52 protein-coding genes (2 of these 52 only partly in view) are annotated in these 57,671 nt (G+C 45.1%); 34 read left to right on the top strand and 18 right to left on the bottom strand.

The window, feature by feature from the left end; all coding sequences use genetic code 11:
- The 6 genes from doeA to R7M72_RS13405 form a co-directional block, all read left to right on the top strand.
- A protein-coding gene (gene doeA / locus R7M72_RS13430; RefSeq protein WP_005373780.1) for an ectoine hydrolase DoeA crosses the window boundary here: on the top strand, nt 1-483 show its end. The gene continues 705 nt to the left of window position 1, outside the view; 483 of the gene's 1,188 nt are visible here — the last part of the coding sequence; its start codon lies beyond the left edge, outside the window; it ends in the stop codon at nt 481-483.
- 54 nt (nt 484-537) lie between these two features.
- Nucleotides 538-1,545 carry a N(2)-acetyl-L-2,4-diaminobutanoate deacetylase DoeB gene (doeB, locus tag R7M72_RS13425; RefSeq protein WP_005373782.1) on the top strand — a complete coding sequence of 336 codons (1,008 nt, stop codon included), beginning with the start codon at nt 538-540 and terminating at the stop codon, nt 1,543-1,545.
- Nucleotides 1,546-1,668: 123 nt separating this feature from the next.
- The gene (locus R7M72_RS13420) at nt 1,669-2,148 is read left to right on the top strand and encodes an Lrp/AsnC family transcriptional regulator (RefSeq protein ID WP_005387046.1); all 480 of its coding nucleotides are present in this window, start codon (nt 1,669-1,671) and stop codon (nt 2,146-2,148) included.
- 155 nt (nt 2,149-2,303) lie between these two features.
- Nucleotides 2,304-3,824, top strand: coding sequence for an NAD-dependent succinate-semialdehyde dehydrogenase (locus R7M72_RS13415; RefSeq protein WP_215810482.1), 1,521 nt, complete (start codon nt 2,304-2,306; stop codon nt 3,822-3,824).
- Nucleotides 3,825-3,865: 41 nt separating this feature from the next.
- Complete coding sequence (locus R7M72_RS13410; RefSeq protein ID WP_005373789.1) at nt 3,866-5,269, top strand: aspartate aminotransferase family protein; 1,404 nt, start codon at nt 3,866-3,868, stop codon at nt 5,267-5,269.
- 172 nt (nt 5,270-5,441) lie between these two features.
- A complete protein-coding gene (locus tag R7M72_RS13405; protein WP_054574550.1) occupies nt 5,442-5,963 on the top strand; it encodes a DUF2058 domain-containing protein in 522 nt (173 codons plus the stop codon).
- Between the two features lie 93 nt (nt 5,964-6,056).
- Here the strand turns inward: R7M72_RS13405 and R7M72_RS13400 are convergent, their stop codons facing one another.
- The 3 genes from R7M72_RS13400 to R7M72_RS13390 form a co-directional block, all read right to left on the bottom strand.
- Entirely contained in the window at nt 6,057-6,671 is a 615-nt protein-coding gene (locus tag R7M72_RS13400) for a LysE family translocator (protein WP_017633575.1), read from the bottom strand.
- A 77-nt stretch (nt 6,672-6,748) separates the two neighbouring features.
- Nucleotides 6,749-7,156: a ribosome recycling factor family protein gene (locus R7M72_RS13395; RefSeq protein WP_250156983.1), complete on the bottom strand. Its 408-nt coding sequence runs from the start codon at nt 7,154-7,156 to the stop codon at nt 6,749-6,751.
- A gap of 4 nt (nt 7,157-7,160) precedes the next feature.
- Entirely contained in the window at nt 7,161-8,030 is an 870-nt protein-coding gene (locus R7M72_RS13390) for a LysR family transcriptional regulator (RefSeq protein WP_005373812.1), read from the bottom strand.
- Between the two features lie 105 nt (nt 8,031-8,135).
- Between R7M72_RS13390 and R7M72_RS13385 the strand changes: the two genes are divergently transcribed.
- Nucleotides 8,136-9,392 (top strand): adenylosuccinate synthase, encoded by a 1,257-nt coding sequence (locus R7M72_RS13385; protein WP_054574549.1) that lies wholly within the window; start codon nt 8,136-8,138, stop codon nt 9,390-9,392.
- Between the two features lie 370 nt (nt 9,393-9,762).
- Complete coding sequence (gene ansB, locus R7M72_RS13380) at nt 9,763-10,827, top strand: L-asparaginase 2 (RefSeq protein WP_115386508.1); 1,065 nt, start codon at nt 9,763-9,765, stop codon at nt 10,825-10,827.
- Between the two features lie 76 nt (nt 10,828-10,903).
- Here ansB and R7M72_RS13375 read toward each other — a convergent pair whose 3' ends face one another.
- The gene (locus tag R7M72_RS13375) at nt 10,904-11,740 is read right to left on the bottom strand and encodes a pyruvate, water dikinase regulatory protein (RefSeq protein ID WP_005373820.1); all 837 of its coding nucleotides are present in this window, start codon (nt 11,738-11,740) and stop codon (nt 10,904-10,906) included.
- Nucleotides 11,741-11,991: 251 nt separating this feature from the next.
- Here R7M72_RS13375 and ppsA point away from each other — a divergent pair, with 251 nt between their 5' ends.
- From ppsA to tyrS, 4 genes are all read left to right on the top strand, one after another.
- Entirely contained in the window at nt 11,992-14,364 is a 2,373-nt protein-coding gene (gene ppsA / locus R7M72_RS13370) for a phosphoenolpyruvate synthase (RefSeq protein ID WP_238854820.1), read from the top strand.
- Nucleotides 14,365-14,534: 170 nt separating this feature from the next.
- Complete coding sequence (locus R7M72_RS13365) at nt 14,535-15,314, top strand: hypothetical protein (RefSeq protein ID WP_005373824.1); 780 nt, start codon at nt 14,535-14,537, stop codon at nt 15,312-15,314.
- 193 nt (nt 15,315-15,507) lie between these two features.
- The gene (locus R7M72_RS13360) at nt 15,508-16,314 is read left to right on the top strand and encodes a response regulator transcription factor (RefSeq protein ID WP_021707696.1); all 807 of its coding nucleotides are present in this window, start codon (nt 15,508-15,510) and stop codon (nt 16,312-16,314) included.
- An 82-nt stretch (nt 16,315-16,396) separates the two neighbouring features.
- Nucleotides 16,397-17,656 carry a tyrosine--tRNA ligase gene (gene tyrS / locus R7M72_RS13355; protein WP_005479869.1) on the top strand — a complete coding sequence of 420 codons (1,260 nt, stop codon included), beginning with the start codon at nt 16,397-16,399 and terminating at the stop codon, nt 17,654-17,656.
- 106 nt (nt 17,657-17,762) lie between these two features.
- On the opposite strand, the gene R7M72_RS13350 is transcribed toward tyrS, so the two are convergent.
- Nucleotides 17,763-18,797 (bottom strand): PotD/PotF family extracellular solute-binding protein, encoded by a 1,035-nt coding sequence (locus R7M72_RS13350; protein WP_276429217.1) that lies wholly within the window; start codon nt 18,795-18,797, stop codon nt 17,763-17,765.
- A gap of 137 nt (nt 18,798-18,934) precedes the next feature.
- On the bottom strand, nt 18,935-19,294 hold the full coding sequence (locus tag R7M72_RS13345; protein WP_258692167.1) for a DUF6559 family protein: 360 nt from the start codon (nt 19,292-19,294) through the stop codon (nt 18,935-18,937).
- Nucleotides 19,295-19,461: 167 nt separating this feature from the next.
- On the opposite strand from R7M72_RS13345, the gene R7M72_RS13340 reads away from it, so the two are divergent.
- The gene (locus R7M72_RS13340) at nt 19,462-19,716 is read left to right on the top strand and encodes a hypothetical protein (protein WP_005387084.1); all 255 of its coding nucleotides are present in this window, start codon (nt 19,462-19,464) and stop codon (nt 19,714-19,716) included.
- A gap of 101 nt (nt 19,717-19,817) precedes the next feature.
- Here the strand turns inward: R7M72_RS13340 and R7M72_RS13335 are convergent, their stop codons facing one another.
- A complete protein-coding gene (locus tag R7M72_RS13335; RefSeq protein ID WP_315957412.1) occupies nt 19,818-22,226 on the bottom strand; it encodes a beta-mannosidase in 2,409 nt (802 codons plus the stop codon).
- Between the two features lie 303 nt (nt 22,227-22,529).
- Here R7M72_RS13335 and R7M72_RS13330 point away from each other — a divergent pair, with 303 nt between their 5' ends.
- On the top strand, nt 22,530-24,116 hold the full coding sequence (locus tag R7M72_RS13330; protein ID WP_005373846.1) for a BCCT family transporter: 1,587 nt from the start codon (nt 22,530-22,532) through the stop codon (nt 24,114-24,116).
- 62 nt (nt 24,117-24,178) lie between these two features.
- Here the strand turns inward: R7M72_RS13330 and R7M72_RS13325 are convergent, their stop codons facing one another.
- Nucleotides 24,179-24,907 carry a UTRA domain-containing protein gene (locus R7M72_RS13325; RefSeq protein ID WP_005387087.1) on the bottom strand — a complete coding sequence of 243 codons (729 nt, stop codon included), beginning with the start codon at nt 24,905-24,907 and terminating at the stop codon, nt 24,179-24,181.
- Between the two features lie 210 nt (nt 24,908-25,117).
- On the opposite strand from R7M72_RS13325, the gene R7M72_RS13320 reads away from it, so the two are divergent.
- The 9 genes from R7M72_RS13320 to R7M72_RS13280 all read left to right on the top strand — a co-directional run bounded on the left by R7M72_RS13320 (nt 25,118) and on the right by R7M72_RS13280 (nt 35,641).
- Nucleotides 25,118-26,185 carry an ABC transporter substrate-binding protein gene (locus R7M72_RS13320; RefSeq protein ID WP_206953393.1) on the top strand — a complete coding sequence of 356 codons (1,068 nt, stop codon included), beginning with the start codon at nt 25,118-25,120 and terminating at the stop codon, nt 26,183-26,185.
- Between the two features lie 12 nt (nt 26,186-26,197).
- Nucleotides 26,198-27,022, top strand: a complete 825-nt coding sequence (locus tag R7M72_RS13315) for an alkaline phosphatase family protein (RefSeq protein WP_315957411.1) — start codon at nt 26,198-26,200, stop codon at nt 27,020-27,022.
- Nucleotides 27,019-27,909 carry an ABC transporter permease gene (locus tag R7M72_RS13310; protein ID WP_315957410.1) on the top strand — a complete coding sequence of 297 codons (891 nt, stop codon included), beginning with the start codon at nt 27,019-27,021 and terminating at the stop codon, nt 27,907-27,909. Before R7M72_RS13315 ends, R7M72_RS13310 begins: the two co-directional genes overlap by 4 nt.
- Nucleotides 27,910-27,911: 2 nt before the next feature.
- Nucleotides 27,912-28,700, top strand: a complete 789-nt coding sequence (locus tag R7M72_RS13305; protein ID WP_315957409.1) for an ABC transporter permease — start codon at nt 27,912-27,914, stop codon at nt 28,698-28,700.
- Nucleotides 28,697-29,716: an ABC transporter ATP-binding protein gene (locus R7M72_RS13300; RefSeq protein WP_025767985.1), complete on the top strand. Its 1,020-nt coding sequence runs from the start codon at nt 28,697-28,699 to the stop codon at nt 29,714-29,716. Before R7M72_RS13305 ends, R7M72_RS13300 begins: the two co-directional genes overlap by 4 nt.
- A gap of 2 nt (nt 29,717-29,718) precedes the next feature.
- Nucleotides 29,719-30,384, top strand: a complete 666-nt coding sequence (locus tag R7M72_RS13295; protein WP_315957408.1) for an HAD family hydrolase — start codon at nt 29,719-29,721, stop codon at nt 30,382-30,384.
- A 187-nt stretch (nt 30,385-30,571) separates the two neighbouring features.
- The gene (locus R7M72_RS13290; RefSeq protein ID WP_318056217.1) at nt 30,572-31,228 is read left to right on the top strand and encodes a TetR/AcrR family transcriptional regulator; all 657 of its coding nucleotides are present in this window, start codon (nt 30,572-30,574) and stop codon (nt 31,226-31,228) included.
- The gene (locus R7M72_RS13285; protein ID WP_315957406.1) at nt 31,215-32,543 is read left to right on the top strand and encodes an HlyD family secretion protein; all 1,329 of its coding nucleotides are present in this window, start codon (nt 31,215-31,217) and stop codon (nt 32,541-32,543) included. The genes R7M72_RS13290 and R7M72_RS13285 overlap by 14 nt, the downstream gene beginning before the upstream one ends.
- The gene (locus tag R7M72_RS13280; RefSeq protein ID WP_315957405.1) at nt 32,540-35,641 is read left to right on the top strand and encodes an efflux RND transporter permease subunit; all 3,102 of its coding nucleotides are present in this window, start codon (nt 32,540-32,542) and stop codon (nt 35,639-35,641) included. Before R7M72_RS13285 ends, R7M72_RS13280 begins: the two co-directional genes overlap by 4 nt.
- 691 nt (nt 35,642-36,332) lie before the next feature.
- Here R7M72_RS13280 and R7M72_RS13275 read toward each other — a convergent pair.
- The 4 genes from R7M72_RS13275 to R7M72_RS13260 form a co-directional block, all read right to left on the bottom strand.
- Nucleotides 36,333-36,989: a DNAase gene (locus tag R7M72_RS13275; RefSeq protein ID WP_318056216.1), complete on the bottom strand. Its 657-nt coding sequence runs from the start codon at nt 36,987-36,989 to the stop codon at nt 36,333-36,335.
- 395 nt (nt 36,990-37,384) lie between these two features.
- Nucleotides 37,385-37,651, bottom strand: coding sequence for a hypothetical protein (locus R7M72_RS13270; protein ID WP_005373876.1), 267 nt, complete (start codon nt 37,649-37,651; stop codon nt 37,385-37,387).
- A gap of 324 nt (nt 37,652-37,975) precedes the next feature.
- Complete coding sequence (locus tag R7M72_RS13265; protein ID WP_318056215.1) at nt 37,976-41,134, bottom strand: efflux RND transporter permease subunit; 3,159 nt, start codon at nt 41,132-41,134, stop codon at nt 37,976-37,978.
- Between the two features lie 13 nt (nt 41,135-41,147).
- Nucleotides 41,148-42,305, bottom strand: a complete 1,158-nt coding sequence (locus R7M72_RS13260; protein WP_005387110.1) for an efflux RND transporter periplasmic adaptor subunit — start codon at nt 42,303-42,305, stop codon at nt 41,148-41,150.
- A 518-nt stretch (nt 42,306-42,823) separates the two neighbouring features.
- On the opposite strand from R7M72_RS13260, the gene R7M72_RS13255 reads away from it, so the two are divergent.
- Both R7M72_RS13255 and R7M72_RS13250 read left to right on the top strand, forming a co-directional pair.
- Complete coding sequence (locus tag R7M72_RS13255) at nt 42,824-44,341, top strand: phospholipase D family protein (protein WP_054701536.1); 1,518 nt, start codon at nt 42,824-42,826, stop codon at nt 44,339-44,341.
- Between the two features lie 92 nt (nt 44,342-44,433).
- Nucleotides 44,434-45,021 carry a class I SAM-dependent methyltransferase gene (locus R7M72_RS13250; protein ID WP_005373885.1) on the top strand — a complete coding sequence of 196 codons (588 nt, stop codon included), beginning with the start codon at nt 44,434-44,436 and terminating at the stop codon, nt 45,019-45,021.
- A 54-nt stretch (nt 45,022-45,075) separates the two neighbouring features.
- Here R7M72_RS13250 and R7M72_RS13245 read toward each other — a convergent pair whose 3' ends face one another.
- Entirely contained in the window at nt 45,076-45,546 is a 471-nt protein-coding gene (locus tag R7M72_RS13245) for an ASCH domain-containing protein (RefSeq protein WP_005373887.1), read from the bottom strand.
- Nucleotides 45,547-45,746: 200 nt separating this feature from the next.
- Between R7M72_RS13245 and R7M72_RS13240 the strand changes: the two genes are divergently transcribed.
- Together R7M72_RS13240 and R7M72_RS13235 are read left to right on the top strand one after the other, a co-directional pair.
- Nucleotides 45,747-46,592 carry a tetratricopeptide repeat protein gene (locus tag R7M72_RS13240; protein WP_005373890.1) on the top strand — a complete coding sequence of 282 codons (846 nt, stop codon included), beginning with the start codon at nt 45,747-45,749 and terminating at the stop codon, nt 46,590-46,592.
- 13 nt (nt 46,593-46,605) lie between these two features.
- Nucleotides 46,606-47,001 (top strand): DUF2391 family protein, encoded by a 396-nt coding sequence (locus R7M72_RS13235; protein ID WP_005373896.1) that lies wholly within the window; start codon nt 46,606-46,608, stop codon nt 46,999-47,001.
- Between the two features lie 9 nt (nt 47,002-47,010).
- Here R7M72_RS13235 and soxR read toward each other — a convergent pair whose 3' ends face one another.
- Nucleotides 47,011-47,445 carry a redox-sensitive transcriptional activator SoxR gene (gene soxR / locus R7M72_RS13230; protein WP_005373898.1) on the bottom strand — a complete coding sequence of 145 codons (435 nt, stop codon included), beginning with the start codon at nt 47,443-47,445 and terminating at the stop codon, nt 47,011-47,013.
- Nucleotides 47,446-47,646: 201 nt separating this feature from the next.
- Between soxR and R7M72_RS13225 the strand changes: the two genes are divergently transcribed.
- The 5 genes from R7M72_RS13225 to fusA all read left to right on the top strand — a co-directional run bounded on the left by R7M72_RS13225 (nt 47,647) and on the right by fusA (nt 54,368).
- Complete coding sequence (locus R7M72_RS13225) at nt 47,647-48,855, top strand: MFS transporter (RefSeq protein ID WP_025767996.1); 1,209 nt, start codon at nt 47,647-47,649, stop codon at nt 48,853-48,855.
- 162 nt (nt 48,856-49,017) lie between these two features.
- Nucleotides 49,018-49,899 carry a LysR family transcriptional regulator gene (locus R7M72_RS13220; protein ID WP_025767997.1) on the top strand — a complete coding sequence of 294 codons (882 nt, stop codon included), beginning with the start codon at nt 49,018-49,020 and terminating at the stop codon, nt 49,897-49,899.
- A gap of 101 nt (nt 49,900-50,000) precedes the next feature.
- On the top strand, nt 50,001-51,005 hold the full coding sequence (gene dgcN, locus R7M72_RS13215) for an N-acetyltransferase DgcN (protein ID WP_025767998.1): 1,005 nt from the start codon (nt 50,001-50,003) through the stop codon (nt 51,003-51,005).
- A 50-nt stretch (nt 51,006-51,055) separates the two neighbouring features.
- Complete coding sequence (dgcA, locus tag R7M72_RS13210) at nt 51,056-52,048, top strand: N-acetyl-D-Glu racemase DgcA (protein ID WP_053307177.1); 993 nt, start codon at nt 51,056-51,058, stop codon at nt 52,046-52,048.
- A gap of 295 nt (nt 52,049-52,343) precedes the next feature.
- Nucleotides 52,344-54,368 (top strand): elongation factor G, encoded by a 2,025-nt coding sequence (gene fusA, locus R7M72_RS13205; RefSeq protein ID WP_042523303.1) that lies wholly within the window; start codon nt 52,344-52,346, stop codon nt 54,366-54,368.
- 75 nt (nt 54,369-54,443) lie between these two features.
- Here fusA and R7M72_RS13200 read toward each other — a convergent pair whose 3' ends face one another.
- The gene (locus R7M72_RS13200; protein ID WP_005373920.1) at nt 54,444-54,638 is read right to left on the bottom strand and encodes a hypothetical protein; all 195 of its coding nucleotides are present in this window, start codon (nt 54,636-54,638) and stop codon (nt 54,444-54,446) included.
- A 187-nt stretch (nt 54,639-54,825) separates the two neighbouring features.
- On the opposite strand from R7M72_RS13200, the gene R7M72_RS13195 reads away from it, so the two are divergent.
- Nucleotides 54,826-55,638, top strand: coding sequence for an aminoglycoside phosphotransferase family protein (locus R7M72_RS13195; protein WP_165935375.1), 813 nt, complete (start codon nt 54,826-54,828; stop codon nt 55,636-55,638).
- Here R7M72_RS13195 and nqrM read toward each other — a convergent pair.
- The 3 genes from nqrM to R7M72_RS13180 are packed head-to-tail and all read right to left on the bottom strand — an operon-like array spanning nt 55,616 to nt 56,620.
- Nucleotides 55,616-55,825: a (Na+)-NQR maturation NqrM gene (gene nqrM / locus R7M72_RS13190; protein ID WP_017635136.1), complete on the bottom strand. Its 210-nt coding sequence runs from the start codon at nt 55,823-55,825 to the stop codon at nt 55,616-55,618. The genes R7M72_RS13195 and nqrM overlap by 23 nt on opposite strands.
- Nucleotide 55,826: 1 nt before the next feature.
- The gene (locus R7M72_RS13185; RefSeq protein ID WP_005387209.1) at nt 55,827-56,333 is read right to left on the bottom strand and encodes a NifB/NifX family molybdenum-iron cluster-binding protein; all 507 of its coding nucleotides are present in this window, start codon (nt 56,331-56,333) and stop codon (nt 55,827-55,829) included.
- Nucleotides 56,330-56,620, bottom strand: coding sequence for a DUF134 domain-containing protein (locus R7M72_RS13180; protein WP_005373924.1), 291 nt, complete (start codon nt 56,618-56,620; stop codon nt 56,330-56,332). Before R7M72_RS13180 ends, R7M72_RS13185 begins: the two co-directional genes overlap by 4 nt.
- A 500-nt stretch (nt 56,621-57,120) precedes the next feature.
- Here R7M72_RS13180 and R7M72_RS13175 point away from each other — a divergent pair, with 500 nt between their 5' ends.
- Nucleotides 57,121-57,671 carry the 5' portion of an ABC transporter permease gene (locus tag R7M72_RS13175; protein ID WP_005373926.1) on the top strand. 349 nt of this gene lie beyond the right edge of the window, so only the first 551 of its 900 coding nucleotides appear in the window; the start codon lies at nt 57,121-57,123; its stop codon lies beyond the right edge, outside the window.

The following is a 57,671-nucleotide window of genomic DNA, read 5'->3' as shown; positions in this document are numbered from 1 at the left end:
TGGGATGACAGACCCTTCAAGAAAGGCGAAGGGACGTTTTTTGAAATCGCAGGGGCGCACCGACGTTACCATTGCCCACTCTCACGCACTATTTTTCTTGGCGAGCCTGACGACAAGTTCAAACGAGCCGACGAAGCCCTAACTTTAGGACTTGAAGCAGGCCTAAAAGTGGCAAAGCCCGGAAATACCTGCGCCGACATCGCCAATGCACTAAACCAGGTTCTCGATAAAGCGGGATTCTCACGCGAAGGCGCCCGTTGTGGCTATCCAATAGGTTTGAGCTACCCGCCAGATTGGGGGGAACGAACCATGAGTTTGCGAGACACCGATAAAACCATCTTGAGAGAAGGTATGACATTCCATTTTATGCCGGGGCTGTGGTTCAAAGATTGGGGGTTAGAAACAACGGAAAGTATCGTCATTACCCATGATGGAGCAAAAACATTGTGTGATTTTCCACGCCACTTATTTGTTAAACACTAATTTTTCAAACCTTAAGCTCTGTTGAGCCAGGTCTGAGAACTAAAAGGACTTGATATGCAAAAAAGCTCGATCACAGCCACCATAGACTTTGACCGAGAAGGTGTACAGCACGGCTTTTTAACGCTGCCCTATTCACATGACGACTCCGCTTGGGGCAGTATTATGATACCTATCACCGTGATCAAAAATGGTCACGGACCAACCGCACTGCTTACTGGCGGTAATCACGGAGACGAATACGAAGGCATCACCAGCCTGCTAAAATTGACGAACTCGCTTCAGGCAGATCAAATCCAAGGTCGTGTCATTATTGTACCCATGATGAACTTACCTGCGGTACAAAATGCCTCACGTACGTCGTTTATCGATAAAGGGAATTTAAATCGCAGCTTTCCCGGCAACCCCATAGGCACAGTGACCGAGAAAATTGCGGATTATTTTACTCGTTACCTAGTTCCTAAGTGCGATTTTGCGTTAGACATTCACTCAGGTGGTAAAACGTTAGATATCGTGCCGTTCGCCGCTGCCCATCGTCTCGACAATCTCGATCAAGAAGAAGCCTGCATATTAGGTGCAAAACTGTTTGGCGCACCTTACACCATGATCTTGCTCGAAATGGACGCCACCAGCCTGTATGACACTGCCGTGGAGTCTCAGGGAAAAATCTTTGTTACCACCGAACTAAGAGGCGGCGGAACCAGCACTCCAGAAACCATCGCTTATTCCGACCGTGGCATTCGCAACTTCTTACGCTTCTCAGGCAACTTGCCCGGTGACTACGAACAACCAACCCAACCAACTAAGTTATTAGATATGCCTGATGCAAGTTGTTATGTGCAAAGCCAGCACCACGGCATCACAGAATACTTATTTGATCTTGGCGATACCGTCAAAAAGGGAGATGTATTAGTGAGAATCTTCTCGACCGAGCGCACAGGTACCGCCCCCGTTGAGTACAAGTCACAGCGCAATGGTATTTTCGCGGCACGTCGTTTTCCTGCTATGGTGAATATCGGTGACACTATCGCAGTTATAGCCGAAGACTGCGGCGAGATAGGCTGATTGAAAAGCCAACTAAAGAAATCAAAACAAATGGCATACCAGAAGCAAACTGGAAAGCACCTTATAACAGCGACCAGTCATCAGCCTTTATGAAATGATTAGTATTCAACAGGGAGACTCATAATGCGCCTCGATCGCTACGACGTAAAAATTCTACAAATACTTCATGATAATGGTCGTATCACCAAATCTCACCTTGCCGAGGCCATCAACCTATCCGTGAGCCCTTGTTGGGAGCGCGTCAAAAAACTGGAAGAAGCAGGCATCATTGAAGGTTACGGAGCAAAAGTAAATACCGATATTTTGTTCAAACGAACGTCGGTTATGGTTGAAGTTACGCTCAAAGAACACAACGCCCAAGCGTTCAAACGCTTCGAGCAACTGGTTCAACATTCACCAGAAGTCACTGATTGCTATGCCACGGGCGGTGGTATCGATTACATCCTTAAAATTCAGTCAGAAGATATCGACCAATATCAGCGGCTTATCGACAACTGGTTAGACTCAGATGTGGGCATTGAGCGCTACTTTACTTACATTGTGACAAAAACAATCAAACGTGATGCGGGCACATTCGAAGTAAACCAAAACGCTTTGTTATAAAAGGGAAAATGCGTATCAGGCGTGAACAGAAAAAACACCATATTTAACGGCACTAAAAAGAAAGTTCTGACGTTTTAAACCTCGGTATCAGAAATTATTTCGGTCACTTCTCCATTACAGTTTCATTATGGACAACGATGCTGGGAGAAGGACTCATGACAGCACTGCACAGCTTACACGCTGAAGAATTAAAAGCCTCGCACGACATGATGGCGATAATGAAAGACGTACGTTTGGTGAGAGGTTTAGCGTACGTGAATGGCAAATGGGTAAGTGGTGATCAATTTCATCCGGTGGATAATCCAGCAGATGGCACGGTCATCGGTTACATCACTAAGCTATCTCAGCAACAACTCTATCAAGCGATTGATGAAGCCGACCAAGCCTTTCGTCAATGGCGAAAAATGCAAGCAGAAGAGCGCGCTGAAATTCTCATGCGTTGGCACGACCTGATTCTAGAATCAAAGCAAGATCTTGCCCATTTGATGGTGATGGAGCAAGGAAAAACACTAGGTGATGCTGTAGGTGAGATTGACTACGGCGCATCCTTTGTTCGTTGGTTTGCCGAAGAAGCAGGCCGCTGTTATGGCGAAACCATCCCAAGTCATATTCCGAATGCGCAGCTATCAACCGTGCGCGAGCCGATTGGTGTCGCAGCACTGATTACGCCATGGAACTTTCCTAATGCCATGATCACACGCAAAGCCGCTGCCGCACTAGCAATAGGCTGTCCGGTGCTCATTAAGCCCGCCAGTGAAACGCCTTTTTCTGCGTTAGCGTTGGCAGAGTTAGCAGACCGAGCTGGCTTTCCACCTGGTGTCTTTAACGTGATCACTGGCGATGCGGTGATGGTGTCACAAACCTTGTGTCACTCCGATAAAGTCAAAGCGCTCTCGTTCACAGGCTCAACTCGAGTAGGCAAACTATTGCTACGCGACGCGGCACAAACCGTGAAGAAGTGCAGTATGGAACTCGGTGGTAACGCCCCTTTCATCGTGCTGCCAGATATGGATATCGAGCAAGCAGCCAAAGCCGCCGTGGATGCGAAGTTTCAAACCGCAGGACAAGACTGCTTGGCCGCAAACCGTATTTTCGTCCCTGACGATAAGTACGAAGCATTTTTGGAAGCATTTGCCAAAAAAATGAGCCACATCGTTTTGGGCAATGGCTTAGACGAAAAAACCACCATGGGACCGCTTATTAATCGCACTGCGGTGGATAAAGCGCATGATTTGGTGCGTGACGCGCTCGACAAAGGCGCGCGATTGGTAGCGGGCTACCACCAGCCCGTACCAGGCGAAAACTTCTTCGCGCCGACATTGCTAGCCGATGTAACCCCTGAAATGGCGGTGTATCGCGAAGAGAATTTTTGTCCTGTGGCAGGCGTATTGCCTTACCAAGACTTAGATACCGTGATTGAAATGAGCAACGACACTGAGTACGGCTTAGCTGCCTATGTTTATGGTCACGATATTCACCAAATTTGGCACTGCATGCGCGGTTTGGAGTTTGGCATGGTGAGCGTGAACTCCGTCAAAATGACAGGGCACCCTATCCCATTCGGCGGCGTGAAACAGTCTGGTCTTGGACGAGAAGGAAGCCGTCACGGATTTGAAGAATACAGCGAAATCAAATACTGCTGCTTAGGCGCTTTACCAACCGTCAGTGGCAGTTGAGACACGAAATATGGATATCCAATTATTCGAGGAGAAGGATCATGAGTAACAAAACCCAACAACTTTTAGAGATCGATCGTCAGAGAGTATTTCATGCCTCAACCCACCTGAAGCAGTATGCGGCCGGGGAGCTTTCGGGAAGAATTATCTCGAGCGGAAGCGGAATACGCATCACCGATTCAGAAGGCATCGAGCTGATAGACGGCTTTGCCGGGTTGTATTGTGTGAACATTGGCTATGGCAGGACTGAAATGGCCGATGCGATTTATGAACAAGCCAAAGAACTGGCGTACTATCACACTTACGTCGGCCATACGAACGAAGCGCTCGTGACACTGTCAGATCGCATCATCAAAATGGCGCCTGAAGGCATGAGCAAAGTTTACTACGGCATGTCAGGCAGCGACGCGAACGAAACTCAACTTAAGTTGGTGTGGTATTACAACAATGCTCGTGGTCTACCAGAGAAGAAAAAAATCATTTCGCGTGACCGCGGCTACCATGGTTCAAGTATCGCGTCCGGTTCAATGACAGGTTTACCGTTGTTCCACGCCCATTTTGATTTACCACTTGAGCGCATCAAACACACCATCGCGCCATATTATTATCGCCGTGAAGACGAGAGTATGTCTGAGCTTGAATTCTCTCAATATTGCGCAGATCAACTCGAAGCGATGATCTTGGAAGAAGGCCCAGAAACGGTAGCAGCAATGATTGCGGAACCAGTGCTCGGTACTGGCGGTATTGTGCCACCACCAGCAGGGTACTGGCAGGCGATTCGCAAAGTACTCGACAAATACGATGTACTCTTGATTGCGGATGAAGTGGTGTGTGGCTTTGGTCGCCTCGGCTCCGATTTTGGCTCACTCCACTACGACATGAAACCAGATCTCATCACGGTAGCGAAAGGGTTAACCTCAGCGTATCAACCGCTGTCTGGCGTGATCGTCGGTGAACGAGTTTGGAGTGTGCTAGAAAACGGCACCGACCAATGGGGCGCTATCGGACACGGTTATACCTACTCTGGTCACCCAATGGGAGCGGCAGCCGCGAACTGCAACCTCGATATCATTGAACGTGAAGGCTTAGTGCAAAACGCGGCCGAAGTCGGCGCTTACTTGCAGCAACGTATGGCAGAGACGTTTAACGATCATCCATTAGTCGGTGATACTCGTGGCGTTGGCTTGTTGCATGCGTTGGAGTTTTCTTCAGACAAGCTTCGCCGAGCACACTTTGATCCAAACTTGAAAGTAGGCCCGCAAATCGCGGCGGCCTGTTTAGAGCAAGGCTTAATCGCTCGCGCCATGCCACATGGTGACATCCTCGGATTTGCTCCACCGCTTATCGCGAACCGTAACGATATAGACACCATTGTCGACAAAGCGCATCAAGCGGTAAACAAAGTGATGGATAACCTCGTCACATCTAAACAGTGGCAACCATAACCCACCTAGATTTCAGTAATGCTCGCGGGCTTTGGAGAAGGCCCGCTTTGCACTTTCCATTAAAGAGATAACAAGCCAACCAAACATTTTAGACCCATAGAAAGCACTATTATTTACTACAAGTGGCAATAGTGGGTAAAATGCCCAAAATTGCGCACTAACTGGATAAAACATGGCAAAACTTACCCTTCAAGAACAAATGCTGAAAGCTGGCTTAGTTAATGAAAAGAAACTAAAGAAAGCGAAGAAAGGCTCTAAAAAATCACGCGTTCAAGCACGCGAAGTAAAAGCGGCGGTTGAAGAGAATAAACGCCAACAGTTAGAGCGTGATAAACAATTGAGCGAGCAACAAAATGCTGAGCGATTAAATAAAGAGATCAAAGCGCAGATCAATCAATTGATTGAGATGAACAAGATCGACTTAAAAGATGGCGACATCAAATACAACTTCACTCACGGTACGCTAGTGAAATCACTTTATGTAGATTCACTTATCCGCGAGCAGTTGATCAAAGGTATTTTGGCAATCGCAATTGTTGGTGAAAGCTATGTTGTCATTCCACGTGGAGTAGCGAATAAAATTACTCAACGTGATGAGTCCGTAATCATCGAACAAAAAGAACCTGAATCGGACATTCCAGCAGAAGACGATCCATACGCAGATTTCGTCGTGCCTGACGATTTGATGTGGTAACAATAAATTAATCGATACATCAACGAAAAGAGCCGCTAATGTAACATCAGCGGCTTTTTTTATAGAAAAATAATCTACAGAGATGATGTTTTGTTATTGCTTACTTAGAAGCAAATTCGCACCTGATGCAGCTAAAAACAACGAACATCCGCGATTGAAACGTTTCGCCATTTTTGGATTTGAAAACCAGTGTCTCAAGTACAAACCAAAGATGGCATAGATTGAAATGGCGACCATTTCTAATATCAAAAACGTCGAGCCAAGGGCAAAAAACTGCTCTTGAACGTTGGCATTGGCATCAACAAATTGCGGCAAGAATGCAGTAAAAATAAGAATCGCTTTCGGGTTGCCAGCAGCAAGCGTAAATTCTTGCTTCGCAAGTCCTGCGTAATTGCGCGAATTGTCCAAGTCAGAGATCGGACTGGACTCTGAACGCCAAAGGTTGAACGCAATCCACAGTAGATACAGCGCCCCTACCAGCTTTATTGCCAAAAATAGCATTTCTGACGTATACAAAATCACAGCCAGACCTGATGCAGACAACGCAATCATTGCTGAAAAAGCGGCAATTCTGCCTAAACTGGCCGTAAACGCGGCCCTAAAGCCGTAACAACGCGCATTATTCATTGCCAATAAATTGTTTGGGCCTGGAGCCATATTTAGAGCGAAGCAAGCAGGAATAAAAAGGAGAAGCTGCCAAATATCCATAATAAAATGGTCTTAGTGAGTGATATTGATCGGTACCCTAACATCTGTTAATAAAGTGAGTAAACCACAAACCGATCTTAAAGCAACTCAGCATCAAATCGTGCCGTGCGAGCTTGAACTAACGTGCAGTTCGTTTCAGCCATCAGCTCCGCTAAGGTGATGTTTGGGTTTTGTCTCACCAAACGTATCAACTTCACGTCCAAAGGTTCCAATTTGTCTTGGTGAGCAAGTAGAGCTTGTTCGATTTTGTTGATCGCAAATCGCATCGTCTCTGCTTCTTCATTTTTGAGATGCTCTAAAAACGCTTTTACATCCAAAGCCTCGCCCGAGATTTGCCAGTGACGAGATCGTCTAATTCGCTTAAGATCGCACTGTTTTTCTGCTGCGAGTGTTTTCGCTCGCTTGGCATGGTCGCCCCCAATACGGTGAATCAAGGATGGGAGCGAAATCGTAATCTTCGTCTCTTTAATGGCCTTTTCTTTCATCGTCTCAGCCCTCAACCACCGACACATTCTCGCCAACCCAAGCCAACAACTGTTTTGCCGCTTTGGATAACACCTGATTTTGACGCACGATGTAGCCGAAATCAGTGTTTGGAAAACTTGGCAAAGGCGTAACTTCACGAGAAAGCTTTAATCTCGGATCGAGCGAGAAATCCGGCACAATAGCAGTCCCAAACCCCGCTTCCGCCCAGTCGATTTGTGCTTCCACACTGCCCACTTCCATCACGCGATGCTTAGGCAGATTTAGTTCAGGTAAAGACGCATCAATCAGCTCTCGGGTTCGAGTATCGTGCCCTAGCAGGATCAGCGTCTGGCTCTCTTTTCGATTGTCTTGCCACTCAAAAATGTTATCGCCAAACGCACACCAGTGAATCTGCGTGAGAGGCGTAAAATGCAGCGGTTGACTCTCTTTTTGTGCGATAACAAAGCCGATATCGGCACGCGCACTTTTCACCAAATCCACCGCTTGAGAAGATGTGGTGTTGAACAATGCCAAGTCGATCCCCGGATATTCACTTTTGAATTGCTGAAATGGTTTGATAAGCAGTAAACGTGAAACAATATCGCTCGCCGCAATAGAAAGCGTCCCCTGCGTAAGATCGTTGATGGCATTGAGATCTGACTGACAAATTTGCAGCTCATTGAGCATCCGCTGCGCCGTAGCTAACAAACGCTTCCCCGCTTGCGTCAACTGCACGGGATTTCGCTCAATCAATTTCGTGCGCGTGGCTTGCTCCAACTGCTTGATATGCAAACTTACGTTCGGCTGCGTCATGTGCAGTTCCGTCGCTGTTTTACCAAAGTGTTTTACCTCTGCAAGAGTTACGAAGGTTCGCAGCCAGTTCAAATCTAACATTGCCAATTCCGATATGAAATTCTTATCAAGTTAATGAGTATAATTAATTTCTCTTATTATGGCGAACACCTTAAGATTTTTGCATCTGTTTTTGGAGATTAAATTATGTCGTCTATCGTTGTTGTGGGTGCAAACTGGGGTGATGAAGGCAAAGGCCGCATCGTTGACTTTTTGGCAGAGCAAGCTTCTGCGAGCATTCGTTTCCAAGGTGGTAACAACGCGGGTCACACCGTGGTTAACGATCTAGGTACGTTTAAGCTGCACCAGCTACCAAGTGGCGTATTCAACCCAGACTGTTTGGCAGTGTTAGGTCCGGGTATGGTTATCAGCCCTGCGTTGCTGTCTCAGGAGATTGCGGAAGTTGAAGAAGCGGGCGTAAAAGTGAATATGTGCATCTCTGATCGCGCAACACTGTGTCTACCTCTACACGCACTAGAAGATACGCTAGAAGAACAACGTTTAGGCGACAAAGCATACGGTTCAACTCGTCAAGGTATTGCACCTGCGTACGGTGACCGCGTAATGAAGAAAGGCATCCTAGTTGGTTGGTTAAAGCAACCAGAAGTATTGGTTGAGCGCCTTCAATTCATGATGGATTGGAAACTGCCGCAACTGCGTGCACTTTACCCGACGTTCGAGTTTGAACAAACCGCTGAAGAACTGGCGAACTGGCTGCTAGAAGTCTCTGCACCTTGGCGCAATTCAATTTGCAACGTAACGCTTCCTCTAAAAGAACTACAAGCGAAAGACAAAACTCTATTGTTCGAAGCGCAGCTTGGCGCGGGTCGTGACCTTGTTTACGGTGAGTACCCTTGGACAACATCTTCTAACGTTGTATCAATGTACGCGGGTATCGGTAGTGGCCTTCCGGCACTTCGTCCTGAACGCGTTATTGCGGTTGCAAAAGCCTTCAGCTCATCAGTGGGTACTGGTACGTTGATCACTGCAATGGAAGAGCAAGACGCTTTCCGCGAACTTGCTGGCGAGTTCGGTGCAACTACGGGTCGTCCACGCGACATGGGCTACTTCGACGCAGTCGCTACGAAAAATGGCGTTGAACTGCAAGCCGCAACTGAAATTGCACTAACGAAAGTAGACTGTTTGACTGGCCTTAACGATCTGAAAATCTGTGTTGGCTACGAAGGCGACCACAGCGAAAACCCAATCTGGCCTCAAACTGCCTCTCTTGCGCCAATCTACGAGAAGATGGAAAGCTGGAGCGAGGACATCACAGGTTGTCGTAAGTTTGAAGAGCTTCCAGTAGCAGCACAGAAATACGTTCTACGCATTGAGGAACTCATGGGCGTACCAGTAAAAATGGTGTCTGTGGGTCCTGGTCGTGAACAAATGATTATGCGATAAGATGTGAATTAACACATCATTGGCAAGCGGCTTTTATCTGTTCCGGGGTAAAGCCGCTTTTTTTTACACTGTAAACTTTGAAAAATTGCACGGCTAAATTCATGTTTAGTAACCTCATCACGAGACTCCTACCTCCTTTATTTATAAATCAATAAATTATAGGGCTTAACACGTTGTGCACGTTACTAGCACATCTCACTTGTTAAAGAAGCACGTCAATTAGGTTAACTGGTTGATTTGATATTCTTTAAGTGATTAGTTGATCACGATCTTCATCTGCAATTTGTTGAACTAGTACTCAAAAAATCTAACCCGCTGTTTTTAGGATAGATGAGTTCCCCAACATCCAACCTAACAGCAGGTGATTCCCATGACGAAAAATCTTTTCCGCCTCAGTACGATAACCCTTGGTTTGTGCCTTAGTTCTTTGTCTTTCGCGCAATCCGATCTTCCGAACATTAAAATTCTTGCCACTGGCGGCACCATAGCAGGCGCAGGTCAATCTGCAACAGAGTCAAACTACACAGCAGGTAAAGTCGGCGTTGAATCATTGATTTCTGCGGTGCCGAGTATGACCAAGATTGCCGATATTTCTGGAGAGCAAGTGGTCAGTATCGGTTCACAAGATATGAATGATGAAGTGTGGCTAAAATTATCGAAAAGAGTTAATGAGCTACTCGCTCAAGATGATGTTGACGGCATCGTCATTACTCATGGTACGGATACGTTAGAGGAAACCGCTTACTTCCTTGATCTGACCGTCAAGAGCAAAAAGCCTGTCGTGATCGTCGGTGCAATGCGTCCTTCCACCGCAATGAGTGCTGATGGACCAGTCAACTTATACAATGCAGTCGTAACAGCCACCGATGAAGATTCAGAAGGACGTGGCGTGCTAGTCGCAATGAATGACACGATTTTCGATGCGCGAGATGTGACAAAAACCAATACAACCTCCGTCAGCACTTTCCAGTCACCCAACTTTGGTGCTATCGGCTACATTCATAATAGCGATGCCAAATATCAACGAAGCCCAGAGCGTAAACATACGACAGAAACCCCATTCGATGTATCAAAGCTTACTAAGTTGCCTAAGGTCGGTATTGTTTATAACTATGCAAATGCCTCCAATTTGCCAGTGAAAGCCTTTGTGGATGCGAAGTTTGACGGCATCGTAAGTGCTGGTGTCGGTAATGGTAACTTGTACCACACTGTGTTTGATGAGCTAGAGAAAGCGAGTAAAGATGGCGTTGTTGTTGTAAGAAGCTCCCGAACGCCTAGCGGCTCAACCACTTTGGATGCTGAAATTGATGACGAAAAATACGGCTTTGTTGCCGCTGGTACATTGAACCCACAAAAAGCACGTATCTTACTGATGCTGTCACTGACTCAGACCAAAAACTATCAAGACATCCAAAAGATGTTCCAATACTATTAATTCTGTCTAAGGTTCATTCGATAGAGGAGGTACACACCTTACCTCCTCTTACACATAGCGACATGAGCGTCTCTTGTTAGCCAAACAAGCGACGCTTCATTCCTGCTTTTTCCAGAATACGCGTAGTAATTTCCTCAACAGACAGAGAGGACGTATTGATATATGGGATCGCCTCTCTTCTAAACAACGCCTCAACAGTGTCTAGCTCCAGCTTGCACTGCTCTGTGCTAGCGTAATCACTTCCAGACAAACGATTCTCACGGATTTCAGTCAAACGTTCAGGGTCGATAGTCAGCCCAAACAACTTATGACGATGGATCTCAAATTCAGGCAACAAACGCATCATCTTCACATCTTCCGCAATGAACGGATAGTTCACAACACGTAAACCAAATTGCATCGCCATGTACAAGCTAGTCGGCGTTTTTCCACTGCGCGACACGCCAAGTAAGATAATATCAGCTTGCTCCAACCCTTTTAGCGTAATGCCATCATCATGCGCCAATGTGTATTCAATAGCCGCAATACGGTCAAAATAGGTGTCGGAATCTTTCCCCACGCTGCGAGAACGCTGCAACTTAGGCTTTGGTGCCATCTGAATGTCGTCTTGCACTTTCTGCACAATACTCTCCAACACATCGTAACTGTATGCCGGCGCTTCAAGCAGCATTTCACGTACTTCTGGAACGACAATTGAGAAAAAGACCAGAGGTTTGACGCCATTGCGCTGGTAGGAAGTTTCAATTTCTTTGACTACGTCAGTAGCTTTGTCCTGGCTTTCTACAAACGGAAAGGTTTTTTCGTTAGGAATGAACGGAAATTGACCGAGAACAACATGCCCTAATGTCTCACATGTTATCGCCGTACCGTCAGAAACATAGAATACATCACGACTTTGGTTATTTATTTGCATTTCTGTTTAATTTTTCAAAATCTTTTGAGTAGGATGGTACACATAATATTAATAAATCAGTTTGGCTTTCAGTTAGGTTCACCACAGCTTTAAAAATTCTTTTGAATTTTTTTCAGCCAGAACGTAATCGTTTGCCTTTGATATCAATCTAAATGAAGCAATGTATGGTCAACGTGTAATAACAGCCAACATGCGATTGTTTAGATCGATTTAAGTCCCCCTACTAAGCTGCAATGTTTCTGGAGAAAGACATGCAAAAGAACACCCTCTGGTTCAATGGCCTATCCATGGATGATGTCGACAAAGTCGGCGGTAAGAATGCTTCACTTGGCGAAATGGTTTCTAACCTAGCAAACGCAGGCGTTTCTGTACCAAATGGTTTTGCGACAACCTCATACGCGTTTAACCAATTCCTTGACCACGAAGGTTTGGATGAGCGTATTCACCAATTACTCGATGAACTAGACGTTGAAGATGTAGAAGCTCTGCGTAAGACAGGTGCAAACATTCGTCAATGGGTATTAGAGGCCCCTTTCCCTGCGGACCTTGAACAAGAAATTCGTGAAAATTACCAAGAACTGATCGAAGGCAATCCTGAGCTTTCAGTCGCAGTTCGTTCATCTGCTACGGCAGAAGACCTACCTGATGCTTCTTTTGCTGGTCAGCAAGAAACGTTTTTGAACGTGAAAGGCATCGACGCAGTACTAGAAGCAACTAAGCACGTTTACGCTTCTCTATTTAACGACCGTGCGATTTCTTACCGCGTTCACCAAGGGTTCGACCACCGTGGCATCTCGCTATCTGCGGGTATCCAACGTATGGTGCGTTCAGATAAAGCCTCGTCGGGTGTTATGTTTACACTAGACACTGAATCGGGTTTCGACCAAGTTGTCTTCATCACCTCTTCATGGGGTCTAGGCGAGATGGTCGTTCAAGGTGCAGTAAACCCTGACGAGTTCTACGTTCACAAGCCAATGCTTGAAGCAGGCGAACACCCAATCGTTAAGAAAACATTTGGTTCTAAGTTGATCAAAATGATCTACTCAGATAACCAAGAAATCGGCAAACAAGTTGATATCGTTGATACTTCTGATGAAGAGCGCAACACCTTCTCATTGAACGACGACGAGATCAAAGAGCTCGCAAAGCAATCAATGATCATCGAAAAGCACTATCAGCGTCCAATGGACATTGAATGGGCAAAAGATGGCATTGATGGCAAGCTGTACATTGTTCAAGCGCGTCCTGAAACCGTATGTTCGCAAACGGAACAAAATGTGATTGAGCGCTACGAACTACAAAACAAAGCAGATGTTTTGGTTGAAGGTCGTGCAATCGGTCAGCGCATCGGTAAAGGCGTGGTTCGCTTGGTTGACTCTCTGGACCAAATGTCTTTAGTCCAAGAAGGTGACGTGCTAGTTACAGACATGACTGACCCAGATTGGGAACCAGTGATGAAAAAAGCATCTGCAATCGTAACCAACCGTGGTGGCCGTACTTGCCACGCTGCCATCATCGCTCGTGAGCTTGGTATTCCTGCAATCGTTGGCTGTGGCGATGCGACAAGCAAGTTAACCGATGGCGCAACCGTGACCGTATCTTGTTCAGAAGGTGAAACGGGCTACGTTTACCAAGGTGAACTTGAGTTTGATGTAAAACGCTCTTCTGTTGATGAACTGCCACTGCTACCAACAAAAGTGATGATGAACGTGGGTAACCCTGATCGTGCGTTTGACTTCGCACAAATTCCAAATGAAGGTGTTGGTCTTGCTCGTCTTGAATTCATCATCAATAAGATGATTGGTATCCACCCGAAAGCATTACTTAACTTTGATGCACAAAGCGATGAGCTAAAAGCAGAAATCACTCAGCGTATTCGTGGTTACAAAGATCCTATCGATTTCTACGTAAGCAAACTGACAGAAGGTATCGCAACCATTGCTGCGGCATTTTGGCCGAAACGCGTTATTGTTCGTATGTCTGACTTTAAGTCTAACGAATACAGCAACTTGGTTGGCGGTAAAGCCTACGAACCGCATGAAGAAAACCCAATGCTTGGCTTCCGTGGCGCGTCTCGTTACATTTCTCCAGTGTTTGAAGACTGCTTCGAGCTAGAAACTCAAGCAATTAAACGCGTTCGTAACGAAATGGGTCTGAAAAACGTTGAAATCATGATCCCATTTGTGCGTACACCAAGCGAAGCAGCATCAGTGATTGATTTGCTAGCGAAGTTTGATCTGCGCCGTGGCGATCAGGGTCTTAAAGTCATCATGATGTGCGAACTGCCATCCAACGCGGTCCTTGCCGATGAGTTCTTGAAGTACTTTGATGGCTTCTCGATTGGCTCAAACGACATGACTCAGCTAACGCTTGGACTTGATCGTGACTCTGGCGATGTTGCACATCTATTTGATGAGCGCAACCCAGCGGTTAAGGTGATGCTTCAGATGGCGATTGATGCGGCAACAAAAGCAGGCAAATACGTTGGTATTTGTGGTCAAGGCCCATCAGACCACGACGACTTAGCGGAATGGCTAATGGATCAAGGTATTAGCTCTGTATCACTAAACCCAGATACGGTTATCGATACTTGGTTAAAACTCGGTAAAGTTAGCAGCAAGTAACACACGATAAACTCTAGCCCTCACACTCCACTTGTGAGGGCTTTGTTATTCACACGTCATTTCACAATCAGTTCGTGATTCCTCTCTCAAGTTCGTCATTTAGTCAATTTCATTATCAAAGTCTGATGACCTAAAATGAATGGTATATCGATAACTCCAGAGAGAATTTGATGAAAAAGCCTATCGCACTCCTTACTACATTGATGCTCCTGGCATCCCCTGCTTATGCCGATTGGGATGAAATTTCCAATAAAATGTCTGAGCTTGGCGACGCAGTTTCTGATACTGCACAAGATGCTTGGGACGACACCAAAGCGTTTTCAAAACAAGCGTGGCAAGATTTCACGAACTGGTCCGAGGAAGCGATCAATACCGCAGGCGAATGGACAGAAGCCAGCATCGAGAAAAGCAAAGAATGGATAGATGCTGCCGACAAAAAAATTGATGAGCTGATGGAAGGCGATACGCCAGAAGAAGCTCGCCAAGCCGTGGACTTAATGGCAGATAGCGCTTTGCTCAAGTTATTTAATGAAAAGCCGGAGGCAAAAGCTATTTACGACAACGCGTACGGCTACGCGGTCTTTGATTCTCGTAAATTATCTTTGCTGTTTCACACCAACTCAGGGTCAGGAGTCGCAGTGAATAAGGAAACAGAAGAACGCACTTATATGAATATGTTTGGTTTGGGCGTTGCACTTGGGGCTGGCGGCAAATTTTACCAACAAGTGGTTCTGTTTGAGAGCAAAGAAGACTTTGATACGTTCGTCAACGAAGGATGGGAGGCCACAAGTGAAGCCTCTGCTGTTGCGGGCGAAGATTCAGAGCAACTTTCAAAACAATTTAACAGCGGCGTCGCCGTCTATCAGTTGAACGCTAAAGGTTTGCTCATCGATGCTAACGTGTCTGGTTCTAAATATTGGGTTAACGAAGAGCTCACTAACTCGCAGTAATGCATAGCAACTAATCGCTTAAATAAAACCGTTGTTATGCACCCTTATCAATAAGTTAACGGGGATATGATTCCTCAAAACTGAGCACTTACGCAACTTTCTCTATGGAAGTCACCAGAAGATGGCGACTTCCCTTTCTCGTTGGATGGCTTTTGGTTATGCTTGCGCAAAACCACCTGCAATTCGGTATCCCATGCCTGACAATAACTTTAATAATCTGCTAGCAGAAGCAATTTCTGCTCTTAACACGCCTAACTTTACTCCTAAACTTATGCGTGTCATTCGCACTCTTTTTCATTTTGATTGCGCAGTTATTTTAGGTTACCGAGAAGGTAAACATCCTATTTATCTCTACGACTCAATTGAGAACGAGCGAGAGTTACTTTTTCAACGCTACCTTACTGACTCATTTCAAAATGACCCTTTTTTTCTCAAACTAAACGAGACAAAGCAACAAGGCGTATTTACGCTCAAAGACGTGGCGCGTAAAGGCGTTGACTTCACCTCATACTGCGAGCAGTTCTATCATCAAACAGGGTGGAAAGACGAGCTTAGCATGCTAGTCGAAGTTGAATCTGGCCGTTGGGTCATGCTGTACTTCGGATATATGACTGATGGAAAATACTTTTCTCAGCAACAAATCAATAAGCTAAAGCCCTATTTCCCGATAATTCAGTCGCTTTGTCAGCAGCATTGGAAACAAACGGAATTTACCTTTTCTGAGCCTGTTTTTGCACAGAGTGCTTATTCTGGCAGTATGCGATTAGCCATTGAGCAAGCTTTAGCAACGTTTGGCGTAGAATCACTCACCCGTCGCGAACAAGAGGTGGCTTCGCTTCTCGCTCAAGGGTTTGACACCAAAGAAATTGCCGCGCGGTTACACTTAGTTCAAGGCACGGTCAAAAATCATCGAAAGCGAATTTACTCGCAATTAAATGTGTCTTCATTGAGTGAGTTATTCCAGCTTTTCCTCAATCACCTCATTCTCCATTCAAGATAAAAAACTGTCCCTTAAGGGATATATCGAGAAAAGGTGTCGCGTTTTAGTCTGAATACAACAACCACTAAAACAGACAAGAAGAATGACGACACCATTACTGCAAGATTTACAAGATCGTGGTTTGATTGCACAAGCCAGCGATTTGGAAGAAATTCAGACACTTCTCTCACAGCCTCAAACCGTTTACTGCGGCTTCGATCCTACTGCAGGCAGCTTGCACATCGGCCACCTCGTGCCTTTGATTATGCTTAAGCGCTTTCAAGATGCCGGACACCAAGCCGTTGCCCTGATCGGTGGTGCAACGGGCATGATTGGCGACCCAAGCTTTAAAGCGACTGAGCGCAGTCTGAATTCAGCGGAAATCGTCTCAGGCTGGGTTAACGATCTCTCAAACCAAATTCAACAGTTGATGAATCACCAATTGAGCAAGCCAATGATCATGGTGAACAACGCTGACTGGATGAGAGCAATCAATGTGATCGACTTCTTCCGCGATGTGGGTAAGCACTTCTCGATCAATACTATGATCAACCGAGAATCGGTAAAACAACGCCTGCAACGCCCTGACCAAGGTATCTCCTTCACCGAATTTAGCTACGCTCTGCTGCAATCGTACGATTTTGCCGAGCTAAACCGTCAATACGGTTGCCGTTTACAAATCGGTGGCAATGACCAATGGGGGAACATAGTTAGCGGGATCGATTTAACTCGTCGTCAAAATGGTGAGCAAGTATTTGGCTTAACTCTGCCGCTGATCACCAAATCCGATGGCACCAAATTTGGCAAAACTGAAGGTGGTGCAGTATGGCTAGATCCTAGCAAGACCTCTCCTTACGCGTTCTACCAGTTCTGGCTTGGCGCAGAAGACGCCGACGTTTACCACTTCTTGCGTTACTACACATTCTTGAGCTGCGAAGAAATTGCCAGCATTGAAGCGCAAGACCAAGCAAGCCAAGGTAAACCGCAAGCACAACGTATTCTCGCTGAGGAAATGACGCGATTTGTTCATGGCGAAGAAGGCCTAGCTAGTGCCGAGCGCATCACTCAAGCTTTATTCAGCGGTAATGTGCAACAACTGAGTTTGGGTGAATTAAAACAATTGGAGTTGGATGGTTTACCAAGCATTGAGAGCGCACAACAAGATTTGGTTGAGCTGTTGATTGAGTCGGGTTTAGCAAGTTCGAAGCGTGTTGCACGCGAACACATCAGCAACAACGCCATCAGTGTAAACGGAGAAAAAGTGTCGGCTGATAACCCAAGTTTGAGCTTCCCACTGTTCGATCAATACTGGTTACTGCAACGCGGTAAAAAGCACTTCTGCCTCGTAAAGCGTGCCGCGTAGCAACACTCGCAGTACAAAGCCTATAAAAAATTCCCCTCACCACTTTCGTGATGAGGGGAATCCAAATTTGAACGATTTTAAGCCTGACAATAGGCAAAGACGTTGCTTATTGCGTTCTTAAACGTTGCCAGTACTTTTCGTAAATCGCTAACGTTTCTGCGCCAACATCATTAATGAACTCGCCTTTTTTCATGTCTTCTGATGAAGGGAAAATAGTACGGTTGTTTTTCAACTCTTCTGGCAATTTGTCACGCCCAGCGTTTGTTGCCGACGCATAACCCAAACTGGTCACGATTTCCGCTTGGTTCTCTGACTGGTACATAAAGTTAATAAATTTATGCGCCAATGCTTTGTTTTTACTGTCAGACGGAATAGTGAAGTTGTCCATCCACAATACCGCGCCCTCTTCCGGCATCACGAACTTCAGCTCAGGCATTTCAACCTGCCCTTGGAATGCGTTGCCGTTCCATTGCATGCCGACCGATGTTTCACCGGACACGTAAGGGACTTGAGGTGCATCTGAGTTGTACAGCAATACGTTATTTTTCAGCGCCACTAAAGAATCGAAAGCCTGTTTGATTTCTGCTTCGTCTTTTGTGTTCACGCTATGGCCATTTTTCTTCAGCGCCATACCGAACACATCGCGAACGTCATCAATCAGCATGACTTGTTGTTCGTATTGCGACTCCCATAAGTCAGCCCATTTTGTCACTGGTTGCTCAACCATGGATTCGTTGTAGCTGATCCCGGTAATGCCCCAAATATAAGGCAAAGAGTAATCATTTTTCGGATCGTGCGCTTGGCCGAGTAAGCCGTCCATTGTGTCTTGCATGTTTGGCACTTGAGCGTGATCTATTTTCGAAAGCAGCCCTTCTCGACCCATTTTTTCAATGAAGTACGCAGAAGCAAAAACCACATCGTAACCAGAACCTTTTAGCAATTTTAGCTTGGTGTACATTGATTCATTATTCTCAAAGGTCGAATAATTAATCGTAACGCCTTCTTGTTTTTCGAACGCTTTTAACGATGCTTCCGGCAAATAGCCACCCCATGCATAAACGTTCAACGTTTTGCTATCTGCATGAGCAAACATGCTGAGCACAAGAGCACTCAGCCCCAATCCTTTGATGATTAATTTCATGGTATGCGATCCAACCAGTCCAGCGACGCGCTGGGATTCGGGTGCATAATTAGGTAATTGTTACCCAATTGAAAGAAAATTTAATTAATCTTTAACAGCAAAAATATTTATCGAATTTATAAAATTAATGCGCATTTTTAATAGCGACTGTGCATACCAAAATGATGAGACATTCCATCTTCCATTCGACCACCTTTCCAGCCACCAGCACCGAATAAATGAAGCACATCTTGAGCGGTATAATCGACACCAGCGAAGAAGTCATGCGCCACATCAGAGCGGATGGCTTGCAACTCCGGTTGGTTTTCCAAATCAAGATCTTGCGGATTCGCATACAACGCCAACGCAATTTTTTGTTGGCACGTGCTTAACTCGCTGGTGCTCGTCTTTACCTGACCGACGGAAAAGTACTCACGACTGCCGTATCCCACCACCAATCTGGTACTCATTAGTTTAATCACTTTCTTAATGCGACGACGTTGTATAAATCTCAACATGTTTTGTTATTCCTGTATTAAGTTGGCTATGGTCGTATTCTTTTGTTCGAATTAAAACACTCTGTTTTATCCGCGAAATTTCTCTAGCGCTTTTCGCGATGATCGGTTGTATAATACGATTCTGAAATATTTTGTTACGTTACCTCGGTAACCCCTGAGACTGCAACATGAACAACAGCAGATGGGTCGGCTTTATAGGCGGCACGATTGTCTTACTTAGTACCTTTATCCTATTCGGGTCTTCCGTCCACGCTGCTTGGTACCGAATCCCTGCGGAAGCCATTCATGGTATCGCCTTCACTTTGGCTTTTGGTTTAGGGTTAAACAGCCTGCTGGCGTACGCGACGGCAGTGATTACTCTTGCTGCACTATTCTACATTGGCTTTGTCGTTAGCTATCGGGTCCATCAGAAACTTAAATAGTCATCTGTCTCAACCTGAGCTTAATAACGGATACTTGGTAACTAAAAAGGGAGCAAACGCTCCCTTTTTAGTTGTCAACATGTAGATGTTCTATGCCCGCTTTAATTATTAAGGTGGTATACCCTCAACGACTGCTGCATACCTGAAACATGATCACCTAAATACTCAACCGTCATTGGAACGTTGACCAACAGAGTAAAACTGGAGTCACTGAATCTTCCATCAGCATCACTCTCCAAATGAACAAAAAACGCAGGCTTATCCGCAATCAATGTAATTCGCCTCCCTTCAATAGAGACATCTATATTGGCTTTCGCTATCGGCAAGGTTTTTAGCTCGTGAGTACTAAACCATGTGTTGCTTATTCTGTATTCACCGATTTGCGCTTCAACATAGAAGAAGCTTGACGTAAGTTCGTCCTTCTCGATCGATTCATCCAATTGCCACAAAATCGTATTGCTGTCTGCTATGACTGTTTGTTCTAAGCTCCAACATTGCTTTTCTTCCCCTTGCCAATCTACCCACTTAAGCAGTGCGTTGACGCTTGCGGACTCTTTGGCATCATTGAGCAAATGTAGGCTCAACTTGCCTGTATGCTCGGAAAATACCAAATACTGCGGCGCAAAAAAGCGTTTTGCATGGTAGTGCAACTGCTTCCATCGACCACTGTATTCCAAACTAGACCAAGAACTGACAGGCCAACTGTCGTTGAGTTGCCAGTACAGCATGCCGCGACAAACTGGAGAAATGGCACGCCAATGATCGCATGCAGTTTTGATCGCGATTGCCTGCTGAACTTGACTTAAATACAGCATGCTCTCGAATCCAGAGGGAAAACGAAAATAGCGCGTGAACATCTCTGTGATAATACTATTACCTCGAGGGTTCTTCTGATGTTGTTCGAAAGTTGGGGATGTAATATTCCAGTCTTGCTCAGGGACAAACCGCTTAACTTCAGCAAAAGATGGCCAAGATTGAAAACCAAACTCAGAGCAAAAACGAGGATTCACGTCAAGGTAGGCACTGAATGATTTTCCTGAATGCCAAACGTCCCAAAAGTGCATATCGCCTTTACTATCATCATGCCACGCATCACCGAAATCCAGTTCACCATTACATGGGGAACTTGGCCAGAAACGGCGAGTGCTATCTTGCTCGGTAATCTCCTTCTCAATCATGCGGTTGAGGCGATCGTAGTTAACCGTGTATTTGACTTTACTGCGCTTAGATTCGTCATACCAACCAATAGCTCCAATCACTTCATTGTCACCACACCAAAGTGCGATTGATGGGTGCTCCTTGAGCCTAGGGATTTGGAATCTAAGTTCTTCTTCTACGTCTTTTAAAAACTCGTCGTTTGATGGGTACAACGAGCAGGCGAACATCATGTCTTGCCACACCAACAAGCCAAGTTCATCACAAAGGTTATAAAAGGTTTCACTCTCGTACTGACCACCGCCCCATACGCGAATCATGTTCATGTTGGCGTCAACCGCACTTTGCAAAAGGTTGCGATAACGTGTTTCGTACTCTCGCCCCGGCATTGCGTCAATAGGGATCCAGTTGGCACCTTTAGCATTAATCGGTACGCCATTGACGATAAATTCCATTGCAGAGCCGTGCTCATCAGCTTGGTTATTTAGGGTTAACTGACGCAAACCAATGTTGTGCGTTAACTTTTGCTCTCTGCAAGAAATGGTAATGGGATAGAGATACGCTTCGCCATAACCCGATGGCCACCAGCGTTGAGGCTCCAAAATGTGGAACTGGCAATGATAGTGACCACTTCCTTTTGTTTGAATACATTGACGCTCACCATTAAATTCAACCATCATTTCATGGCGTTGACTGTCCGTTTCCACTTCAACTACTACATCAAGAAACACACTCCCATCGGCTTGCCATTGCTGCTCTGTCGAGAAGCCTTTGAGCCAAAGCTCATTCACAATGTCGATTTGAATGGGGTCGTAAATACCCGATACCATCAAGCAAATGCCCCAGTCCCATCCGGAATGGCACTGTGTTTTGCGGATCAAGTTCATGTGTGGAATTTGGTTGTTGCGCATTGCCGATGGAATAGGAAATGGCAGTTTTTTTGCTCTTGCGATACCTTCTAAATCCACCCGAGCAAACTCAACCCGAATCGTGTTAGTACCTTGCTTTAAATGCGGTTTAATATCCACACGTTGCTGGGTAAACATGTTGCTGCAAGTTAGTGCTAACTCACCATTAACATAGAAGGTTGCCAAGGTATCGACACGAGTTAGCGTCATCCAAATTTGCTTGGCAGACAACGTAAACGCGTCGACGTCAAACTCACGTGAGATATGCCACTCACACTCTTCAATCCATCGAACTTTGTTTTCATTATCGGCAAAATAAGGATCTGGAATCTGCTCTGCTTGTAAAAGCGCCGACACATTATCGCCCGGAATAAACATTGGAATTTCAAGATTGGGGCGCTGTGGCGAGGTAAGCATCCACTGCCCGTTAAGTTCGAAGTGAGCCATCGAGTTAAACCTTAGCTTGGGAAAAACATGTTTTCTCAATGTAATCCTGATAATCCCATGCAAAAACAAGGGAAATGTTAATTACATACGAAATGCGGTGCATTTCACGTAAAAACTCTTTCTTTTGATCTCTACCCAAAAATCAGCAACTTGGCTAACCTGTTAAAAATTAATCGAAATCTAAGGTTATATTTGCAACTTCGACATGTTAACATCATCGGCTTTTTGAACATCCTCACACTTTTCGTTGAAACGATGTGAGGGGAAATGCACGGCTTCATAGCCCTAAAAAGCGAAGTAATTATGTCAAATATGACGAATGCCGCCTCCCACACAGCGCCTATTCAGGATGCTGACTATTCTGCTATTCATCCCCCATCTTTACTCAAGCGCCTCGAACTCACCAATCCTGTCTTTTGGTTAAGTGGTAGCTTCCTCACTCTATTCGTTTTACTTGCTCTAACGAATACCGACTCTCTAACCGCAATGGTTAACACCGGCTTCGGCTTTGCTACTAAATATTTCGGAGCTTACTGGCAAGTACTGCTTCTTCTGAATTTCCTAATTGGTTTGGCTCTTGCGTTTGGTCGCACTGGTTATGTGCGCCTAGGTGGTCTAGCGAAACCTGATATTGATAACTTTAAGTGGTTGTCAATCGTACTCTGTACTCTACTTGCAGGTGGTGGTGTATTCTGGGCTGCTGCTGAGCCTATCGCCCACTTTGTGACTGCTCCGCCTCTATACGGGGAAGCCTCACCGAAAACTGCCGCAATCAATGCCCTATCTCAGTCTTTTATGCACTGGGGCTTCTTAGCTTGGGCGATCCTTGGTGGTCTATCTTCCATTGTCTTAATGCACTTGCATTACGATAAAGGCCTGCCTCTTAAGCCGCGTACTCTGCTTTACCCTGTGTTTGGTGATAAAGCCATTAAAGGCTGGATTGGTGATGTTGCTGACGCATGTAGCATCATTGCCGTAGCGGCAGGAACCATCGGTCCTATCGGCTTCTTAGGTTTACAAATTAGCTACGCGCTAAACTCATTGTTTGGCCTGCCAGATACGTTCGTAACGCAAAGTATGGTTATTATGGCGGCGATCCTGATGTATACCCTTTCTGCACTAAGCGGTTTGAGCAAGGGTATTCAAATCGTCAGTCGTTACAACATCATTTTGTCTGTGCTATTAATTGGTTACATCCTGTTCTTCGGGCCGACAAGCTTTATCGTTGATGGCTACGTGCAAGGCGTTGGTCGTATGGTGGATAACTTCTTCCCTATGGCACTTTACCGTGGTGATACAGGCTGGCTAAGTTGGTGGACAGTATTCTTCTGGGGTTGGTTTATCGGTTATGGCCCAATGATGGCGATCTTTATTGCTCGTATCTCTCGTGGTCGTACAATTCGCCAATTAATCATGTCTATTAGCATCGCGGCACCGCTGATTACTTGCTTCTGGTTTAGTATCGTTGGTGGCAGTGGCCTTGCGTTTGAACTTGATAACCCTGGTTTGATTTCATCTGCGTTTGAAGGCTTTAACTTGCCCGCAGCACTGCTAGCGATTACTGGTGAATTACCTTACCCAATGATCATTTCGGTTCTGTTCCTGATCTTAACAACAACATTTATCGTGACGACGGGTGACTCGATGACTTACACAATCAGTGTAGTGATGACGGGCTCAACAGAACCAAACGCAGTGATTCGCTCGTTCTGGGGTCTGATTATGGGTATTGTCGCTATTGCGCTTATCTCAATGGGCTCTGGTGGTATTTCTGCATTGCAGTCTTTCATTGTAATTACTGCCGTACCTGTGTCTTTCATTTTGCTGCCAAGCATTTGGAAAGCACCCGGCATTGCAAGCAGAATGGCGAAAGAGCAAGGCCTCGTTTAAACCGCCTCTCTAACCAATATGCGAAAAAGAGCCCTTCATTGGGCTCTTTTTAATTCTGCGCTTTATCCTACGCTATCAATGCGAATCATCACTGCGTCTGGACGCCAATACTCGAATTCGCAGTCCATTAAATGCCCATCTTGTTTGTAGTTTACCCGCCGAATTTTCAGAACGGGTTGTCCTTCAGCTAGGTTCAACGCCTTAGCGACATGAGCAGGAGCTGACGTGGGAATCACATCAAAACGAGAGCGCTTTGTCTCGTAACCATACTTCTCACGATAAATGCCTGTCAGGGACATGGTGAGGTTCTCAGACAATATACCCTCAAACAGTGCCGCTTTGAGCACGTTCTCAACAAACAATACCGCTCGCCCATCAATAAAACGTAACCGTTCAATTACATAAATTGGGGTAATTCGCTCCACCTCTAACGATTTGGCATACTCACCTGCGGCCATTTCACTTCGCACGTTGAGTAGCTTAGTTTCTGCAATACGATGCTGCTCTCGAATCATCTGATGGAAGTGAGAACGAGACAACGGGTTGTAACAGATACGCTCAGGAGATACATACCAACCCCGGCGCTCTTCTCGATAAATAAGACCTTCCGTTTCCAAAGACACCAACGCATCTTTGATTGTGATTCGAGTCGTAGAAAACAGCTCACTGAGCTCTCTCTCTGACGGCAGTTTTTGTCCTTCCGACATGATGCCGGAAAGAATCTGCTGTTTTAAGCTGCTTCTAATTTTTCCTAATTGGGTACCAAATTGTCCGGTGCCTGTCGCTCTCATTCTGATCTAGTCCAAGGATAATTTGACGAATAACATAAGGCGTTTACGTAACAAAAATATGACATTAATCAACAGAACACATACTGAACGTATGAAATATAAGTGCCATATAAAATCAGCAAAACTGTCAAATTACTTGCGCTAAATCGTCACATTCCATCCATAGCATACAAAGCGAACTTACTGACCTAGTCCAGAAGGATGGAGACAATGAAAACTTTGCTAAGTCGTTCAATTACCGCACCAGCGGCAATCATTGCGGTAACGCTCGCTACGCCAACAGTAGCGAAAGAAGCCGATATTGAATCTTTGGTAGCAGCAGCACAAAAAGAAGGGGCGGTTTACAGTGTGGGTATGCCTGACAGTTGGGCAAACTGGAAAGACACTTGGGCTGATTTAAAGTCAAATTACAACCTTAAGCACCAAGACACGGATATGAGCTCGGCTCAAGAAATCGCAAAATTCGAAGCTGAGAAGAAAAACGCGACCGCAGACATTGGTGACGTAGGCTTTGCCTTCGCACGTGTAGCGGTAAAAAAAGGCGTCACTCAGCCATATAAACCAACAACTTGGAATGACATCCCAGATTGGGCAAAAGACGAAGATGGTCATTGGGCACTTGCTTACACTGGCACTATTTCTTTTATCTCCAACAATAACCTCGTAAAAGACGCGCCAAAAACGTGGGGTGACCTATTAAAAGGCGACTACAAAGTGACCGTAGGTGACGTAGGCGTAGCAGCACAGGCAAACAACGCGGTTCTCGCCGCAGCGTTCGCCAACGGTGGGGACGAATCCAACCTCAAGCCTGCGCTCAAATTCTTTTCTGAACTCGCGAAGCAAGGTCGTCTTTCATTTACCGATCCGAACATCGCCAACCTAGAAAAAGGCGAAGTGGAAGTGGCGATCATGTGGGACTTCAATGCATTGAACTACCGCGACAAAATTGACCGCGACCGCTTTACAGTGAGCATTCCTCAAGATGGCTCTGTGATTTCTGGTTATACAACCATAATCAATAAATACGCGAAGAACCCTAATGCAGCAAAGCTTGCTCGTGAATACATCTTCAGCGATCAAGGGCAAATCAACTTAGCAGAAGGTTATGCGCGTCCAATCCGCACCAACATCACACTGCCTCAAGCAGTGCAAGACAAGCTAATTGCTAATGACCAATACAGCAATGTTCACCCAGTGACTGACTTCTCAGCTTGGGAAAAGTCCGCACGTAAGCTGCCACGTCAATGGCAAGAAAGTGTCTTAATCCACCAGCAATAAGAGTAAGTCGTTATGAGCAATAAGGTCATCCTTGTTGTTCTAGATGGACTGAACTATCAGGTAGCCCGTGATTGCATGGGCTACCTCAATGGTCTTCTAGAGCAAAGTCGTTCCCAACAAGAAACTCGCGCAACGCTTTATCCTGTGCAGTGTGAGCTGCCCTCTATGTCTCGCCCACTTTATGAGTGCATTTTAACGGGCGTTCGCCCTGTAGAAAGCGGCATCGTAAACAACAATATCGTTCGTCTATCCAAACACGATTCCATTTTCAGTTTGGCAAAATCCCAAGGAAAAGTGACCGCTGCGGCTGCCTACCACTGGGTAAGTGAGCTTTATAATCGCGCGCCATTTGAACCTGTTCGCGATCGTTTCACGCATGATGAAACCCTGAATATCCAGCACGGCTACTTTTACCATTGGGATCATTATCCTGATGAAGCCTTGTTCCTGGACGCAGAGTATTTACGTCGAAACTATCAACCTGATTTCTTACTGATCCACCCGATGAATATCGACGATACAGGACATAAGTTTGGCCTAGACTCTCGCCAATACCGCAATTGTGCGCGAGGTGCAGACATTATTCTTTCCAACTACATCGATCAATGGCTTGCTGATGGGTATCAAATCATTGTGACCAGCGATCATGGCATGAACAACGATCTTTCTCACGGTGGGATTTTACCTGAAGAACGAGAAGTTCCCCTGTTTGTCATTGGTGATAAGTTTACCCATCAAGATTGTCATATTAAGCAGACTGATATTTGTGGCACCGTTTGTCAATTGCTAAACCTTGACCACACGAAGCCATACACTCAGGAATTGTTAGCACTATGAGCAGTTCAGTCCTCTCCCCAAGCTCCAGCGAATCACGCTCAAATTTGGCAAGTACTTGGTTAAAGCGCTTTAAGCCAGCCATTTGGTTGGTGCCTTTCGCGCTGTTTTTCTACCTATTTCAACTCGCACCGATGATTTGGGTACTGTTAAACAGCTTTATCTACGATGGCGAGTTTGCCTTCGATAACTACATTGAAGTGCTCGACTCCGCCTTTATGATGCAGGCGTTTGGCAACAGTTTGTGGTTAGCTGTATGGTCGAGCATTTTTGGCTTAGCCATTGCGACTCTGTTGGTCTCTTCTCTACGCAGAGTCGATTCTAAAGTCCGCGACGGTGTGATTGCGTTTACAAACATGAGCAGCAACTTTGCAGGCGTACCTCTGTCATTCGCTTTTATTATTATTTTGGGCACCAATGGGGCGATTACCCTTTTGCTCAAGCAGTATGGCTTACTCGGTGATTTCGACCTTTATGGTAAATTGGGCCTGCTGGCCATTTACATCTACTTCCAAATCCCGCTGGCGGTGTTGTTGCTCTACCCTGCGTTCGACGCGTTGAGTGATGATTGGCAAGCAGCAGCTGCGCTACTGGGAGCCAAAACATCACAGTATTGGGCGAAAATCGCTCTGCCAGTGCTCTCACCAGCCTTATTCGGTACCTTTATTATCTTAATAGCCAACGCAATTGGCGCTTATGCGAGTGTTTATGCGCTGACCTCCGGTAACTATAACGTCATCACAATTCGAATTGCGAGTCTGGTATCGGGAGACCTGTTCCTTGAACCTAATCTCGCCGCTGCAATTTCGGTGATTCTAATGGCGTTACTTGCCTTTATCACAGTGATTAACCAATGGCTCATTTCGAAAAGCTATGCAGGTAGGAAGTAGTCATGAACAACGTTAATACTCGATTCCATAAAACGGTGGTTTATTCCATTGTTGGGATCATGCTCATCCCGATTTTAGCGACCTTTGTCTATTCGCTTTCATCACGCTGGGGCGCCACGGTGCTTCCAGATGGTTTCACTTTTGATTGGTACGTTAAATTGCTGACCGACCCACGCTTTTTGCAAGCGTTTGGGCGTTCGCTGTTTATTTGTATTGCTTCGCTAACCCTCAGTGTGATTCTGGTTCTGCCAGCGATATTCGTGGTGTTTTACTACTTTCCAAGGCTCGATAAGCTCATGAACGTATTGATTTTGCTACCATTCGCTGTACCACCAGTGGTGTCCTCCGTCGGCTTGCTTCAACTTTATGCTGACAGTGAAATCTCCCTTATCGGTACTCCTTGGATTCTAGTAGGTACTTACTTCACCATAGCGTTACCGTTTATGTATCGTGCGATTTCTAATAGCTTCGAAGCAATTAACCTTAACGATTTAATGGACGCTGCACACTTGCTAGGAGCAAGCACAACCAAAACGTTTTTGATGGTCATTTTACCTAACCTCAAAAAAGGACTGATGGCATCGCTTTTCCTTTCATTTTCATTTCTATTGGGAGAGTTTGTGTTCGCCAATATTTTAGTCGGCACACGTTATGAAACCCTGCAAATCTACTTGTATAACATGCGTCAGACGAGCGGCCACTTTACGTCTGCCTTAGTGATGACCTACTTCCTATTTATTTTTTTACTGACTTGGTTGGCAAGTCGTTTCAGCCGAGGAGTCAAACAATGAGCTACGTAACAGCGAAAAATCTGACTAAACGTTTTGGTGATAACACCGTATTTGAGGACATTCACTTTAACATCGAGCAAGGTGAATTCATTACGCTTTTGGGCCCTAGCGGTTGTGGTAAATCGACACTACTTCGCAGCCTTGCTGGGCTTAACCCTGTCGATGGAGGCGAGGTTTGGGTAAACGGAGAAGATATCACGCATCAAGTCCCGCAAGAGCGTGGTATTGGGATGGTCTTTCAATCGTATGCGCTGTTTCCCAATATGACCGTCGAAGGCAACATTGCATTTGGCTTAAAAATGAAAAAGCTTGCGAATGATGATATTCGACGTGAAGTGGCTAAAGTCATCAAACTGGTGGATCTGGCAGGTAAAGAAAAACACTATCCGCATCAACTTTCTGGCGGTCAGCGCCAGCGTGTCGCACTCGCTCGAGCGTTGGTGGTGAAACCTCGCATATTATTGCTTGATGAGCCACTTTCTGCGCTTGATGCCAAAATCCGCAAACACCTTCGTCAGCAAATCCGAGACATTCAGAAAGAGATGAATCTCACCACTATCTTCGTAACTCATGACCAAGAAGAGGCGATGATTATGTCTGATCGTATCTTCCTAATGAGTAAAGGGGAAATTGTTCAAGCAGGAACACCTGAAGAAATTTATACTCATCCTGCTAACGAGTTTGTGGCCGGTTTCATGGGGCACTACAACCTTGTAGAGGCCAATAAAGCCAAGCAACTCTTCAACATTGATACCGAATGGAAAGTAGCGATTCGCCCAGAGTCTATATATGTAAAAGAGCAAGGTCGTCAATATGATAGCCACATCTCAGCGCCACAAGTAGGTACGATCACCAACCACCAGCTTCTAGGTAATGTTATTCGCTATCAAGTGAACGTTGAAGAGTGTGAGCTCACTGTTGACTTGCTTAACCGCTCTTCAGAACGCTTACTAGCGAATGGTAGCCAACTAGAGCTACTCTTTAACCTAAACGAAATTCAACCAGTGAGAGCCTAAACATGTCCAAACCTTTGTATGTTTTTGATATGGATGAAACCCTAATAAACGCTGACTGCGCAATGATTTGGAACGAGTTTATGGTTGAGAGAGGCATCGCGACTGATCCTTTATTTATTAAGGAAGATCAGCGTCTAATGGCCTTGTACTCTGAAGGCAAAATGGACATGGAAGATTACCTAGCGTTCTCCATGAAGCCACTAGAAAACATGCCGATTGAAGAAGTAAACGCCTTGGTTGAAGAATGTGTTGAAAGCCATATTTTGCCTAAACAGTTCCCTCAAGCCAAAACCCTGATTGAGCAGCTGTCTCGTGATGGTATAGATATGGTTATCATCTCTGCCAGCGTCACTTTTTTGGTGGAAGCCGTTGGTCGCCGTCTTAATATTCCAACCGCACTCGGAATTGATTTAATCGAGAAAAACAACCGTTATACTGCTGAAATCGACGGTATCCCGAGTTATCGTGAAGGCAAAGTCACGCGATTAAAACAGTGGCTAGAAAATCAGCCTGAGCCTTATTCCGAAATCCATTTCTATACCGATTCAATCAACGATTTACCGCTTTGTGAATACGCGAACTACGCTTATCTGGTAAATCCATGCCCACAACTAAAAGAACACGCCAACAGACCGAATTGGAGTGTGTTAAGTTGGGGGGTGATCTAGCCTCAAAAGACCGTTCTTCCTAAGTAAATACTTTTCTATTTGTTCAAAGAGCAGTTCTTTCTGCTCTTTTTTACTTCTCTTCATCACAAATTAATCAATTGATTAAATACTGATTAATTTTTCACATGTCGCATGAGAAATCAGCGTCTTATAATTAATCAAATGTTTAATATTTTGAGAGAAGATTGTGACGGAAGCGCATCGAAGGGCGGGAAGACCCACAGATAATATCGACGCACGGGAAAAACTGATTTTCCACGCGCGCGAACTCTTCACCATTATGGCTTATGACAAGGTCTCTACTCGCCTAGTCGCGCAGAAAGCAGGCGTGAACGTGGCGATGATTCGTTACTACTTTGGCAACAAAGAAGGCTTGTTCGAGACCATGTTGCGCGAAACACTGTCACCGATGCAAAAGCAGTTGCAGACGTTGGTATCCAACAGTAACGAGCAAAACTTTCTCGATCTAATGCGCACCTACTACCGCGAAATGATCAAGGTACCACAGTTCCCACGCTTAGTTGCCCAAGTTATGAATATGCCCCCATCGGAAACCCAACGCAAACTGCTCGAAAAAGTCTTCGCAGATATCAGCAAGCCAATGCAAGGCGTGATCTTTGATAAGTTGATCGACAGTGGCGTTTTACGAAAAGACGCCGACCCTCAACTTTGTCGCGTCTCTTACATCAGCTTGATGGTGTTTCCTTTTATGGCACCACCAGCACTGCTCGCCATTCATGGCATTGAACTTTCTGAAGCCTTCTTGAACCGATTATTCGAACACAACATACAACTGATGAAACATGGATTTTTAGACTCGGGCGACCAATATGAAGATAAATAAAAAGCTGCTGTTCTTTCCTGCTCTTGCGGTGGGGGTCGTCATTCTGTTTTTGGCGATTAGCCTCAAACCAGATTTGCCCGTAAAACCCGCAGGAGATCGTGCACGGTTGGTCGAGACGATTCCACTTGAGCTCAAAGCCATTGCTCCAGTAGCCATAGGGTTTGGCAAGATCGCCCCAAAAGTGGAATGGAAAGCGATAGCCGAAGTGACGGGGAAAGTGGTCTACCGCCATCCGCAGCTGGAAAAAGGACAAGTGTTGCAAGCAGGGACAGAAATCTTGCGAATCGACCCACTCGATTACGAACTGAAACTGGTTCAAGCTCAAGCCGATCTCAAATCTGCTCAAACCTCTCTGGCTAAGCTGAACCAAGAAGAAGCGAATCTCAAAAGCACACTCAAGATAGAAGCCAACCGTCTGGTTATCGCCAACAAAGAGTTAGACCGTAAACAAAACCTACGTAAGAAAGGCTTAACCTCGCAATCGGATGTAGATCAGCAAGAGCAAAGCGCGCTCTCTCAACGTAAGTTAGTGCTGGATATTGAAAATCAAATTGGTTTGATGCCGGATGAGAAACGAGTCGCGGAAGCCCTAGTTAAAGTTAATGCATCAAAAGTGGATGAGGCCGAACGCTCGCTTGATAAAACCATCATCACGCTTCCTTACGATTTGCGTATTGCTGACGTAGAAATTGAGAAAAAGCAAGTGGTTAACCTCCAACAAACCATGGTGACAGGACATGGTATTGATGTCATGGAAGTGGAAGCTCAACTATCCATTCATGACATGCAAACTTTGGCGGCGAGCATCGGTGAGTTTGTCCGCGATGAATCTGGTATTCCACAACCTGATATGAATGCGATTCATGCCAACATTGAACTCAGCAGCGGTAACCTCTCTGCAAGCTGGCCTGCGAAAGTTGCACGCATCAGCGAAACGGTTGATCCAAGCCAAGCGACTGCCGGTGTGATTCTGGAAATTGAACAAGACTACCGTGCATTAAACCCAACGTCTGCGCCTCCATTGGTGAACGGCATGTTTATGCGTGCCTTGATTGAGGGACAAGAGAACCCGAGTTGGGTCATCCCAGAGCGTGCGCTTCATGGCGATAAGATTTACCTGATGGGAGATGACAACCGTCTGCAAGTCGTGACGGTTGAAGTGTTATATCGCCGCAATAACCAAGTGGTGATCGATGGTGAACTAGAGCAAGGTCAGAAGCTGATCATCAACGATTTGCTCCCTGCGATTAACGGCATGCTATTGAAAGAGTCACCTGAACAGTCAGAAGCCACTATTGAGGAGTCTGATTCATGATCCGATTCTTCGCCAAGCATCCAACAGCAGCCAACTTGCTGATGCTAACGCTGCTGATATTGGGGATTTCTTCACTTTCCACGATTAAGCGTGAAACCTTTCCTGAGTTTGATCCGCCCTACATCCTAGCCGGTGTGGTTTACCCTGGCGCTTCCCCTCAAGAGGTAGAAGAGAGCATCTGTATCCGAATGGAAGATGCTGTCGATGGCCTTGCCAACATTAAAGAAACTCAGTGTGAAGCGATTGAGGGTTCTGCGCGTCTTATCTTAAAACTGAATGAAGAAGCCGACATTGGGCGCATGTTGGTTGATGTTCAAACCCAGATCAACTCGATAAACGACTTCCCACAAGAGATTGAATCTCCTGTGGTCCAAGAGCTCGATTGGAACGAGCCAGTTGTGGATGTCGCGATCACCGCAGATACCACATGGCCAGAGCTAAAAGCGTATGCCGAACAGCTTAAACGCACGTTAAAAATCGATTACGATGTCTCTTTGGTTGAAGTTGCAGGCTTCTCTGACCACCAATACCGAGTAGAGTTAGATACTCAAGCCATTCGCCAACTTGGCTTGAGTGTGGGTGATATTGCAGAGCAGATTGGTCGTCAAAACGTCAAGTTGCCAAGTGGTAATGTCGAAACGCCAGATAAGAACTTTCTGATCCGCTTTGACGAACGACGCGTAACGCCGGAAGAGCTTGAGACTATCGTCGTGGGATCTGGTCCAAATGGATCAATCATCCGTCTAAGAGATATTGCGACGATTACCGACCGGTTTGAATTGGACGAACAGAAAGTCCTCTTCGATGGTCACCCTTCTGCCCTACTAAAAGTCAGCAAAAACAAAGAAGATGACGCACTGCGTATCAAGGAACGGGTTGCTCAATTTGTCGAAGAACAACAAGCTATCGCGCCAGACGGTGTGATGCTACAAATGACCAATGACCTTTCATCCGTACTTTGGGATCGCCTGACCATGATGGTCAAAAACGGTTGGCAAGGTATCATTCTGGTCTTCGCCACCATGTGGTTGTTCTTTAGTTTTCGCTATTCCTTTTGGGTCGCAGCTGGTTTACCCGTTGCCTTCTTAGGTGGGTTATTTTTGATGGCGCAACTTGGCCTGTCCATCAACATCATGTCTTTAGTCGGGCTACTCATGGCCATCGGTATCATGATGGATGACGCCATCGTTATTGCCGAATCGATTGCCGCTCACCTCGACCGAGGAGAAGAGATCGATGATGCCGTAACTAAAGGGGTGAAGAAGGTACTGCCAGGAGTAATTTCTTCCTTCCTAACCACGGTGTGTATTTTCGGTAGCTTGTTATTCCTGCAAGGTGAAATGGGTGCGGTACTTAAAGCGGTTCCTCAAGTTCTGATCCTCGTTTTGAGTTTGAGTTTGGTGGAAGCCTTCTTGATCCTACCTAACCACCTTTCTCATTCACTGCATAAACAAAAGCAAGAGCGAACAACACCGAAGTTCAAACAAAAGCTGCTCGCTTCTTTTGAAAACTTCCGCAACACCACCTTGGTCAACGCAGTGGATAAAGTGGTCGAGTATCGCTATGCCTTTATGGGTGGCGTGGTTGCCTTGCTTCTTATCTCCGCTGCCACGTTAGTAGGTGGTTTGCTCAAGTTCCAACCCTTCCCTGAACTGGATGGCGACATTGCAGAAGCGCGTATTATTCTTCCTCCGGGTTCTTCTCTGTCTCAAACTGAAGCTGTCGTCGGTAAGATCGTTGCTTCCGCTCAAAAGCTAGATAAAGAATGGACAGAAAAAGTGGAAGACGGCAATCCATTGGTTCTGCACATCACCAGTCAATTCAACGCTAACGCCGACGCGAATGAATCTGGCCCTCACATTGCCACGGTACGTCTGGATTTGCTGGGCGCCGAGAGTCGTAACACACTCATCGATGAATTTATCGATGCATGGCGCGAAGACATTGGTGAACTTGCCGATCCTATCTCGTTGGTATTTAAACAACCGACCATGGGACCGGGTGGCCGGGCGATTGAGATTCGAGCGAAGCATGATGATCTGGATGCGCTTAAAGCAGCCTCTATCGACATTCAGCAATACTTGAATGAATTTGACGGTGTCCATGGCGTATTAGATGACATGCGCATGGGTAAAGAAGAAGTCTTGGTTAAAATTCGTCCTGGGGCGGAAGCTTATGGTATTAACGGTCAGCTCATTGCCAATCAATTGCGTGCGGCTTTCTTTGGCCAAACCGCAGACGAGATCCAAGTTGGGGTAGAAAACATTTCCATCGAAGTTCGCCTCGATAAAGCACAAGCTGGTGACTTACAGCAATTGGCAAACTTCCCAATAATCTTGTCCGATGGCAGTCAAATCCCACTCGCGACCATTGCAACTTTGGATTTCCAGCGTAATTACGTAAGAATCCAGCGCATTGATGGCTTGCGCACTGTGAGCGTATTCGGCGATATCGACAATACGAAAGCCAACTCAACCGCCATTATTCGTCAGTTCCAACAGAATGAAGCACCAAAGCTTATGCAAAAGTATCCTGGTCTTCGCTTTGATTTTGAAGGTGAAGCCAAAGATACCGCTGAAACTGGCGCATCAATGGGTAAAGGCTTCTTGCTTGGTTTGTTTGGCGTGTTTGCGATTCTGAGTTACCAATTCCGCAGTTATTTGGAACCATTCGTCGTCATGCTTGCGATTCCCCTCGCCTTTATTGGCGTGGTATGGGGACACATCCTACTCAGTCACTCATTAAGTATGCCAAGTATGATGGGCTTCGTCTCATTAGCAGGGATTGTGGTGAATGACTCGATTCTGTTAGTTCAGTACATACGCCATCATGTGGATGAAGGGGATAATGTGCATGACTCGGTAGTCAAAGCCAGTCGGGAACGCTTTAGAGCAGTATTCCTAACATCAATGACCACTGCAGCAGGTTTGCTTCCGTTACTGACTGAAACCAGTTTGCAAGCACAGGTTATCCAACCACTGGTTATCTCCATCGTGTTTGGTATTTTCGCATCCACTCTGCTGGTGTTGTTTATGATCCCTGCCGCGTATGCCATTTTAGCTGACTTCGGCCTAGTTCATAAACACGAAGAAATCTAAAACGACTGATAAGTAAACTTATCAAAATGAACAAGAGCGGCTTAGAGCGCTTTTTGTTCAATACCAATACGTTAAAAAACACACAATCACTTAACAAACAGAGGGTTATTGTATCGCATTAAGTGTGAATATGAACAGTTAAGGATTGAGTATGTTGAGTTTTATATAACCGAATCAAATAACCAACACAAGATTTATAATATGTTTTATTGTCAAAAACGGCATTTCACAGAGTAAAAATACACGTAGGCAACACATTCACAATTTAAACTCACGATAATGAAAACATTGATTGAAGAATTAACATTTTAACAATCATTACAACAATGTTAACTTTAGCCTCGTTGGTCGCGCTGGTGGTAAGCCTCTCACCAAGCCTATTGTCAGTTTTATATGGACGTTCGACCACCTCCAAAATGAATAGACACCCAATTTGGTGCCCTTTTTTCGCCCGTGAAAGCATTCTTCGCGGGCTTTTTTCTTCCCACTGAAATGGGCTTAATCTGCGTTAGTTTCTTTGCTCAATCTCTCTGTTTTTCCAGCCGTATACGATTCGATTACCGGAGACAAGTCCAGTAATTCCAATACTTTTTTTTCAAAAGTTTCATCAGCACTTCTCACCCAATCTAAAAGCTTCTGCTTAGCAAACATCGATTCGTACTTATACCAAAACTCGATGCTCAGGTAGAATTCATTTTTTTATGGGTAAATTGTATACTCTTCGTAATTCACTCTTATACTTAATATTACCTTCTGAGTATTTTGAGTATTTGTTTTTTCCAACTTCAACTAGCTCACACTTTATTGGTGGATAACCACTTAAGAAACCTCTAATTAAATATTCTTCTTTTTCTCTTTTTCGGTCTTCACTTTCTGGAATTTCTCCCCATTGTTTATTCGCACGCTTAGTCAATTCTTTCATCAAGTCTGTATGATATCCCCTCATAGAGCCTTCACTTTGCTCCGGGGCATGATAAAAATCATAATATTCTCTCTCTAAAAATGAGGACAATTGACTAATATTATCAATATCTTCTCCAGTAGATTTAACCCGTAGCCTAATATATAATCCACCTAGTTTGTTAATAGGAAGCAAAGGGTTTAATATTTTCTTCTGAAACAAAAAATATACCGTAGCTAATTTTATAAACCTTTCATGCCTCTCTATTTTTGATTCAACATCGAACTGTTCTAAATTAACAAGATCCTGGTATACATGTCCTTCATATATGTTGTTCGGACACTCAAATGACAGTACTAAGTCATCTATCTGGAACGCATTATGTAATAAATTAGAGAAATCCGGCTTTCCTCTAAAACCATCTTTACACATTTTAATAAAACTCATATGTCTATCTCTTATTCTTCAAATATGCATCAATACCTTTAAACGAGAGCCTGCAATATGAGTTCTAATTCAAGTAAAGGTAAGCCACATACTAAGGTATTATGAAGGTCAAAAAGGAGATCGGATCTTTTCTAAATTTTAAATATCTAACATCACCTCCACTTTACTGAAATCTACACTTTTAAAAGTTACATCCGCTCCATCCAGCAATAGCTCATCAAACACGCCAACTATTGATAATAAGCTTGAGGATCTGATCTCCACCCATGAAATGAGAAACAAAAAAGCCAGCCTTAAAAGGCTGGCAAGTAGAGCAACAAGGTCAGTGCTTACTGCTAACTAACACCGAACTCGTATTGGATTCATTTTCGTCTGTTAGTCTCTTTTATCGGCGTTTATGACTTGCTTGCTTTCTCTTTGTGGCACGTTACCTTTACTAACTGTTCTTGCTCATCTTTAATGTTTTTCACGATACGCTCATCACGTGCATGAATGGCATCCATGTTCATTTGCTGAATATCTGCTATAGCTTCATGTTTCATTTCAGAAAAGTCCTGACGTAAATCTGAGCTCCACTCCTCTTTGTCTAAAGTGTTAGCAGCAGCGATTGGTGATGACATTACAGCAATAAGACTTAGAGTAGATAGAAATACGCTTTTCATAATAAGCTCCTTGAGGATTAGCAGTTAATTTTAATTACAATTTATATATTGCACATACGATGCCAACTTTTATTTTGTTATTTTTCAACAACTTAAACAAACCCTCATGTTCAACGTTATCTTCGTATGGTAAATTTCGCTAACCAAGTGTCAAATTAACCATACGAATTTAAAACATTAGAAACATACACATTAGAAATACTTTGTCAGGCAGTTTTCTCATCAGATAATTACGTAACTGCCCACTAAAAAATCGCTTTGAATCAAAATGCGGAAACAAAAAAGCAGCCCGAAGGCTGCTCCTAATCGTTAATACCAAGCTTGTTAACTCGATACGCTTGCTTCAACGCTCGACGTCACTGGCGACTTTCTGAAACGATTAATCAAACGATGGATAAACCTCTTAATCGATCTGAAAATATTTTTAATATCTTCAAGCATTAAATACAAACAAGGCACCAACACTAAAGTCAGAACCGTTGCGTACAACACCGCAAAGCCCAAAGCGACAGCCATCGGTATGACAAAACGCGCCTGCAAACTCGTTTCAAACATTATCGGCAATACACCCGCAAACGTCGTTATTGAGGTGAGCGTGATAGCTCGAAAACGAGCACAACCCGCCTCAACAACCGCTTGTTTGATGTTCATACCCTTTTCTCTCACTTGGTTTACGTAATCTGTCATAACCAGAGAGTCGTTAATAACCACGCCAGCAGCGGCGATCAAACCAAATGTCGACATCATACTGATGTCTAAACCTAGCCAGAAATGGCCCCAAATCGCCCCCGTCAGACTAAACGGAATGACGGACATTACAATCAAAGGTTGGGTATAACTTTTTAACGGTACAGCTAACAAGATGTAGACGATGATCATGCCTGCAATAAAGAACAAAATCTGTTCATTACGCTGCGCAGCCTGCTCTTCAATATCACCGCCCAATTCTGTTTTCACAGTTGGGAAGGCTTGCTTCATGTCCGGTAAGATATTGTCGTCAATGACCTTAACGATTTCTTGAGGTTCAACCAATTCTTCGTCTATGGAACCATAGACATAAACGGTTTGATACCCGCCTTCACGTCGAATGCTACTCACGCCCGGCTGCTCATTGATCTTCACCACATCACCCAACATGACCTTCTTACCTGCTGGTGTGGTAATCACAGCGTAACGCAATGATGAGAATGCTTCACGCGTCAATTGCGGGTAACGCACCATAACTTTAATTTCTTCACCATCACGAATAATGCGCTGTGCTTCGCCACCATAAAAGCTGCCACCAACTTGCTCTGCGATCATGGTGAGATCCAGACCGAGATCGTACGCTACAGGCGCAAGAGACAGGAGTACTTCTTTGCTTCCAGAATCAATAGAAGATGAAATATCATATAACCCTTCTTCCTGCTGTAAACGCTCTATCAAGTAACGCCCAGCCTTGTTGAGCTCATTGATGTTAGAACCAAACAACAAGTAACCAAACTCATCTCTGTCACCACCACCCGCACTCTGCTCGCGGATTTTGATGCTCTTCATACCTGGAATAACAGGCATAGCTTCACGCCAACGTCGAGCCAGTTCAAATGTATTGAACGGGCGTAACTCTTCATCAACCAAAGGTACTAATACACGACCTTCGGCGCGGCTTCTGTTGTACGACAGCACATCACGAATCATTCCTTGACCATGTTCCGCAATGGTCTCAGATTCGATCTTTTGCATGATACGTTCAATAGTCTTGAGTGCACTGATTGTCTGCTCACTTGAAACGGTATCATTCATTTCAATAGTGATCGCAGGATAGTCGGTCGGCACTTTAGGGTTAGGGATCACCCGAACATAATTCGCGTTGATCAAAGCCGCGCTGATCAGCAGTAAACCACAGAACACCGCAAACACTGTCCAGCGCCAATGGGTGCATGTTGTTACAAAGTTACGATATGGACCATTTACAAAACCAAAAAAACGTTGGTTAAATCGGTCACGCCAGCCACCTGGTTTAACTGGCTTAAAATGAGTATGCGCAAGGTGTGCAGGAAGGATCAGCTTCGATTCAATCAAACTGAAGATCAAACAAAGAATCACGACCCCCGCGATACCATAAAAGAAGGCACTATCAATACCACTAGACAACAAGAAAGGAGCAAACACAGCAATTGTGGTTAACACACCGAAAGTGGCTGGTGTGGCAACACGTTTTACACCACGAACCACGTTTTCGACGCCACCGCCTTTTTCTTCAATTTCGCTGTAAGCGCTCTCTCCCATCACGATGGCGTCATCAACTACAATACCGAGCACCATAATGAAGGCAAAAAGAGACACTATGTTTACCGTGATCCCTAATGCAGGCATCATCATTACGGCACCGAGAAAACAGACAGGTAGCCCAATCATTACCCACATAGCCAAGCGGAAACGTAGGAAAATGGTCAGCATAATCGCGACTAATGCAGCGCCTTGCAGCAAGTTTTTCAACATCATGTCGAGACGCCCATTTAAATAATAAGTCGTATCAACTAAGACTTTGAGCTTAACATCCTGCGGCAATGTCTTGTTTTTTGCTTCAATATAATTACGAACGGACTGTGCAACAGGGATAATGTTCTGATCACGAGTTGCTTCAACAGACATGTAGATCGCATTTTGCCCTGAGTATTCAAAATAGCGCTCTTCTTCCGTAAAACCATCTTTGATCGTGGCGATATCTTGCAGTAAAACCTTTGCACCATTTGCGCCAAGCTTTACAGGAATATTTCTAAACTCATCACCACGGTAGTATTGGTTTTCAATCCTTACTGCAATCATCCCTGAATTTGTTTTTACTTCGCCCGCAGAAAAGTTAGCTGAATAACGGCTGATCGCGCTGCTGATATCGCTCAACGTCAGGTCGTATTTACGAAGAACAAGTGGGTCAACTTCAATCGCTATTTCTTCTTCTGGCGCACTCAGATACACCAGCATGACGTTTTCTAACTGAAGTAATTCATCTTCGATTTGCTTAGCAAGCGGTTTAAGCTCCTCGAGCTGTCGGTCCCCAACTAACCCCATTTCGATTACATCTTGGCGCCATTCAACTTGGTAGACATTGATTGGTTCCATACCCGCTGGTAAGTTAGACAAGGTATCAATACGTTGGTTTACATCATCTAAAACACGCTTGATATCGGCATTAACGTCTACCTCGATGGAAACATACGCGCTACCTCTAGAGGCCGTTGAGACTGCTTTTTTAATCCCGGTGACGTCTTTAATCGATTCCTCGACCTTAACGAGAATACTCTCTTCTATCTCTTGAGGAGAAGCGCCAGGATAAGTCGCACGAACATCAATGTAGTTCACCTCAATATTCGGAAACATCTGCCTTTGAATAAAGAGAAAACTCACCACACCCATGATAATGATGAACACCATCAAAAGGTTGGCAGCGACGGGATTATTCGCAAAATAGGCAATTAAGCCCTTTTGTTTAGTATCTTCCATGACATACTCCTACTTACTGTACGACGGTTTCGGAGTCGTCACTCTTTTTCGCGATTTGTACCGCCATGCCTTTTTGAGGGTACTCTGGTAAGGTCAGTACCAACTTATCACTTTGCTCTAAACCTTCGCCAACCAGCAAAAACTCACCTTCTGCTCTCAAAACCGTGACGGTTCTGGGTTGAAGTTGATTATCGCCATTCACCACCCACACGGTACGGTTTTTAACTAATTCCTGTGGTAAGCGATAGATATGCTTAAGTTCCTTACCAGTGAAACTCACTTCAACGTAGGAGCCGAATTTAATTGGAGGCTGCTGGTTATCGACACCGTATGGGTCCGCGATTTGAATGACCATGTTAATCATTCGGGTAGCGCTATCAATCATGCCTAAATCACGAACTACTCGACCTTCTCTAGTGGTAGAAAAGACACCTTGCTGCGTCACTGTCGCAGTGAGTTCACCAATGGATTCGGGTAAAAATGCACTATCAAAACCGGCAATGGGTACGTGCACCTCTGCCACTTCGATGTTGTTTAACGTGGCAACTCGAGAACCAGATGTAACAAATTGACCAACACCAATATCACGCTCAACAACCAGCGCATCGTAAGGTGCAACGACTTTGCAATTTTCTAACTCTCTTTTTGCTCGTTTGAGTGCCGCTTGAGCCGACTTTACTTGCGCTTGTGCGCTCAAAACGTGAGGCTTGCGTAAATACAGATCCGTCACTTGCTTATCGCTCAGTCTCTTTGCCTGACGTTTTGCCACTTCGGCTTTCGCTTGTTCCTCAATCAAGTTTGCGCGTGCACTAGCTAAATCGGCTTCAGCTTGTAAAACCGACGCTTCATAGTTGTCACTTTCAATTGTGAAAAGAACCTCTCCTCGTTTTACGATGCCACCCGTCACAAAATTCGGGTGCCAACTCGTAACTTCACCACTAACTTGCGCGGAAAGGTGTGTTTTTTCAAAAGGGACTAATTCACCGTGACTGGTAATCACCACTTTGTGATCAGTAGGAAAAAGAGAAGAAGCCTGAACAGTAGGTTCTGTAATTGCATCTTTGGTTGACTCTTTTTCCGGCGCAGTTGCGGCAATTGCAGCATATCCTGCATAAGAGCCTCCAACGACGACGAAGGGTAAAAGCCAACGTAATATGGGTTTTGCTAACATCGAAAATCCTTTTTTATTGTTGTTTTCAACACCACACTTTTATTCAGTCCATTGCTCCCGGTAAGCATGGTGGTGAGAGAATTGAATTTGAATAAACATCAAAGCGGCACTTGCCTAGTCTTTTAAGCAGCTAACTAGATAGTTATTGCCAATTCAAAGTTAATAAAATTAACAAAAAATTAACCAACTGCGCAAGTTGCTCTGACTTAACTTTTATTCTAAACAGCAAATGACATGCCAAGCATTTATTTATTAAAAATCATATGGTTATATAAAAACCATTATTTTATCCAGTGTGCTATTGGTCATAATCACCAGATATTAGTGATTATGACCAATACGGCCATAATGATAATTAAAATAAATGATTATCTGCGCTCTAAAAGTTGAACTTAGTGCAGGCTCTATGGCAATTCATTGATTAATCGCTCGTTATCAAACGGTCCTGGGTGCATGTGGCGTCAGCTTAAGTCTATAATTTGGAGTAGGTAACACTCTGTAAGACAAGGAAATGTGCTTTGTTACAAACGCTCGCCAAGTTGCTCTTCCCCTCGCTGCTCACTATTTTATCGGCATGCTCATCCGTATCGTTGAATGACGCCAGTGAAAAGTCCACCAGCTTTCAGCTCGGTTATCAAAAGGATTCTGTTCTTGCGCAGTACTTTGAAGCTTACGGGAGAGACCCTAAGTCCATAACTGGCTTTGCACCGTTAAATCAGGGACACGATGCCCTTCTTGCTCGAACCTCTTTGATCGAGTCCGCCCAGAAAAGCCTTGATCTTCAATATTATATTTACCGTGGTGACGAAACGAGTCAGCTAATAACGTGGCGCTTGTATGAAGCGGCAAAGCGTGGTGTTCGAGTAAGGCTGTTGCTTGACGATATGCAAAAGCGAAACGACGATGTGATGGCTGCCCTCAATGCACATCCTAATATAGAAATCCGCTTATTTAACCCGCATCAGTATCGCGACTCCCGTTGGTTCGCTCTTGCTAGCGATTTTGAACGCCTTAATCGTCGTATGCACAATAAGTCTCTGATTGCAGACAGTGTTTCCGCCATTGTCGGAGGTAGAAATATCGGCAATGAATACTTCTCTTTTGAATCGCAAGTTGAGTTTGGTGATTTTGATCTTCTGCTCTATGGTGAGGCGGTACAACAAACTGCCGATCAGTTCGACCTCTACTGGAATAGCGCCTATTCGATACCAATGGAATGGATTACACCGAATTCACAGCAAATTACCGACCAAGCGATTCAAAAGCAGGTCAATAAACTCCGGTTAGAGGAAAAGTTTTCAACCGGCCGCTATGACTTCACTCAACTGGATATGTACCAAGATCTAAAACAAGGCAAACTCAAGCTCTACTGGGGAGAAGCGAAAGTATGGTTTGATCTGCCCGATAAAGTCGCGACCCGAGAGAGCCAACTTATTGATAATTTGTCGGAACTGGTTAAAAGTGTTGAGGATTCATTTGTGCTCATCTCTCCCTATTTCGTTCCAACTGAAGTAGGTACTCAAGCATTAAGTAACGCGGCCAAGCGAGGCGTTGATATCACGATTGTGACCAATAGCCTCGCGTCTAACGATGTGTTTGCCGTGCATGGTTGGTACGCAAAATATCGAAAAGAATTACTCGAAGCTGGAATAAAGCTTTGGGAAGTAAAAGCGAGCGCGAAACTCAAAAGTAAGTGGAGCCTCACGGGGAGTAGCAGAGCAAGTTTACACGCTAAAGCAATGACGATTGATAACAAAACACTTTTCGTTGGTTCGATGAACTGGGACCCACGTTCGGCCGCTTTGAATACCGAAATGGCCGTTGTTATCGAACAGCCAGAATATGTGCAAATGTTTCTAGAACAACTGCCGAGTCAACTGTCGAGTAACGCCTATGCCTTAACTCTGCGCGACGGGGACATTGTCTGGACCGACGTAAAAACAGGCGAAGAATACAAGTCCGAACCAGAAGCAGGAGTATGGCGAAAAATGGGTGCTTGGTTCTCCGGAATATTACCAATTGAAGATCAGCTATAACAGTTGCCAATACTGCAAACCTACCCAGTAAAGCGAAACAAAATGGACGCTAGTTTTGGGGCTGGGGGGCACAACCAACATAAGGAAGCTCAATGCCAGCGCAATGGAATGAATACTATCAGAAAATTTTAAGCCAACCTCACCGCCCAAGCGTGGAAAATGCCGTAAATCGACTTAAGATAGAAGGCAAAGTCGCTCTTGATATTGGCTGCGGAATAGGTCGAGACAGCCACTTTCTCCTCGAAAAGGGATTTAAGGTTCACGCATGTGATAGCAATGAAGATGCAGTAAAAACTTGTTTAACACGCTTTGAAGGTAACAAACGATTTTCGGTTTCGCAGTGCTGTTTTACTGAGTTTAATTATCCTCAGTGCAGCTTGGTTATCGCAAATGCCAGTTTGTTCTTTTGCCCTGACAAAGGCTTCAAACAAGTCTGGACAAAAATAGACAGCGCATTACAACCGAGCGGTATCTTCTGCGGCGATTTCTTGGGAGTGAAAGACTCCTGGGTGACCTCCGAAATGCATCCAAACATTACCGCATTAACGAAAAAGGAAGTGGAAAGCTTATTCGAAGGTTACGACCTCATTTCATTGCATGAAAGAGATGAAGACGGGACCACTGTAGTCGGAAGCCAAAAACATTGGCACATGTTTAGTGTGACCGCTCGAAAGCGCTAAAAATGGTCTCTCGATAAAGAAAGCAGCACTTCAAATCAGTGCTGCTATCAGAGATTAATTGACGGGATACACCACTTCAAAACGCTCTAAAACCAGCGTACGTTTCTCATGCCAATCGATGTTCAACTCATCGCATTCAGCTTTAAAAAATGCAGTATGAGCATCACGCCACCAGTTTAAGGTTCTATCACCTTCGCCTTCTGCGAAGGCAAACTCTGCGGTTACATCCTCATATTTGCATGTACTTACGTCAGTAATTCGTATCACGCAAACCGGGTCCCCATCCCAATTCGTCACTACTTGTAAATGACCGACTTGGGGCATGGTTTCACCATGTTCTCGATACCAAAGCTCCAAACTGCACGATGCAGTTTTCTGTCCAATACGAACCAAATCTGCGCATACATTCGCGTTGTATTCATCGGCACAATAATAGTCAGCACTGACTGATGGTACAGCTTCCCTTTGTTCTGGTGATAATAATTCTAGGAATTGTTCTAAGTAATCCTTAGCTCGCGCGTCCATGCTCACTCCATTAATCATAAATTCGCAAGGAGGATAAAAGATATCACAACAAATAACCATCAGGAACAAACTGAAAAACAACAAGAATATGACTTCTACGAAGACGACTGTTATTTCTTTTGTAATAACTTTGCTAAACGTTTGTGCTATTTGCTATTGTTGCATGGTCTATCTGTACTCTTCTCGTGAAAGGACGTTATATGCGCTTATTTATTGGTATTTTTTTCTCGCTGATACTTGCCTTGCCAACAATGGCATCGGAGGAAAAGTATTCAGAATCGGATCTGTTAGATAGACCATTAATGGAACGCTATATTTTAGATGAACTAAAAGCGCTGCGTCAGGACTATCAAAGCCTAGAAAAGCGAATGATCACAGAGATCACCGATCGCGAGCTAACGGTCGCAGATAAATCGTTGAACTATGCCAACGTGACCGTTACATACTTCTTCTACATCATTGCTGGTGTCGCATCGCTGATTGCCTTTGTCGGATGGCAATCTCTGCGCGAGTTTAAACACAACACCAAAGAGATGGCTGATAAACGATTGGAGAAGATCGCCCAAGAATACGAGAAAAAGTTTGTCGCCCTTGAGCGAGATTTAAAACGCAAAACTCGCATTATCAGCGAAAACAACAAAGAGATTGAGAAAATCAACGAGATCCATAACTTATGGCTACGTGCACAAAGCTCTCAAACTCCAGAACAACGTATTGAGATCTATGATGAAATCTTATTAATTCGTCCAGGTGATTTAGAAGCGTTGACTTACAAAGCCGACGCAGCGATGGAAATCAACGAATACCATTGGGCACTTAGCATTTGTAACCGCGTACTTGAAGTCGATTACACCAACGGCCCTGCACTGTATCAACGCGCGTGTGCATACTCTCGCCTTGGTATCGAAGAGCAAGCTATTGAAGACTTGGAACGCGCAATTGAATACAGCCCATCCATTCGTGATTTACTTGCCGAAGAACGAGACCTCGAATTGCTGCACGGTAATGAGCGTTTTGAAAAGCTCTTACATCTAGCAAGCGAATAATGGAATAAACAGCATGAGCAGCCACTTTAATCTAGAAGACGCTAGCCAAGTATTGGTTGGCGCTTTTGCCCTAGCAGTCCCGATCTCATTTTCGGAGGAAGCGTGGCGATTGGGTGAGAGCCTACCAATGGCAAACTTGCTCATGCTGTTAAGTCTTTCTGTCATTTTCCTCAGTTTTTTCGCGTATCAAAGCGTGTTTCAAAGCCACATCAAGAATCGCGTATCCATCTTTATTTTTCGTGTGGTTATCGCGTACCTCATTGCGGCAGTTGTGGTAGCGTTAGTTCTTTTCTGTCTTGATAAGCTGCCACTCATGAATGAGCCTTTGGTTGCGATAAAGCGCGTTATCGTCATCACAATGCCTGCTTCGATGGGCGCGATCGTAGTCGACAGTTTCGACAAAGAATAGAGATAATCGCTACTCTTCTTCTAACGTTAAGTTCGACCCCGAGTGGTCTTTCCCTAATACATCTTCTGGGTTTCGCAGTGCGCAGGTTTCTAACGACAAGCACCCGCAGCCAATGCATCCGCCTAAATCGTTTTGCAACGCTTTAAGTTTTTGAATCTTTTGTTCTAACTGTTCATGCCAATGGCTTGCCATTTCTTCCCATTGCGCTTTGTTAGGGGCTTGGTGTTTCGGCAGTTCATCTAACGCATGTTTAATTTCTTCTAACGACAACCCAACTTGCTGCGCTGCTTTGATCACCGCAACACGGCGCAACACACTGCGATGGTAGCGACGCTGATTACCTTGATTTCTCCAACTCGAAATCAGTCCTTTTTGCTCGTAAAAATGTAGGGCAGATACTTTCACTCCAGAACGTTTTGCCACTTCTCCTACGCTGATTTCCATCCTTGACTCCCTGTATATCAATTTTGTTAAAAAAACGCTTTACCTCAAGTTTACTTGAGGTTTTAAAGTTGCACCATCTTAATTAACGCTAAACCCCGGCGAGCTCAAGATAATGTGTTCAGCGCGAACGACTTGGTTGTTAAACACAAGACAGTTGGACATCAACCTTTTGAAATACATCGGGAGTTAGAGGCAAACATAATGAAAAATAAAACTCAGCCGTACTTAGCTGGCCGCTTCTTCGACAGTATCTCCTCTGGCTTATTCATGATGGCGCTGCCATGGGTCATGCTTTCCGAACCTAACATGGGTACATTCGTCGCTTTAGTTTCTCTGAGCTGCACCGCGATTTCTTTTCTAGCAACGCCTTTCTTTTCCACTTTAATTGACCGACATTCACGCAAAGTACTACTCGTGCTCAATCAATGGATTCAATCGGGTATGGCTTTGGTGGTGTTCATTGCTTATTGGTTAGGGTTTGAGTCACACTGGTTACTGGCTTTTGCACAATTGGTGTATTGGGTTTCGAGTAATTTTGCATGGACGACCAACAACGCCTTCACCCAAGAAAATTATCAGCACCATGAGTATGCGAAAATTTCGGGTCAGCAAGAAATTGTAATGCAATCCACAACCCTCGGAGCTGGCGCGTTGGGTATTGTTTTGCTTGAAATGTGGGGTATGAAAGAGTTTGCTTTGTTTGCGGCCAGCGCCTCTGCGTTAGCAGCGATGTTCTATATTCTGACGCCTTATACCCAACAATTAAGGGCATCAAAATCCGTTGCTTTCATCGCGCAACTCAAAGAGAGCAAACAAATATTCCGTCTCGAACCTCGATTTTATGGCTTTATTCTGCTCTCTTGCCTCTCTTATCCTGCATTGACGTATTTGAGCAAACTGGTGCCGATTTGGTTTTCTGAACAAGGCATCTCTGGCGATTGGTTTGCAGGGTTCAACATCAGTTTTGGCCTCGGCTCGTTGCTAACCGGCTTTATTGTCACCAAAGTGCTAAGCCGTGCCTCCCATAGCCACATTATGTTCGCTTCGATGGTTATGGTCTCTTTTGCGCTTATCGGTATGAGTTTTGCGATGAGCCCGCTGACCATCTTATTGTTTACGGCGCTGTTTGGCGTATTTAACGCGCTAAATCGCATTGCGAGAGTCAACTGGATGCATCATACCGTAGCGGTTCATCAACGAGGTCGCGTCGATGGCGGCATCAGCATGTTTGCCACCACCATTCAATCTCTCAGTTACGTGTTAATCGCGATGTTAAGTCATTACGAGCTAACACAATACGGTTTTGCAATAGCAGCTGTTGTCATGGTGTTAGCAGTGGTTTTGATGGGATTACTCAGCCGAGACGTCGAGCCGTTTAACGACCTGCCCCTTCATGCAGCAGCAAAGTGAAGCATAGAAGTTGAGAAGTTGAGAAGTTGAGAAATTGAAAAAGCGAGATCAGAAGGCAACCAACATCGTCTTCCTATTTTTTACGCCAGCACTTTTGCCTCTATCGCTTATCAGCAAGGTTGGGTATTCTGAGGTGACCAACATGAGCAGGGGGAAATCGCAGTGAACTTAAGGCAATTAGAAGTCTTTTACGCCATTATGCAAGCAGGAACGGTGTCAGGCGCGGCTCGCTTACTGCACGTTTCCCAACCTAATGTCACTCGAGTTCTCGCCCATACAGAACAACAACTGAGCTTCGCTTTATTTGAGCGTGTAAAAGGTCGCCTCGTTCCCACTCAAGAAGCCAAAGCCTTATTGCCAGAGGCTGAAAAAGTCTATCAACAACTCGGACAATTTCGCTCTCTGACCAACAAAGTCAAACAGGGAACTCAACATTTACGAGTCGGTGCCCCGCCTGTTTTGGCCGCGCACTTGTTAGCGCCGACTGTCGCGTTGTTGTCGAAAGAGCACGGCATCTCCTTTGAGCTATTAACGGCCAATCGCGATGAGCTGTGCTCAGGATTACTGAAACATGAACTGGATGTCGCCATTGCGTTCGGTGAAGAAACACCACCAGCGATCATGGGGCACGTGTTATTGAAAGAAAACTTAGCACTGATCGCTCCTAAAAGCGCAGCGATACCCGCAGAAAAAACCGTCATTTTAGAAGAACTCATCAGTCACGATTTACCCATTATCGGTTTAGATAGCCGAGACCCTCTGGGCTTGCTGTTACATCAAACCTTGTCAGCGCGTGACGAGCATTATCAACATGCCATTACCGTCCGCAGCTACTCCGCGGCGGCTGAACTGGTGAAAAACGAAGCAGGATTCGCGATTGTAGACCCTTGGACTGCAAAACAATATCGCCAAGATAATGCCGTTTCCGTGCATGCTTTGGAGCCAAATATGTCCTTCTCTGTCTCTATTTTATTCGCAGAGCACACACCTCAATCCATTGCGACAAAGCAATTTATCACCGCTCTAAAACAACAGATGGTTTAAAGGTATAACCTGAAGTTATACCTGCCTAACAAATAAGCATTCGGTTTCCTAAATCAGTCTGGCTAAATTAATGAGCAATAACGATGACGAAGGGAACCATCATGCAAATTGCTCAACCTTACCTACTTTTTCTTGGCGATGTAACCGATCCACTTGCAGCAAAAACCGCGCGTGGCATTTACCAATGGCGACCTGAGATTTGCCTTGGCCAAATCCGCCTGACGCCAGAAACCGTATCGCTTGGTTTAACCGACATGACAATACAACAAGCGCAGCAGCAAGGAGCAAAAACGCTGGTGCTCGGCACGGCAAATCCAGGAGGCGTCATTCCCGAAGCTTGGCAAGCAACCTTACTTGAAGCGGCAGAGATGGGATTTGAAATTGCATCGGGCATGCATCAACGTTTGGCGGAATTTTCTCCTCTTGCCGATCTAGAACAACGCGGATTAACCAAACTGTATGATGTTCGCCATTATGATGCCCCGCTCAAGGTCGGCAATGGCAAAGCTCGTGCAGGCAAGCGAGTACTTACTGTAGGAACAGATTGCTCCGTTGGCAAAATGTACTCTGCCCTTGCCATTGAGTATGCATTGAAGCGTAAAAACTGTCGTGCAGAGTTCAAAGCAACGGGTCAAACCGGAATTCTCATCGCAGGCAGTGGCATTTCGATTGATGCCGTAGTTGCCGATTTTATCTCCGGCGCAGTAGAAGCGATCAGCCCTGAGTTCACCGATCACGATTGGGACATCATCGAAGGGCAAGGTTCATTGTTTAACCCTTCGTTTGCTGGCGTAAGTTTGGGCTTACTTCACGGCGCACAAGCTGACGCTCTGATACTGTGCCATGAGATTGGTCGCCCGCACATCCGCAACTTACCACATGCGAGCTTGCCAACCATTGAACAAACGATAGAAGCGAATCTGGCCGCTGCTCGCCTAACAAATCCAAACGCTCAATTAGTGGGTATTTGCTTGAACACTTCGGCGGTCAGCGAAGAAGATGCAGCCCAGTTATGCCAGGATTGGAGCGACAAATACCAAGTGCCCGTCACCGACCCTGTACGTTTTGGCGTTGATGCGGTTGCAGATAGGCTCCTTACGATTTAAGAAACATTTACGGTTTAGAAAATAACTGCGGTTTAGGGAAAACTAGTGAGATGAAAATTCATGTAGAACCTGTCACGATTGCCATGGCGACACCATTTCGCATCTCTCGCGGCAGTCGGACAGAGTGCCACGTAGTCCGCGTGACAATTGAACATCGAGGCATGACCGCCCAAGGTGAATGCACGCCATACCCTCGTTATGGTGAATCGGTTGAATCGGTGATTAAGGCGATTTCTCACGCCGCGCATGAACTGCAAAGTTTGTATGCCAAAGGCGAAGCTGATGTCATGGTTCTCAAAAGCCAGCTTCAATCGTTATTACCCGCAGGGGCGGCAAGAAATGCATTGGATTGCGCCCTTTGGCATCTTCACGCGCTTTTGAGCCAAAAGCAGCAGGTTCACGACCTCTTTACGTTACCCGAGGCGATTGTGACGGCGATGACGGTTTCTATCGACACGCCGCAAGCGATGGCAAAACAGGCACAAGCTTACCTTAGCCAAGGCGCAAAACTGCTAAAGGTAAAACTGGATGGTGAAAACGTGATTGAGCGCGTTGCAGCAGTACGCGATGCCGCGCCGCACGCACAAATTGTCTTAGATGCGAATGAAGCGTGGCAAAACCTCGACCTCGCGACGGTATTTGCTCAACTCGAACCGTTTAATATCACCATGATCGAGCAACCGTTGTCACAAGACTGCGACGACGTACTCGCCAGCATTCCACACCCCATTCCACTTTGCGCCGATGAGAGTTGTCACACCAGAGAGCAATTGCATCAACTGCTTGGCAAATACGAGATGGTGAACATTAAGCTAGATAAAACTGGCGGGCTCACTGAAGCACTATTATTAGCCGACGACGCCCAAAAACTCGGTTTTAGCCTCATGTCCGGTTGTATGTTGGGGACGTCGCTGGCGATGCGAGCCGCGTTACCCATTGCTGCTCAGGCGAGCGTTGTCGATCTTGATGGCCCGGTGTTACTAGGACAAGATGTAACGCCAAGCTTGGTTTATCGCGACGGCGAAATCGTTCTTTCCAAATAGCCTAAACAATCCAGAGGTTTTACTCCAAAAGTCAGAACCTCTGAGTTTATGATCTCGATAAAAAAAAACAATCAGCCCCATCATGAAATAAGTCACATAAATTATATGGTTATTGAGGCATGCTAAGATTCCAGTAGTCCAAGAAGGTGATCTTATGCATCGAGTCATCCGGAAAATGACGTGGAAAACGAATAGGCGGTAATCCCGCCCTACTCCAATGCAGTGCGTGGGTTTCTATAACAACCCACTTCCTAGCAATTCGTAGGTTTTTCACGCCATCTTGCAAGGAGGCTCTATGCCTATCAATAAAATACGCAATATCGCTTTTGTCGGTCAAACCGGGACCGGTAAAACCACACTGATAGAAAAACTGCTCTTCACCTGCGATGCCACCCACCATTTAGGCAGCGTAGAAAAAGGCGATACTGTTACCGACTTCGACCCTCAATCCATCCAATATCAACACAGTATTGAAGCAACGCCAGTCGCACTGCGCTGGAATAAACACCGGCTCAATATCATCGACACTCCGGGACAAAACGAGTTACTTGGCCGTACTATCAGTGTTTTTCCTGCCGTTGAAACATCCGCCCTTGTCATCGACCCTCAAACACCACTAAACCAAACTTCCGATCGCCTATTCACCTTTGCAAAAGAGCAGCAAAAATGTCAGATGATCATCATCAATAAGCTCGATAACCACGGTAATCAGTTAGAGAGATTGATGGAGAACATCGTTGAGCATTTTGGTGACCACTGCTTGCCGATCAACTTACCTTCGACTGACGGAGAATCTGTAGTTGACTGCTATTTCGAACCAGAATTGGGACGAGAAACCTTACTTGCAACGGTAGATGAAGCTCATGAGACCTTAATTGACCAAGTTATCGAAGTCGATGAAGAACTAATGGAACTGTATCTGGAACAAGGCTCCGAACTCACCGCAGAGCAACTGCATGATCCGTTTGAAGAAGCACTGAGAACTGGACATGTGATTCCTGTCTGTTTTGTCTCAGCACAAACCGGTGCGGGCGTCGAGCTGCTGCTACGCACCTTGGCGGAGATCATGCCCATGCCAAACGAGGGTAACCCTCCTCAACTGGAAAAGAACGGCAAAAAAATCAAAGTAAATTGCGAAACCTTAGAGCACACCGTCGCACACGTGTACAAAGTCAGCGTCGACCCATATATGGGAAAACTTGCCTACTTACGTGTATATCAGGGTGAAATCAATGCGGGCAGCCAGCTTTATATTGGCGAAAGCAACAAGGCATTCAAGGTTGGGCACTTATATCAACTGCAGGGCAAAGATAGAACCGAGATCCCTCGCGCGCTTACAGGCGACTTCTGCGTTTTAGCCAAAGTGGATGATCTCGAATTCGATTCAATCGTTCATGACTCTCACGAAGAAGATGGTGTTCAACTCAAAACGTTGGATCTTCCTGACCCCATGTATTCTTTGTGCTTGAAGCCTCTTAAGCGTGGAGATGAGCAAAAATTAGGAGATGTGCTGAATAAAATTGCCAGTGAAGATCCTTCTCTGCGCATCGAACATCGCGCTCGCACCAACGAAACCATCATCAGCGGCCAAGGGGAGTTTCACCTCAAAGTCGCATTAGAAAAGATGGCGAACGTGTACAAACTGGACGTCGAAACCTGCCAACCAAGCGTCGAATACTTTGAAACCATCACCAAACCTGCCGAAGGGCATTATCGACACAAAAAACAAAGTGGCGGTGCAGGCCAATTTGGTGAAGTGCAATTGAAGGTTCGTCCACTCGAACGTGGTGCCGGATTTAAGTTCATCAACAAAGTGGTGGGTGGCGCCATTCCAACCGCGCTCATTCCTGCTGTTGAAAAAGGTATTTTGCAAGCGTTAGAGGAAGGCGCGATTTCTGGCAACCCAATTAAGGATGTGGAAGTCACCGTTTATGACGGTAAATATCACTCCGTCGATTCGAAAGAAATAGCGTTTGTCATCGCAGGTAAGAAAGCCTTTTTAGATGCGATTAACAACGCAGATCCTATTGTGCTAGAACCCATTGTCCAGATGGAACTGCACATCCCAACCGCGAACGTTGGCGATGTTTCTGGAGATTTATCTGGAAACCGAGGCTTAATCGAAGGCACCGAGCCAATCGACAGTAGCTTCACCTTACTCAGAGCCAAGTCACCAGTAAACGAGCTGCAAGATTACGCTCGTCGATTACGAGCTATCACGGGTGGTGAAGGCAGTTTTAGTATGACTTTAAGCCATTACGAGCCCGCGCCACCAGCAGTGCAAAAACAGGTCTGCCAAGGCAGTGCACAACAAGGTTAATTCCCTACGATTCAAATCAATCACATAAACAAAAAAGCGCCCTCATTTTGAGGGCGCTTTTAGGTAAAAGAAAAATTATTTATCGAGAGACAAACCTATCTGACTGATTTTGCTTTCAAACTCTTCGATGCTGTTCGCTTTGTAAGTCGGAGCACCGTTAAAGTAGCGCGGTTTCTCTGGCAGCATCGCATTTTTCAGCTCTTGTTCTTGATCGATATTGTCATGGTAAACCGTTACACGATTTGGAATATCCTGCTTCATTACAGCCATTTTGGTTCTCCTTTATTAAGACGAATAGTAAGCGTAGAACGAATTTATCGGAGTACAGGCGAGACTGTGTAAAATTTAGACACTCACAGCAAAATCATATTTAAACAGTTGCATTTAATATTTTTGAGGCACTTTGTCGTGGCTATTGGAAAACGTGAGTGCAGCGATTAAGGTGAGCTCTCTCTACATGAAGACAGGAAGTCCGGTGTCGCAACAAGAACTCAACCAAATGGGCAGTGCCAAAGTTTTTCTCATCGAAAAAGATGGCGTCCAAGTAATAGAAAAACGTAACCCTACTCAAATAGAAGTGGCGTTTTATCAACGCTATGCCGAGCAGTTTAACGCGCTTGGAATACACGTACCGCGCTTGATTCAACTCGACGACCAGAAAAACGTTCTGTACATTGAATACGTTCCCCACGCAGTCGAGCAAGCATTCTTACTTGAAGATGATCGAGTCATTGAACAACTCGTCAAACTGCACCGACTTCCACCAACATCAGATGGTGTTTATCACCGCCACCAGTGGACACCACAAGCGACTCAACAAGCACTCGCAACACTTAAACTGGGCTCAGAGACAGAACAGTTCTTCCACCAGCTACAACAACGATCGGCGCACCTTTTCGATGGGCAGAACTTGATCTCCGGAGACACCAATGCAGGAAACTGGGGACAGCGCCAAAATGGCGAGCTGGTGCTGTTCGACTGGGAGCGCTTTTCTACAGGGCATGTCGCGATAGATTTAGCGCCGCTCATCGAGGGCATGGGCACATTTGATGATTACTTGAACGTAGCAGACAAATATATAAAGTGCGCAGAGAAAGGTGAAACAACAGAATTGGCGCGCGATATCGGACTAGCAAAAGCGTGGATCGTTGTCGAGGTAGTCAACATACTGGTCTCCAGAGAGAATCCGCAGACCAGCAAGTATTTGGACTGGTTTCGGCAAACCTTGCCGCAATGGGCCAAAAGCCTTAGCGCTCAGGTGATGAGTTAGGCTCTGAGATTTGATATAAACGCCTTTCAGGTTCTGCGCATGAGGTTTCGCAGTTGCATACTTTATCAACACCGACGTTGTTTAAACCGCCGCAACTTCCTTGAATGCGCTTGTTGTGAAAAATGACGCCAAGTGACATCAACAAAATGATTGCGAGAAAACCAAGAAAGGTAAATAACCAAACCATATTAACCTGCCTTATTAGCCATCGACTCTAGCTTAAGTATAGCAGGGCTAGATGTTGCTTTGAGTAGCGCCTTAGGTCTTGCCAACAAGGAGGGTTTTGATTTTTGGCCACCACAACCACAGGAGCCGCAGCCGCCTTTTTGTTTGTGAACACTTTTCTTATGATTGTTTGATGGGCGTCCTTGAGAGGGCTCAATCAAAGGCTCTCTTGGAACCGCAAGCACATCTTCCAAGGAACTACGAGTAGACAGCCTAAATACTGGCGTGCCACTGCTAAGTAGCTTTGCCAATACACGTTCACCGATATTTCGCACAAGAACAGCATCCACATTGTACCCTTGTAGAGACTGAATCAACTGAGACTTCGCATTACAACCCGCTTGTGGCATAGAAGCTATGTTCGCTAAGTTTTTTAGCATACCGTCAGTATCAGAATAAATAGCAATGTATGGTGCTTTTACAAAGTGGTTTGCCACCCGCTCACCATCATTAGGAATAGCATAAATCATAAGTTTGACTCCTCATTCGGAAAAACTAATGCATGACCTTCAACTAAACTTTTTGCGACTTTCAATCTTGCACTTTTTACTGTGTTACCAAAAGTTTGTCTAGAAACGCCCATCTGCTCCGCAGCTTGCTGCTGGCTAAGCCCCTCTAAGTCGGCTAAACGTAGCGCTTCTAACTCTTCTGGTAATATGGCGACTTGCTCCAACTGATTAAATGGAATGCCATTGGGCTTAAAGCAATGGTGAGCCGCACGTCCGCATATTCGTCTTTCTATCTTTGGTCTTGCCATCATTGTCCCTCAAAAACACAGAGTCAAATTACGCCTTAAACTGGCATATGCCAATAACATTTTTAGCATATGCCAATAAACTAAGTTTGCAAAAATCAACACGACAAATACGTAATACATCAGCATTAATTAGACATCTAATAATTTAGGGATTTTGATGACAAACGAACAAAAAGATCAATTCTAATTAACCGGATAATAAAAACGTTAGTTTGCGCAGATTTTTCATACAAATACACGCTAATGTGTTCATTTTATTGAAGAAGAAAAACTATAATCCAAGCAAATCATTAGTTTGAACACTAATGATTGTTTTATTTAAAAGGATGTATACCTAAGAAACGAAAAAGAGAAGTTTGACGACATTGGCCTGAGCTTAAAGGGTAATACTTTCGATACAGAACCTGTCGAACGAACATTACTTGGCCTAGGTGCCCTACTCTTCTTGCCAAATTAAGTTTCTTGAGAGCGCTTAGGTATATCAGAAAAAGGAAGTACATATGTCTGACTCAAATTGGCTCAGCGAATTCCCGGAAATGGATGCCTCTGATCTCAGGGCGATTCGCAAAACACTCGACGGCGCCTACAGAGATTTCTCTCGCGAGTATGGTGAACTCATTGAGTCTCTGTTTGATCCACTCCTTGCGTTTCTTGTCTGGTTTGAAAAACTTCTGATTTCTACACCTTGGTTCATTATTTTAGGTGTCTGCACCACTCTCGTTTATGCCGCCAGCCGCTCTTGGAAACTGGCCGCTGCATGTTTTGGTTCGCTGATTCTGATTGGCTATTTTGGAATGTGGGAAGACACTATGCGTACGCTCAGTATCATCACTGTATGTACTATGCTTGCCATCGCACTTGGTATCCCTATAGGCATCGCTATGGCGCGCTCTAATCGCATTCAGTCGGTGGTAACACCATTACTCGACGTCATGCAAACCATGCCGGCATTTGTGTATCTCATTCCAGTTGTGATGTTATTGGGCATCGGGAAAATTCCTGGCCTTATCGCAGTAGTGATCTACGCGATTCCACCGGTTATTCGTTTAAC

Origin of the sequence: Vibrio sp. YT-18, from assembly GCF_033337345.1 — a bacterium.
Classification (GTDB): domain Bacteria; phylum Pseudomonadota; class Gammaproteobacteria; order Enterobacterales; family Vibrionaceae; genus Vibrio; species Vibrio alginolyticus.
This window is presented reverse-complemented; position numbering and strand designations above follow the sequence as displayed.

Bases quoted from the DNA above. Each gene is read 5' to 3' on its own strand.
- doeB (WP_005373782.1), top strand. From the start codon at position 538: ATGCAAAAAAGCTCGATCACAGCCACCATAGACTTTGACCGAGAAGGT.
- R7M72_RS13420 (WP_005387046.1), top strand. From the start codon at position 1,669: ATGCGCCTCGATCGCTACGACGTAAAAATTCTACAAATACTTCATGAT.
- R7M72_RS13415 (WP_215810482.1), top strand. From the start codon at position 2,304: ATGACAGCACTGCACAGCTTACACGCTGAAGAATTAAAAGCCTCGCAC.
- R7M72_RS13410 (WP_005373789.1), top strand. From the start codon at position 3,866: ATGAGTAACAAAACCCAACAACTTTTAGAGATCGATCGTCAGAGAGTA.
- R7M72_RS13405 (WP_054574550.1), top strand. From the start codon at position 5,442: ATGGCAAAACTTACCCTTCAAGAACAAATGCTGAAAGCTGGCTTAGTT.
- R7M72_RS13400 (WP_017633575.1), bottom strand. From the start codon at position 6,671: ATGGATATTTGGCAGCTTCTCCTTTTTATTCCTGCTTGCTTCGCTCTA.
- R7M72_RS13395 (WP_250156983.1), bottom strand. From the start codon at position 7,156: ATGAAAGAAAAGGCCATTAAAGAGACGAAGATTACGATTTCGCTCCCA.
- R7M72_RS13390 (WP_005373812.1), bottom strand. From the start codon at position 8,030: ATGTTAGATTTGAACTGGCTGCGAACCTTCGTAACTCTTGCAGAGGTA.
- R7M72_RS13385 (WP_054574549.1), top strand. From the start codon at position 8,136: ATGTCGTCTATCGTTGTTGTGGGTGCAAACTGGGGTGATGAAGGCAAA.
- ansB (WP_115386508.1), top strand. From the start codon at position 9,763: ATGACGAAAAATCTTTTCCGCCTCAGTACGATAACCCTTGGTTTGTGC.
- R7M72_RS13375 (WP_005373820.1), bottom strand. From the start codon at position 11,740: ATGCAAATAAATAACCAAAGTCGTGATGTATTCTATGTTTCTGACGGT.
- ppsA (WP_238854820.1), top strand. From the start codon at position 11,992: ATGCAAAAGAACACCCTCTGGTTCAATGGCCTATCCATGGATGATGTC.
- R7M72_RS13365 (WP_005373824.1), top strand. From the start codon at position 14,535: ATGAAAAAGCCTATCGCACTCCTTACTACATTGATGCTCCTGGCATCC.
- R7M72_RS13360 (WP_021707696.1), top strand. From the start codon at position 15,508: ATGCCTGACAATAACTTTAATAATCTGCTAGCAGAAGCAATTTCTGCT.
- tyrS (WP_005479869.1), top strand. From the start codon at position 16,397: ATGACGACACCATTACTGCAAGATTTACAAGATCGTGGTTTGATTGCA.
- R7M72_RS13350 (WP_276429217.1), bottom strand. From the start codon at position 18,797: ATGAAATTAATCATCAAAGGATTGGGGCTGAGTGCTCTTGTGCTCAGC.
- R7M72_RS13345 (WP_258692167.1), bottom strand. From the start codon at position 19,294: ATGTTGAGATTTATACAACGTCGTCGCATTAAGAAAGTGATTAAACTA.
- R7M72_RS13340 (WP_005387084.1), top strand. From the start codon at position 19,462: ATGAACAACAGCAGATGGGTCGGCTTTATAGGCGGCACGATTGTCTTA.
- R7M72_RS13335 (WP_315957412.1), bottom strand. From the start codon at position 22,226: ATGGCTCACTTCGAACTTAACGGGCAGTGGATGCTTACCTCGCCACAG.
- R7M72_RS13330 (WP_005373846.1), top strand. From the start codon at position 22,530: ATGTCAAATATGACGAATGCCGCCTCCCACACAGCGCCTATTCAGGAT.
- R7M72_RS13325 (WP_005387087.1), bottom strand. From the start codon at position 24,907: ATGAGAGCGACAGGCACCGGACAATTTGGTACCCAATTAGGAAAAATT.
- R7M72_RS13320 (WP_206953393.1), top strand. From the start codon at position 25,118: ATGAAAACTTTGCTAAGTCGTTCAATTACCGCACCAGCGGCAATCATT.
- R7M72_RS13315 (WP_315957411.1), top strand. From the start codon at position 26,198: ATGAGCAATAAGGTCATCCTTGTTGTTCTAGATGGACTGAACTATCAG.
- R7M72_RS13310 (WP_315957410.1), top strand. From the start codon at position 27,019: ATGAGCAGTTCAGTCCTCTCCCCAAGCTCCAGCGAATCACGCTCAAAT.
- R7M72_RS13305 (WP_315957409.1), top strand. From the start codon at position 27,912: ATGAACAACGTTAATACTCGATTCCATAAAACGGTGGTTTATTCCATT.
- R7M72_RS13300 (WP_025767985.1), top strand. From the start codon at position 28,697: ATGAGCTACGTAACAGCGAAAAATCTGACTAAACGTTTTGGTGATAAC.
- R7M72_RS13295 (WP_315957408.1), top strand. From the start codon at position 29,719: ATGTCCAAACCTTTGTATGTTTTTGATATGGATGAAACCCTAATAAAC.
- R7M72_RS13285 (WP_315957406.1), top strand. From the start codon at position 31,215: ATGAAGATAAATAAAAAGCTGCTGTTCTTTCCTGCTCTTGCGGTGGGG.
- R7M72_RS13280 (WP_315957405.1), top strand. From the start codon at position 32,540: ATGATCCGATTCTTCGCCAAGCATCCAACAGCAGCCAACTTGCTGATG.
- R7M72_RS13275 (WP_318056216.1), bottom strand. From the start codon at position 36,989: ATGAGTTTTATTAAAATGTGTAAAGATGGTTTTAGAGGAAAGCCGGAT.
- R7M72_RS13270 (WP_005373876.1), bottom strand. From the start codon at position 37,651: ATGAAAAGCGTATTTCTATCTACTCTAAGTCTTATTGCTGTAATGTCA.
- R7M72_RS13265 (WP_318056215.1), bottom strand. From the start codon at position 41,134: ATGGAAGATACTAAACAAAAGGGCTTAATTGCCTATTTTGCGAATAAT.
- R7M72_RS13260 (WP_005387110.1), bottom strand. From the start codon at position 42,305: ATGTTAGCAAAACCCATATTACGTTGGCTTTTACCCTTCGTCGTCGTT.
- R7M72_RS13250 (WP_005373885.1), top strand. From the start codon at position 44,434: ATGCCAGCGCAATGGAATGAATACTATCAGAAAATTTTAAGCCAACCT.
- R7M72_RS13245 (WP_005373887.1), bottom strand. From the start codon at position 45,546: ATGGACGCGCGAGCTAAGGATTACTTAGAACAATTCCTAGAATTATTA.
- R7M72_RS13240 (WP_005373890.1), top strand. From the start codon at position 45,747: ATGCGCTTATTTATTGGTATTTTTTTCTCGCTGATACTTGCCTTGCCA.
- R7M72_RS13235 (WP_005373896.1), top strand. From the start codon at position 46,606: ATGAGCAGCCACTTTAATCTAGAAGACGCTAGCCAAGTATTGGTTGGC.
- soxR (WP_005373898.1), bottom strand. From the start codon at position 47,445: ATGGAAATCAGCGTAGGAGAAGTGGCAAAACGTTCTGGAGTGAAAGTA.
- R7M72_RS13225 (WP_025767996.1), top strand. From the start codon at position 47,647: ATGAAAAATAAAACTCAGCCGTACTTAGCTGGCCGCTTCTTCGACAGT.
- dgcN (WP_025767998.1), top strand. From the start codon at position 50,001: ATGCAAATTGCTCAACCTTACCTACTTTTTCTTGGCGATGTAACCGAT.
- dgcA (WP_053307177.1), top strand. From the start codon at position 51,056: ATGAAAATTCATGTAGAACCTGTCACGATTGCCATGGCGACACCATTT.
- fusA (WP_042523303.1), top strand. From the start codon at position 52,344: ATGCCTATCAATAAAATACGCAATATCGCTTTTGTCGGTCAAACCGGG.
- R7M72_RS13200 (WP_005373920.1), bottom strand. From the start codon at position 54,638: ATGGCTGTAATGAAGCAGGATATTCCAAATCGTGTAACGGTTTACCAT.
- R7M72_RS13195 (WP_165935375.1), top strand. From the start codon at position 54,826: ATGAAGACAGGAAGTCCGGTGTCGCAACAAGAACTCAACCAAATGGGC.
- nqrM (WP_017635136.1), bottom strand. From the start codon at position 55,825: ATGGTTTGGTTATTTACCTTTCTTGGTTTTCTCGCAATCATTTTGTTG.
- R7M72_RS13185 (WP_005387209.1), bottom strand. From the start codon at position 56,333: ATGATTTATGCTATTCCTAATGATGGTGAGCGGGTGGCAAACCACTTT.
- R7M72_RS13180 (WP_005373924.1), bottom strand. From the start codon at position 56,620: ATGGCAAGACCAAAGATAGAAAGACGAATATGCGGACGTGCGGCTCAC.